Raw genomic sequence first — 44,778 nt, forward strand, 5'->3', positions numbered from 1 at the left:
GCGCGGGACCGGCTCGCCCCCGCCGCCGCGGCCCGGAGGCGGGCCGCCGATCAGGTCCGCGCGCACGGCGCGGGGCGCGCCGAACACCGAGCCCTGCGCGAGCGGCACGTCGAGGTCGATCAGGTCCGGCACGTCCTCCTCGCGCTCGACCGCCTCGGCGACGAGCTTGATGCCGGCCCGTGCCATGACCGCGGAGAGGTCGCTCACCGCGACGTCGAGCCCGAACGTGTCCGGTCGCGCGCGCCCGTCGATGCCGCCGTCGGCGTGGGCGAGGAGCCGCGCCGCCGGCAGCTTGACGAAGCGCACGCCCCGGTCGGCGAGACCGAAGGCGTCGAGGCGCAGGTCGCTCGCCCGGTCGAGCACGAACAGCGCGCCCTTCGCCCTGAGCGCCTCGAGCGCGCCCGCGACATCCGCGTCGAGCGTGCGCCAGGAGCGCTGGGCGATCTCGAAGGCGAGGCGTCCCGCCACGTCGGGATAGGCCTCCAGGATGCGCCCGAGAGCGCGCAGGAAGCCGGGGGCGACGAGCGAGTCGTGGGCGAGATCGAGCGTCACGAAGGCGTCCGAGCCGCGGTTGACCAGGTGGCGCGCGATCGCCGCCGCGCGGGCGGCGACCTTGCCGTCGAGCTCCGCGGTGAGCCCCGCCGCCGCGATCGCCGGCAGGAACTCGCCCGGCAGCACGAGCGCGTCGTCGTCGAGCCGCAGCCGCGCCAGCGCCTCGTAGAACCGCGTCTTGCGCTGGGGCAGCGTGACGATCGGCTGGAGATGGATCTCCATCCGATCCTCGCGCAGCGCCCGCAGGATCGCCTGCGCCCGGGGATCCGGCGCGGCCGCCGGCGGCGCGTCGTCCTCGAACAGTGGCTCCGGAATGGGCCGAGGAGCGGGCTGCGCCGGAGGTTGTGCGAAGGGCTGCGGCACGAACGGCGGGGATTGGGGTGAAGGCGGCGCGGGCTCCCGCCACGCCGCCGGCTCGGGCTCCGGCTCGACGACCGGGGCGAAGCGCGGCCGCGGTGGCGCCGCCTCGTTCCAGGCGGGTGGCGTCGGATGGTCCTGGGGTACGTAATCCTGGGGTGGCGGCTCGTGCGGCGCGGGCGCGCTCTCCCAGGCCCGGTGCGCGTCCTGCGCCTCCGCGATCTCGCCGAGCGTGCGGTCGTGGGCGGCGACGGTGCCGGCGAGGTCGCGCAGGAGGCCGCTGATCAGCGCCATCTCACCGGAGACCTCGGCGACGGCGCCGCGCAGCTCCTCGTCGGCGCCGCTCTCCCCGCTCTTCTCGCTCGCCCGGCGCCGCTCGGCGTCCGCGAGGCGCGATTCGACCCGCAGCAGCCGCCGCGCGAGGAAGTCGAGATCCGAGGAAGCCTTTTCGGCCGCGGCCTGCGCCCGGCGCGCCAGCACGAGCGCCCCGCCGGCGAGCGCGAGGCCGCCGACGCCGAGCGTCAGTGCGGCGGCCACTGCGAGGTTCGCGCCCAGCGCGATGGCGGCGGCGAGCGCGAGCAGCGCCGCGCCCAGCGCGGCGATGCCGGCCGCGAGCGCCGCACCGGGCGCTCGGCGTCGCTCGTTGGCACGTGCCCGTCGCCGTTCCACTCTCGCCTCGTCCCCCGCCCGTGCGCGCACGGTCTCGTCCCGCTCGATCTTCCTATCTCGCCTCGCGCGCCGCCGGCCGCAAGCGGGGGGCGTGCACCGTCCACGAGAAAACCGGAGACGCGGGGCGTATTCGAACGCTTCCGCGCGGCGGCAGCGGGTCCGGTGCGTGGCGTCGAACGGCCGGCGGGGCCCGGGCGTTGACGCGGCGGACCCGATTCGACGAGACGTGGAGGCGAGCATGAACGAGCGACACGAGCTCCTGATGGCCGTCGACGGCATGACCTGCGACGGCTGTGTGAACGCGGTGCGACGCATCGTCCACCGCCTCGATCCGCAGGCGGAGGTCGCGGTCGACCTCGAGCACGGCCGCGCCCGCATCCTGACGCGCGCGCAGGCGCTCGAGGTCGCGGACGCGCTGGACGAGGGCGGCTATCCGGCGCGGGCGATGACGATGTGATCGCAGGAAAAGGCGCGCTCGGGCCGGCTCGCCGGCAGCGGCGAACGGCCCCACCGCCCGTGCTTCGCACGGACTCCTCCCCTCCGGGGAGGAAGCGGGGTCGCGGATGTGGCGAACGTCGATGCAGGCCGCCGACCGCCACCTCCTCGCAGGGGAGGACGGAGGCCGAAGGCCGGAGGGTGGGGAGGGCGGCGGTGCCGCTCGAAGGCTCGGGCGACGCCGGGCGCACCGCATCGATTGCTCTCGAATGAAGACGCGGTAACCTCTCGCCAACCGCCCGGCCACAGGGCGCGCGAGGGAGAACGCCATGCACGGCCTCATGCAGGACTGGCCCCTGCTCATCCACGAGATCATCGACCACGCGGCGATCCAGCACGGCGGGCGCGAGGTCGTCTCGCGCTCCGTCGAGGGGCCGATCGTGCGCACGACCTACGCCGAGATCCGCACGCGGGCGCTCAGGCTCGCCAAGCGCCTCGCCCGCGACGGCATCCGGGCGGGGGATCGGGTGGGGACGCTCGCGTGGAACACGGCGCGCCATCTGGAGACCTGGTACGGCATCACCGGCATCGGCGCGGTGTACCACACGGTCAACCCGCGCCTCTTCGAGGACCAGATCGTCTACATCGCGGGCCACGCCGAGGACCGGCTGCTCTTCCTCGACCTGACCTTCGTGCCGCTGATGGAGCGCCTGCAGGAGCGCCTGCCGGCGATCACGCGCTTCGTCGTCCTCACCGACGCGGCGCACATGCCGCAGACGAGCCTGCGCAACGCCGTCGCCTACGAGGCGTATCTCGCCGAGGCCGACGACGACTTCGCCTGGGCGGCGCTCGACGAGAACGCGGCCGCGGGCCTGTGCTACACGTCGGGCACCACCGGCGAGCCGAAGGGCGTGCTCTACTCCCACCGCTCGAACGTGCTCCACGCCATGACCGCGAACCAGCGCGATGCGCTCGGCCTCTCGTCGCGGGACGTGGCGATGCCGGTCGTGCCGCTCTTCCACGCCAACGGCTGGTCGTTCGGCTTCTCCGCGCCGATGGCGGGCGCGACGCTGGTCATGCCCGGGCCGAAGCTCGACGGCGCCTCGCTCGCCGAGCTGCTGGTCGCGGAGAAGGTGACGGTGAGCGCGGCGGTACCCACCGTCTGGTTCTCGCTCCTCCAGCATCTCGACGCCACCGGCACGACGTCGCCGCATCTCGATCGCGTCGTGATCGGCGGCTCGGCCTGCCCGCGGGCGGTGACGCAGGCGTTCCGGGATCGGTTCGGCGTCGAGGTGATGCACGCCTGGGGCATGACCGAGATGAGCCCGCTCGGCTCGGTCTGCTCGCTCAAGCCGGACTACGGCGACCTCGACCCGGAGGCCTGGCTCGACGTGAAGGAGCGCGCCGGCCATGCCTTCTTCGGCATCGAGATGAAGATCGAGGACGACGGGGGCCGCGCCCTGCCCTGGGACGGGCAGGCCTTCGGGCGGCTGAAGGTCCGCGGGCCGGCGGTGGCCAAAGCCTACTTCCACCGCGACGAGCCGATCCTCGACACGGACGGCTTCTTCGACACGGGCGACGTCGCCACCATCGATCCCTACGGCAACATGCAGGTCGTCGACCGCTCGAAGGACGTGATCAAGTCCGGCGGTGAGTGGATCTCCTCGATCGAGCTCGAGAACCTCGCGGTCGGCCATCCCCATGTCGCGGAAGCCGCCGCCATCGGCGTGCCCGACGAGAAATGGGGCGAGCGCCCGCTCCTCGTGGTGGTGCCCAAGGCCGGCGTCGAGCCGGATGCGGCCGGCATCCTCGCCCATCTCGCGACGCGGCTCGCCAAGTGGCAATTGCCCGACCGCGTCGTCTTCGTGGACGAGATCCCGCACACGGCGACGGGCAAGATCCAGAAGACGGCGCTGCGCCGGAGCTTCGCCGGGGACGGCCGAGGGGGATGATTTACGTGCCCCGCCTGCCATATAGAGGCGGCACCCGCCAACGGAACGACACGACCTCATGCCCGACGCCAACGCCCCCGCCGCCCGCGGCGGGGAGGACGCCAGCCTGATCGGCACCTTCTCGCGCCTGTGGCCGCACCTGTGGCCGCACGGGCGCGTGGACCTGCAGCACCGGATCTTCATCGCATTCGGCCTGCTGCTCCTGGCCAAGGTCGTGACCATGCTCACGCCCTTCACCTTCAAGTGGGCGACGGACGCGCTCGTCGCGGTGACCGGTGCTTCCGAGGCGACGGACATCCCCGCCGGCGAGGCCTGGGCCTGGCTGTTCGCCTCGCCCGTGCTGCTGACCGTGCTCTACGGCCTCTCGCGCATCCTGATGGCGGGGCTGACCCAGCTGCGCGACGGCATCTTCGCCAAGGTGGCGATGCACGCCGTGCGCAAGCTCGCCTCGCAGCTCTTCTCGCACCTGCATTCGCTGTCGCTGCGCTTTCACCTGGAGCGCAAGACCGGCGGCCTGACGCGGGTGCTCGAGCGCGGCCGCTCGGGAATCGAGGACCTCACGCGGCTGATGATCCTCACGCTGATCCCCACCATAGTCGAGCTGGTGCTCGTGCTCGGCATCCTCGCCTGGCAGTTCGACCTCTCCTATTCCGCCGTCGTGCTCGTGATGGTGATCGCCTACCTCGCCTTCACCTACTACGCCACGCAGTGGCGCATCGCGATCCGCCGGCGGATGAACGAGAGCGACACCGACGCCAACACCAAGGCGATCGACGCGCTGCTCAACTTCGAGACGGTGAAGTACTTCGGCGCCGAGAAGCGCGAGATGGAGCGCTACGACCGCTCGATGGAGCGCTACGAGCGCGCCTCGGTGCAGACCTACACCTCGCTCGCGATCCTGAACGCCGGCCAGGCGGCGATCTTCACGATCGGCATGGCGACCGTGATGATCTTCGCGGCGCGCGACATCATGGCCGGTAACGCCACGATCGGCGATTTCGTGCTGGTCAACTCGCTGCTGGTGCAGCTCTTCATCCCGCTCAACTTCATGGGCATGGTCTATCGCGAGATCAAGCAGGCGCTGATCGACATCTCGGACATGTTCGGCATCCTCGACCGCAATCCCGAGATCGAGGACCGCCCCGGCGCGACGCCGCTCGCGGTGCGCGAGGGCACGGTCGCCTTCGAGAACGTACGCTTCTCCTACAACCCGGATCGGCCGATCCTGAAGGGCATCTCCTTCGAGGTTCCGGCGGGCAGGACGATCGCCATCGTCGGGCCGTCCGGGGCGGGCAAGTCGACGATCTCGCGGCTCCTGTTCCGCTTCTACGAGCCCCAGGGCGGGCGCGTCGTGATCGACGGGCAGGACATCGCGGACGTCACCCAGGAGAGCCTGCGGGCGGCGATCGGCATGGTCCCGCAGGACACCGTGCTGTTCAACGACACGATCGGCTACAACATCCGCTACGGGCGCTGGGACGCGACCGAGGAGGAGGTGCGCGAGGCGGCGCGGCTCGCGCAGATCGACCGCTTCATCGCGAGCCTTCCGGAGGGCTACGACACGCCGGTGGGCGAGCGGGGCCTGAAGCTCTCGGGCGGCGAGAAGCAGCGCGTCGCCATCGCGCGCACGATCCTCAAGAGCCCGCCGATCCTGCTCCTCGACGAGGCGACCTCGGCGCTCGACTCGTTCACCGAGAAGGAGATCCAGGACGCGCTCGACCGGGTGAGCCGCGGGCGCACCACGCTCGTGATCGCCCACCGGCTCTCCACCGTGGTGGGCGCCGACGAGATCATCGTGCTCGACCAGGGCGAGATCGTCGAGCGCGGCCGGCATGCGGCGCTGCTCGAGGCGGGCGGCGTCTACGCCGCCATGTGGAACCGCCAGCGCCAGGCGGACGAGGCGCGCGAGCTCCTGAAGAAGGCGGAGGAGGAGCGCGCCGCGTCGCTCAGGATCTCGATCGCGGAGTAGCGGGCGCGGGCGCAGGCGGGGTGTCGTCGGCGGGAGCGTTGCGCCGGCGGCCGTCGGCGCGGCAGCGGTCGGAGCAGTAGCGCACGGCCTCCCAGTCGCGCTCCCACTTCTTCCGCCAGGCGAAGGGCCGGCCGCACGCGGCGCAGGTCTTCGTCGGCAGGTCGGCCTTGCGGCGCATGCGGGGCATGGCGGATCTCGCGTCTCTCACCAAGAATATGACGCGGTGAGCGCGTTCCTCGTCCCCGCATCCACGCGTGCCGCGACGCTGCGCGTGCGGTTCCCGGAAGTCGCTCGGTCGATACGAAAAAACCCCGCGCGGGGCGGGGTTTCTCTCGAGGCCTGAGCAGGCTTGTCATCACCCTCGCCCAGGCCTGCCACCCGAAGGTGGTCTTTCAAGCCCGCTTTCGCGGAGACACGCCATAGATATGTCGTCACCACGCCTGCGTCAAGACGTGCATGCCCGTAGCGTGGAGAACGCACCGTCGTGCCTCGCGGAGTACATCGTCCGGAACCGAAGGTGATTCGTAGCGACGGTGCCCCACCTTGAGGCGATCGAGGCGGTGGCATCCGACCGTCGCCACCATGTCGCCCTTGATCCAGGCTTCAGCGTACTTGCTGTCGGGAAGTATTCCTTGGGGTAGCCGGTAATGGTACGGTCGAACTTCCTCAGGAGCTCGTGAGCTTATCGGCACGACGGTGCAGAGCTTCACGCTGTCACGTCTCTTCGGCGAGACGACCAGAACAGGACGCGTCTTGATCATTTCGGGAGGTCGGAACCCAAGACCGAAATGGCAGACCAAGACCTGCCCGGGTCTCGGCTGGAACTGAAGTCCCCGCGGCTGCTGGTCGCGCGAGACGGACGTGACGAACTCACGAAGCGCACGGGCGTGCGCGGCGTCGGATCTCAAGATCTCGGCAAGCGCCTCGATGACTGTTGCGTCCTCGGTCGAACCAACCTTTACCGTAGCCTGCTGCATAGCCGTGACGACTCCTGCGAGCAGGTATGGTCCATAGGCTGGCCGCGCATGTCCAGAAGATTGTATATCGGGTGAGACACGTCTCATGCAGGACGCGGATCACGTGAATGGAGATCCCGGCCAGCTCGACCCTACCGTCCGAAGTTGCGCGCCGCGTCGAGCGAGACGGGGCTCCAGCGGGTGATCACCAGGAAGCCGTCCCCTGCGGCGACCGTGAGCGTGCGGCGGTACTGGTGGACGAGGCGGCCCGGCTCGTGGTCGTGCGTGGCCGCGATGGCGTGGGCCTGCGCCACGTGGATCGTGCCCTGGCCGATGCGCGCCAGCGTCTCGATCGGCCCGAACGCGCGCACGCGCCGCATCAGGGTCTCGACCGGGAGGCGGAAGTCGAGCGTGCGGTCGGCGTCGCTCGCGCGCGGGAAGTAGCTGCCTCCCGACTGCGGCACGGCGCGGGCGAAGGCGCCGGAGAGATCGGCCGCGAGCGCGCGGGCGATGCGGTTCGTGGCGATCTGGCAGCGTACGAGCAGCGTCTCGTGGGTCTCCTGCGGCGAGAGCGGGAAGGTCTCGCGGGCGAGCACCGGCCCGGTGTCGAAATCGGCGTCGAGCACGTGCGCGCTCATCCCCCAGGTCTCGCGTGCCTCCTGGATGGCCCGGTAGAGCGGATAGGGCCCGCGTCCCTCCGGCAGAGGCGAGGGGTGGAAGTTCAGCGCGTGGCGCACGGTGCCCTCCCAGGTGGGGATGCGCCAGGGATAACCCGCGACGACGAGCGCGTCGCAGCCGATCTCGGCGAGCGTCGCGAGGTCGCGCGGCACGATGCGCGAGAGCGAGATCGGCAGGCGCCGGCGGTGGGCCTCGGCCACGACGCGCACGTTGGTGTCGTGGACGTCGTCGCAGGGGCGCGTGAACAGCGCCACCGGCTCCCACCCTCCGGCGACGAAGCCGTCGAAGGCGTCCGCCAGGAAGTCGATCCCCGCGAAGGCGAAGCGCATCGTCGTTCTCTCCCCCCGTTCGTCGCCGAGCACCGGCTATCGCGCGCGTCGGCGCGCGATGTCGCATCGGCCCTTTCCTCGGCGGCGCACCGCCATAGCTAGCGCATCGCGGCAGCGTTTGCAGCCGCGGCGTAACCGAAGAGCGAGAGCGGGATTGCGATGAGCGCGAGGGTTCTGATCTGGGGCGGCAGCGGCGGCGTGGGGGCGGCGACCGCGCGGGCGCTCGCGCAGGCCGGCTGGCGCGTCCATCTCGCCGCGCGCGACGAGGCGCGGCTCGCCGAGGCGGCGCGCGCGATCGACGCCGCGGGATACACGGTGGCGGACGCGCTCGACCAGGACGGTGTCGCCCGCGCGACCGAGGAGGCGAGCGCGGGCGAGGGGCTCGGCGGGCTCGTCTACGCGGTCGGCTCGATCACCCTGAAGCCGCTGGCCAAGCTGACCGAGGAGGACTTCCTCGCCGACTACCGCTTGAACGCGCTCGGCGCCGCCCGCGCCGTGCAGGCGGCGCTCAAGCCCTTCCGGCAGGCGAACGGGGCGAGCGTGGTGCTGTTCTCGACGGTGGCGGCGAACCAGGGATTCTCGGCGCACGCCTCGGTCGCCATGGCGAAGGGTGCGGTGCAGGGGCTGACGCTCGCGCTCGCCGCCGAGCTCGCGCCCAAGGTGCGGGTCAACTGCATCGCGCCCTCGCTGCTCGACACCGATCTCGCCCGCCCGCTCACGTCCAACGCCACGATGGCGCAGGCGATCGCGGGCATGCACCCGATCCCGCGGCTCGGCACGGGCGAGGACGTGGGCTCGCTCGCCGCCTTCCTGATCTCTCCGCAGGCGAGCTGGATCACCGGCCAGACCATCGGCGTCGACGGCGGGCGCTCGACCCTGCGCGTGAAGGGCTGAGGCATCGGTGGAAATCTCCTCGTGAAGACCCTCCGTCTCCTTCTCGGCGACCAGCTCACCCGGGCGATCTCCTCGCTGACCGACCTCGATGCCGACGCGGACGTGGTGCTGATGGTCGAGGTCGCCGAGGAGGCGACCTACGTCCGCCATCACAAGCAGAAGATCGCCTTTCTCTTCTCCGCCATGCGCCACTTCGCGCGCGAGCTCGTGCAGGAGGGGATCGCGGTCGACTACGTGCGCCTCGACGACCCCGAGAACGCCGGCTCCTTCTCCGGCGAGCTCGCCCGCGCGGTCGCGCGCCACGCGCCCGATCGCGTGGTGGTGACCGAGCCCGGCGAGTGGCGCGTGCTGGAGGCGATGCGCGACTGGCGCGAGGAGCTGGCGGTCCCGGTCGAGATCCGCGAGGACAACCGCTTCCTCGCCACGAAGGCGGAGTTCGCCGCCTGGGCCGGCGAGAAGAAGCAGCTGCGCATGGAGTTCTTCTACCGCGAGATGCGCCGCAAGACGGGGCTGCTGATGGAGGGACGCGACCCCGCCGGCGGGCAGTGGAACTTCGACGCGGAAAATCGAAAGGCGCTTCCCAAGGGCTTGCGCGTCCCGCCGCGACGGCGTTTCGAGCCGGATGCGATCACCCGCGAGGTGCTCGACCTCGTCGCCCGGCGCTTCGGCGACCATTTCGGCGACCTCGAGCCCTTCGGCTGGGCGGTGACGCGGGCGGACGCGCTCGACGCGCTGCGCAGCTTCCTCGGGGAGGCGCTGCCGACCTTCGGCGACTACCAGGACGCGATGAAAACCGGCGAGCCCTTCCTCTTCCACGCGGTGCTCTCGCCCTACCTCAACGCCGGCCTGCTCACCGCGGAGGAGGTCTGCCGCGCGGCCGAGCGGGAGTGGCGCGAGGGGCGCGCGCCGCTCAACGCGGTGGAGGGCTTCGTGCGCCAGATCATCGGCTGGCGGGAATACGTGCGCGGCCTCTACTGGCTGAAGATGCCGGGCTACGCGCAGACGAACGCGCTCGCGGCCGGGCGCCCGCTGCCGGACCTGTACTGGACCGGCGAGACGCAGATGAACTGCCTCGCGCAGTGCGTCGGCGACACGCGCCGCCACGCCTACGCGCACCACATCCAGCGGCTGATGGTGCTCGGCAATTTCGCGCTGCTGGCCGGGCTCGCCCCCGCGGAGGTCGAGGAATGGTACCTCGTCGTCTACGCCGACGCCTACGAATGGGTGGAGCTGCCCAACGTGCACGGGATGATCCTCTACGCCGACGGCGGGATCATGGCTTCTAAGCCCTATGCGGCGTCGGGCGCCTACATCGACCGGATGAGCGACTATTGCCGCGCCTGCATCTATGATCCGAAGGTGAAGGACGGCGCGGGGGCCTGCCCGTTCAACTATCTCTACTGGAACTTCCTCATCGAGAACGAGGCCCGGCTCGCCGGCAACCCGCGCGTGGCCATGCCCTACCGCACGCTGGCGAAGATGAGCGCGGAGCGCCGCGCCGCGATCAGGGCGGACGCGGCCCGTTTCCTCGGCACGCTGACGTCGACCTACGGGACCTGAGCGTGCCGCGCTCGGCTACTCGGCCGCCTGGCGCGGCTCGTAGCCCAGGCGCCGGTTGAGCTCGTGCAGCAGCTTCTCGGCCGCGTCCGCGATGACGGTTCCCGGCGGGAACACGGCGGAGGCGCCCATCTGCAGGAGCGTCGGCACGTCGTCGGGCGGGATGACGCCGCCGACCACGATCATCACGTCTCCGCGGTCGTAGCCTTCCAGCGCCGCCTTCAGCTCGGGGACGAGGGTGAGGTGGCCCGCCGCCAGCGACGAGACGCCGACGATGTGGACGTCGTTCTCGATCGCCTGGCGCGCGGCCTCCTCGGGCGTGGCGAAGAGCGGGCCGATGTCGACGTCGAAGCCGAGATCGGCGAAGGCGGAGGCGATCACCTTCTGGCCACGGTCGTGACCGTCCTGGCCCATCTTCGCGACGAGGATGCGCGGGCGCCGCCCGTCCTCCTCCTCGAAGGCCTCGACCAGCTTGCGCACGCGCTCGACGGCAGGGGACATGGCTCCGACCTCCCGCTTGTAGACGCCCGAGATCGAGCGGATCTCCGCGCGATGGCGCCCCCAGACCTGCTCCAGCGCCGCCGAGATCTCGCCGACCGTGGCCTTGGCCCGGCCGGCCTCGACGGCGAGCGCCAGGAGGTTGCCCTCGCCGGTCTGCGCCGCCTTCGACAGCGCGGCGCAGGCGGCGTCCACGGCCGACTGGTCGCGCTCGGCGCGCAGGCGCGCGAGCTTCTCGAGCTGGAGCTGGCGGACGTTGGCGTTGTCGACCTTGAGCACCTCGACCGGGCGCTCGTCGATCGGCTTGAACATGTTGACGCCGATGACGGCCTGGTTGCCGCTGTCGATACGCGCCTGGGTGCGGGCGGCGGCTTCCTCGATCTTGAGCTTGGGCACGCCGGCCTCGATGGCCTTGGCCATGCCGCCGAGCGCCTCGACCTCCTCGATGTGCGCCATCGCCGCCTTCGCGAGCTCGGCGGTGAGCCGCTCGACGAAATGCGAGCCGCCCCACGGGTCGATGATCCGCGTCGTTCCGCTCTCCTGCTGGAGGAAGAGCTGGGTGTTGCGGGCGATCCGGGCGGAGAAGTCGGTCGGGAGCGCCAGCGCCTCGTCGAGCGCGTTGGTGTGGAGCGACTGGGTGTGGCCCTGCGTTGCCGCCATGGCCTCGATGCACGTGCGGGTGACGTTGTTGAAGACGTCCTGCGCCGTGAGCGACCAGCCGGAGGTCTGCGAATGCGTGCGCAGCGCCAGCGACTTCCGGCTCTTGGGCTCGAACTGCTTCACGAGCCGCGCCCAGAGCAGGCGCGCGGCGCGCAGCTTCGCTACCTCCATGAAGAAGTTCATCCCGATCGCCCAGAAGAAGGACAGGCGCGGCGCGAACTGGTCGATCGTGAGCCCGGCAGCCATTCCCGCGCGGATGTACTCGACCCCGTCGGCCAGCGTGTAGGCGAGCTCGAGGTCCTGCGTCGCCCCGGCCTCCTGCATGTGGTAGCCGGAGATCGAGATGGAGTTGAACTTCGGCATGTTGGCCGAGGTGTAGGAGAAGATGTCCGAGATGATCCGCATGCTCGCCAGAGGCGGGTAGATGTAGGTGTTGCGGACCATGAACTCCTTGAGGATGTCGTTCTGGATCGTGCCGGCGAGCTTGTCGGCCGATACGCCCTGCTCCTCGGCGGCGACGATGTAGAGCGCCATCACCGGCAGCACCGCGCCGTTCATCGTCATCGACACGCTCATCTGGTCGAGCGGGATGCCGGAGAACAGGGTGCGCATGTCGTAGATGGAATCGATCGCGACGCCCGCCATGCCGACGTCCCCCGCAACGCGCGGATGGTCGGAATCGTAGCCGCGGTGGGTGGCGAGGTCGAAGGCCACCGACAGGCCCTTCTGGCCCGCCGCGAGGTTGCGGCGGTAGAAGGCGTTCGAATCCTCCGCCGTCGAGAAGCCCGCATATTGGCGGATGGTCCACGGCTGGGTGACGTACATCGTCGGGTAGGGGCCGCGCAGATAGGGCGCGATGCCCGGCATCCCGCCGACGAAGCCGAGGCCGGCGCGGTCCGGCGGGCCGTAGGCGCCCTTGACGGGGATGCCCTCGGGCGTCTCCCACGGCGCGCCCGCTTGGGCGCCGGCCGCGGCCTCGCCGCGCGCGGCGCGGGCGAAGGGGACGCCGGTGAAGTCGGGCAGGGTGCTCCCGGAAACGGCGCTCATGAGCAGGCCTCCTGATCGCGAGGATGGCGGCGGACGGCGGAGAGATCAACCACGGGCGGCCTCCTCGGCGCGGGCGAGCGCGTCCTCGAGCAGGCCGAGCAGGTCGACGCCCATGTAGACGAAGGCGTCTACCCCCGCCTCGCGCCACGCGGCCTCGTGCGCGCCGGGGCGGCCGGCGAGGTAGAGCCGGGTGCAGCCCGCCGCCTTCATCGCCTGCGCCGCGGCGGCGGCCTCGGTCTCGTAGAGTGCGTCCGACGAGCACAGGCAGGCGATGGCGGCACCGGACGCGGCGAAGGCCTCCGCCATGGCGGCGTGATCGGGGAAGCCGTCGTTCGAGAGCGCGGCGATGCCGCCCGCCTCGAAGGCGCCGCGGGCGAAGCCGGCACGGGCGTTGAAGGCCGAGAGAGGGCCGATATTGGCCAGGAACACCGCCGGGCGCCTGCCGTGGGAGGCGAAGAGAGCGTCCGAGCGGTCGCGCAGGCGCTCGTAGGGCTCGGCGTCGCGACGGCGGGGCAGGGGGCCCAGCGTGACGGGCGCCACGCCCGCCGGCGCGGCCATGAGGCGCGCCAGGCGCGCGCCCTCGGCGGCGGCGGCGACGAGGTCGCCGAAGGCGGCGACGGGCGTCGCGGTGGCGTCGGCGTCCGACGGTGGCGGGGCGTGGGGCGCGTCGTCGGCTACCATCGACACGGCAACCGGCTTCTCGTCGAGGAAGGGGAATTCGGAGACGCCGGTGATCGCGTCCTTGCGCCTGGCGATCGCCGCGTCGCGTGCGGCGCGGGTGGCGCGAATGCGGTCCTGGAGCGCGCCCGCGCGCAGGCTCTCGACGATGCCGCCCTCGGCCTCGATCTCCTGGAAGAGCGCCCACGCTCTCTCGCAGAGCGCGTCGGTCAGGCCCTCCAGCGCGCCCGAGCCGGCGGCGGGGTCGGCCACGCGCCAGAGATTGGATTCGTGCAGGAGTACGAGTTGCGTATTGCGCGCGACGCGCCGGGCGAAGGCGTCCGGCAGGCCGAGCGCGGCGGTGAACGGCGTCACGACGAGGGAATCCGCACCGCCGACGCCCGCCGAGAACGTCGCGACCGTGGCGCGCAGCATGTTCACCCACGGGTCGCGCCGGGTGGTCATGCGCCAGGCGGTCTCGGCGTGGAGCCGGATGGGCTTGGGCACGAGGCCGGACGCCTCCTCCACCCGCGCCCAGAGCGCACGCAGCGCCCGGAACTTGGCGATGCCGAGGAGCTCGTCGGCGTCCGCCACGAGCAGGAAGGAGAGCGCGTCGCGCGCGGCATCCGGCGTATGCCCGCCCGCCTCCAGCGCACGGAGGTAGGCGACGCCGGACGCGAGCACGAAGGCGAGTTCCTGCGCCTCGCTCGCGCCGGCTTCGTGGACCGGGCGCGCATCGGCGAGGAAGGTGCGGCCCGTGAATCCGCGCGCGGTGAGATCGGCGAGCGTCTGTGCGGAGCGCTCGGCGACGATCTCCCAGGGCGCCGACATCCGCCCCGCCGCGGCGGCGGCGCCGATTGGGTCCAGCGCGAGGTCGATCGCGAGGTCGGCGAGCAGGTGGCCGCGGCGCTCGGCGAGGGCGATCAGCATCCCCGCCGCCTGCCGTCCCGCCCCGCCGGCGTCGAGCCGGACGTGGACGAGGTCGAGCATCACGCCGGCCAGCGCGGCGTCGAGATCGTCCACCGTCTGCGCTGCGAGCCCGAAGCCGCGCGCGGCGGGCGCCTGCGGGAAGACCAGCGTCAGCGCGTCCGCGCCGCCCTCGAGGTCCTCCAGCGCCTGTGCGTTCGCGGTCTCGCGGCGCGGGTCGTCGACGCGCTGGGCGACGCGCCAGGGGCCGTGGGCTGCGCGGCCGGGGCGGGCGGGGACATCCGCCTTGTCGTAGAGCGGCTGGATGGCGAGGCCGTCGTAGCTCCTGGAGACGAGCCGCTTCTCGAAGTCGGCACCCTTCAGCACGCCCTCGACCAGCGCGAGCCAGTCCGCGCGCGAGGGCGTCGGGAAATCGGCCGAGAGGGCGTCGTCGTCGATCATGGCGTTCGCTCCGCGGGACGTCGCACCCGGTCTACCGCCAAAGAAGGGGCCGACGGAAGCGCCACTTTGGTCCGGTCGCGCACGGAGCCGGGCGCCGCGGGCGCCGCGTCTTGCGATCGTCACGCGCCCGTGCGAAGCGGCGAGGGCAGCCCATGACCGGAGCCTCGCCCGTGACCATCCTCGTCTTCGACGTCGGCAACGTCCTCATCCGCTGGGACCCGCGCTTTCTCTACGAGAAGATGTTCGACGACGCCGAACGGATGGAGTGGTTCCTCGCCAACGTCTGCACCGGCGACTGGAACCTCGAAATGGACCGCGGCGCGGTCTACGCCGAGCACGTCGCGGCGCTGTGCGCCAGGCATCCCGAGTGGGAGGCGGAGATCCGCGCCTTCGACACGCGCTGGCAGGAGATGGTGCCCGGCGACATCGCGCCCAACACGGCGCTGCTGGAGCGGCTCCTCGCCAGGGGCGAGCCGATCTACGCCATCACCAACTTCTCGCGTGAGAAGTGGGCGGAGGCGGTGGAGCGCTTCCCCGTCCTCACCCGCTTCGAGGGCGTCGTCGTCTCCGCCCACGAGCGGCTGATCAAGCCCGACCCGGCGATCTACCGCACGCTGCTCGATCGATACGGCCTCGAGGCGGGTCGGTGCCTGTTCATCGACGATTCCGAGAAGAACGTCGCGGGCGCGCGGGCGGTCGGCATGCGCGCGCTGCACTGCCCCCTCGGCTTCGACCTCGCCGCGGGACTGCGGGCCGAGGGCGTGGAGATCTGACGCGAGACGCCGCCGCGGGGCTACCGCGGCCTGCGATCGGATGCCATACAGGGCGGCGAGGCTCCCGAGCGAGAGGAGGCGCGCATGATCCTGGTCTGCGGCGAGGCGCTGATCGATCTCTTCGTCGGCGACGACGACGGCACGGCGCTCGCGGCGCGCGCCGTGCCCGGCGGCTCGCCCTTCAACGTGGCGATCGCGCTGGCCCGGCTCGGGCGCGCGGCGGGTTTCTGCGGCGGGCTCTCGACCGACCGCTTCGGCGAGGTGCTGGCCTCCCGGCTCGCCCGCGACGGGGTCGACCTCTCGCTCGCCCCGCGGCTGCCCGCGCCGACGACGATCGGGGTCGTCGCGCCGCGCCCGAACGGGGACGTCTCATACGCATTCCACGGCCATGGCGCGGCGGACCGGAGTATCACGGGGGCGGACCTGCCCGCGGCGCTGCCCGAGCGCGTGCGCGCTCTCGCTTTCGGCTCCTTCTCGCTCGCCGTCGATCCCGCCGGCGCCGCCTACCTCGCGCTCGCGCGCCGTGAGGCCGGGCGGCGCGCGATCTCGCTCGACCCGAACTTGCGGGCGACGGTGACGCCCGACCTCGCCGCCTGGCGGGCGCGGCTCGCGGACTTCCTCGCGGTCGCCGACATCGTCAAGGCGAGCGCCGAGGACCTCGCGGACGGGTTCGGGATCGACCCCGCGGACGTGGCGGCGCTCGCCGCCTGGGCGGAGAGACGGCTCGCCGGCGGCGCGCGGCTCGTCGTGGCGACGCTGGGGGCGGACGGCGCACGGGCCTTCCTGCGCACCGCGCAGGGCACGGTGATGCGCGCGGTGGCCGGACGTCGGGTGAGCGTGGCCGACACGGTGGGGGCGGGCGACACGCTGCACGCGGGCCTGCTCGCGCGCCTCGATGCGCGCGGGCTGCTCGACCGGGCGGGCCTCGAGACGCTCTCGCCCGACGATGTCGCCGATGCGCTCGATTTCGCGGTGCGCGCCGCCTCGATCACCTGCGAGCGCCCGGGCGCGAACCCGCCCACGCTCGCGCAGGTCGAGGCGCGCGGCGCCTGACAGGCCGCAGAGGGGAGATCACGCCGTGCACGACCACGATCACGACGACCACCACCACGACGGCGGCCACGGCCACAGCCACCTCGCGCCCATCGAGGCGCGGGTGAAGGCGCTCGAATCGATCCTCGTCGAGAAGGGCTACGTCGAGCCCGCCGCGATCGACGCGCTGATCGACACCTACGAGACCAAGGTCGGCCCCCGCAATGGCGCGCGGGTCGTCGCCCGCGCCTGGACCGATCCCGCGTTCCGCGATGCGCTGGCGGCGGACGCGACGGCGGCGATTGCCGCGATGGGCTTCGTCGGGCGCCAGGGCGAGCACATGGTGGCCCTGTTCAATACGCCGGACGAGCATCACCTCGTCGTCTGCACCCTGTGCTCCTGCTATCCCTGGCCGGTGCTCGGCCTGCCGCCGACCTGGTACAAGTCGGCGCCCTACCGCTCGCGCGCGGTGATGGATCCGCGCGGCGTACTCGCCGAGTTCGGGGTGACGCTCCCCGAGACGACCGCGATCCGGGTGTGGGATTCCACCGCCGAGGTGCGCTACCTCGTCGTGCCGATGCGCCCGGAGGGAACCGACGGCCTCGACGCGGAGCGCCTCGCCGACCTCGTCACCCGCGATTCGATGATCGGCACAGGGCTCGCGCGGGCGCCCGGTGCGGCGAGCGGGGAGGGCGCGCGATGAACGGGGCGCAGGATCTCGGCGGCATGCACGGCTTCGGGCCGGTGGTGCGGGAGCCGGACGAGCCGCTGTTCCACGCGCCCTGGGAGCGCCGCGCCTTCGGCATCACGCTCGCCATGGGCGCGACCGGCTCGTGGACGCTCGACGCCTCCCGCCACGCCCGCGAGAGCCTGCCGCCGGCGGAGTACCTCGCGGCGTCGTACTACGAGATCTGGACGAAGGGGCTCGAGCGGCTCGTCGTCGCCGCGGGTCTCGTGGGAGCGGACGAGCTCGCCGCCGGACGGTCGCTGCGGCCCGGCGCGCGGCTCGCGCGGGTGCTCTCGGCGGAGGCCGTGCCGGCGGCGCTGGCGCGCGGCGGGCCGACGGACCGCGAGGCGCCTGCCCCGCCGCGGTTCGCACCGGGGGATCGCGTGCGCACGCGGGTGATCAACCCCGCCGGCCACACCCGCCTGCCGCGCTATGCCCGCGGCAAGATCGGCGAGATCGTGCTCCATCACGGCGCCCACGTCTTCCCGGATACGAATGCGCACGGGCGGGGCGAGGCGCCGCAGCACCTCTACACGGTACGATTCGCGGGGACGGAGCTGTGGGGCGAGGGGGCGGACCCGACGCTGTCCGTGTCGATCGACGCCTGGGAGAGCTACCTCGATGAGGAATGAGGACGCGTCGGCGTTCCCGCCGCCGGAGGCGCCGACTTTCGAGAGTCCCTGGCAGGCGAGCGCCTTCGCGCTCGCGGTGGCGCTGAACGCACGCGGGGTCTTCGCCTGGAGCGAGTGGGCGCAGGCGCTCTCGTCGGCGCTGGCGCGCACCCCGGGCGCGGAGCACGGCGGCGAGGGCTACTGGACCGCCTGGGTCGCGGCGCTGGAGCGGCTCTGTGCCGAGAAGGGCCTCGCCGGCACGGACGTGGTGGCGGATCGCGCGGCCGCCTGGGAGCGGGCGGCGGAGGCGACGCCGCACGGGGTCGCGATCACGCTCGCGAACGACCCGCTGAGAGGGGCCGGCGGCGGGCTCGGCTGAACCCGCCGCCCCCGTCTCACGCGGCGCGGATGCCCGCCGTGAAGGTCTCGACCTGGCGCGTGACGTCCGAGGCCGAGCCGGTGAGGCGGCGGGCGGCCTGGAGGACCTGGTCGGCGGCGGTGCCGGTCTGGGCGGCGGACTGACGGAACTCGCCGACGAAGTCGTTCACCGCCTCCGTCCCGTTCGCCGCGTCGGAGACGTTGGATGCGATCTCCTGCGTGGCGGATTGCTGCTCCTCGGCCGCCGAGGCGATCGTGCCGGAGATCTCGTGCATGCGCTGGATCGTGGCACCGATCGATTCGATCGCCTGGACGGCGCTGCCCGACGCCGTCTGGATACGGCCGACCTGGGCGGCGATCTCGTCCGTCGCCTTGGCGGTCTGGTCGGCGAGCGTCTTGACCTCGGCGGCGACGACCGCGAAGCCCTTGCCGGCCTCGCCGGCGCGGGCCGCTTCGATGGTGGCGTTGAGCGCGAGCAGGTTCGTCTGCGAGGCGATCTCGCTGATCAGCGCGACGACCTCGCCGATGCGCTGGGCGTTGGCGGAGAGGTCGCGCATCGTCACGTCGGTGCTGCGGGCGTCCTCCACCGCCTGCGAGGCGATCTGCGTCGCCTGCGCCACCTGGACGCTGATCTCGCGTGCGGAGGCGGCGAGCTCCTCGGCGGCGACGGCAACGGTGCGCATCGCCGAGCTCGTCTGCTGCGCGGTCACGGCGCCCGATTCGGAGCGCGTGCGGCCCTGGTCGGCGCTCGTGCGCATGGCTTCCGCCGTCGCCTCCATCTCGGTCGCCGAGGCGCCGAGCGCCTGGACGAGCGTCTCGATGCGGCTCTCGAAGCCCTCGATCAGCTCGGCGACCCGCGCCGTGCGCTGCTCGCGGGCGGCGGTCTCGGCGGCGCGCTCGCGGGTCAGCTCCTCGCGCTCGACCGCGTTGCGCTTGAAGATCGCGACCGCGCGGGCCATGCCGCCGATCTCGTCGACGCGGCTCGCGAACGGCACCTCGGTGGAGAGGTCGCCGTCTGCCAGCGCGCGCATGGCGCCCGAGATGGCGCGGATCGGCTGGGTGAGCTGGCGGCGCGACAGGTAGGCGGCGAAGCCCACGCCGACGAGGATGCCGAGCCCGCCGATCGCGACGATCGTGAGGAGGCTGCGGCCGAACAGCGCATCGAGCATGCCGACGAAGCGCTCGAGGTTCGTCGACTGCACCGCTGCGGTCGAGTCCATGATCTCGTTGAGCGCGTCCTGAGCCGCGCGGTTCTCGGCGTTGTCGCCGAAGGTGCGCGCCGCCTCTGTGCCCTGCGTGCGCGCGAGCCGCACGATCTCGCGGCGCACGTCGGCGAAGGCGTCCACGTCCTCGCGGAAGCCCAGGAACAGGTTCATCCGGTCCGCCGACACCAGGGGCTGCCAGGCGTCGAGCATGGCGTCCATGCGATCGAGGTCCGCGAGCAGGCGTTGGCCGTAGAGCTCGACGTCGGCGGGCGTCTCGGCCATGTAGAGGCCGCGGGTGTCGGCGACCGCGCCGTTGATGAGCGCGTTCGCGCGCTCGCTGAGGATCGCACGCTCCGCCGCGTTCTGGGCGAGCGCCACCTGATCGCGATAGGTCGTCATGATCATCGCGCTCGCCGCGGTGACCGCGACGACGACCACCGCGAAGAGACCGACGAGGCTGTAGATCTTCGTCGCGATGCTCCATCGATCGATGAGCTTGCCCATTTCCATACCCTCGCTCGTGGTTCGCCCCGGGGCGCGGGGAGGCGCCGCCGGGGCGGGTGCAATTCACGAGCGATAGGATCGATGTGCTTGTGTTAAGGTGTCGTTATTTACGAAGCGGCAGACACAACCGTAAAGTATTTCGAGGTGTTCTCGAGCGACGCGGATGCGCGTGGCGGAGCCCCGTCAGAGCGTCTCCGCAACGGCCCGGCCGCAGTCCTGCGTGCCCGCGTTGCCGCCGAGATCGCGGGTGCGCAGCGTCCGCTCGCCGAGCGTGCGCTCGATGGCGGCGACGATCTCGGCGGCCGCCTCCCGCTCGCCGAGGTGATCGAGCATCATCGCGCCCGACCAGATCTGCCCGATCGGGTTGGCGATGCCCTGGCCGGCGATGTCCGGCGCGGAGCCGTGGACGGGCTCGAACAGGGAGGGGTGGTCGCCCTCCGGGTTGATGTTGCCGGACGGCGCGATGCCGATCGTGCCCGTGCAGGCGGGGCCGAGGTCGGAGAGGATGTCGCCGAACAGGTTGGAGGCGACGACGACGTCGAACCAGTCCGGATGCAGCACGAAATGCGCGGTGAGGATGTCGATGTGGAACTTGTCCACCGTGATCCCGGGATACGCCTTCGCCATCTCGGCGACGCGCTCGTCCCAGTAGGGCATGGTGATCGAGATGCCGTTCGACTTGGTCGCCGAGGTGAGCTTCCTGCGCGGGCGGCGCTGGGCGAGCTCGAAGGCGTATCTCAGCACCCGGTCGACGCCGACCCGCGTCATCACGGTCTCCTGGATGACGACCTCCCGGTCCGTGCCGGCGAACATGCGCCCTCCGACCGAGGAGTACTCGCCCTCGGTGTTCTCGCGCACGACGAGGAAGTCGATGTCGCCGGGCTCCCGCCCCGCGAGCGGCGAGGGGACGCCGGGCATGAGCTTGACCGGGCGAAGGTTGACGTACTGGTCGAACTCGCGCCGGAACAGCAGCAGCGAGCCCCACAGGGAGACGTGGTCGGGAACCGTGTCCGGCCAGCCCACCGCGCCGAAGAAGATCGCGTCGTGGCCGCCGATCCGCTCCTTCCAGTCCTCCGGCATCATGCGCCCGTGCCTGGCGTAGTAGTCGCAGGAGGCGAAGTCGAACCAGTCCTGCTCGAGGACGAAGCCGTGGCGCTTGGCGGCCTCCTCCAGCACCCGCACGCCCTCGGGCACCACCTCCTTGCCGATCCCGTCACCGGGGATCACCGCGATCCTGTACGTGCGCGCCATGGCGTCCTCCCGTTCGTTGCCGCGGCATCATAAGGCCGCAGCCGACGGGCGGAAGCGCCGCGGGCGTGAGCGCGGGCCAATCGGGCCTGGGAGCGGAGGGAGAGACGGGGGGAGATGGTACAGCTGGGCGGGCTCGAACCGCCGACCTTCGGAGCCACAATCCGACGCTCTAACCAACTGAGCTACAGCTGCATGGCGGGCCGCCGCGGGGACGCCGCGGGCCGGACCCGGCATATGGCCCAAAACGCCGGGGCGCGCAAGCCCCCGCCCAAGTCCGTCGCCGGGAGGCCGCCGCGCCGACGTTCACCCGCGCTCGGCCCGCGCATGCGCGATCGGCGCGAGCGTGCGGGCGAGCTCGTCGGCATGGAAGGGCTTGGCGAGGCGCGGCCAGTCTCCCGCGGCCTCGCCGAAGCCGGTGAGCAGGACGACGGGCAGGTCCGGCCGGCGCTCTCGCAGGGTCTGCGCCAGGGCCACGCCCGTCATGCCGGGCATCGCGAGGTCGCTGAGCACGACGTCGAACCCGTCGTCCGTCTCGATCCGCGCCAGCGCCTCGGCGGCGGAGGCCACGGCCACGACCCGGTGCCCGGCCTCGGCCAGGAGGTCGCGGGTGCCGGCCAGCACGAGGGGATCGTCGTCGACGAGCAGGATCGAGAGCGGCTGCAGCGGCCCCTCGATCGCCTCCGGCGCGGAAGCCGGCACGATGTCCGCCGCGTCCGCGGCCGGCAGCAGGATCACCGCCTCGGTGCCGACGCCGGGCTCGCTCGCGAGCCGCAGCGTGCCGCCGGACTGGGCCGCGAGGCCGTGGACCATGGACAGGCCGAGCCCCGTGCCTTTGCCGATCTCCTTCGTGGTGAAGAAGGGCTCGGTGGCGCGCGCGAGCGTCTGCGCATCCATGCCGCAGCCGCCGTCGCGCACCGTGATCCGGACGTAGCGCCCCGGCGTGAGGCCGGCGGGGTCGTCCTCGGCGACCGTGGTCTCGCTCGCTGAGACGACGAGCCGCCCGCCCTCGGGCATCGCGTCGCGGGCGTTCACGGCGAGGTTGAGGAGTGCGAGCTCGAGCTGGTTGGCGTCGACCCGAACCGGCGGGAGGGCGTCCGGAAAGCGCGTCTCGACGTCGATCATCGGGCCGAGCGACCGGCGCAGCAGGTCCATCATGCCCGAGACGAGACCGGCGATGTCGAGGGTCGTCGGCGCGAGCGCCTGGCGCCGCGCGAAGGCGAGGAGGCGATGCGTCAGCGCCGCGCCGCGCTCCGTTGCGGTCAACGCGTTCTCCAGGTAGCGCCGCGCCTTGGCGTCGTCCTCGGGCACGCGCTTGGCGAGGAGCTCGAGGCTCGACAGCGTCGCCGCGAGCAGGTTGTTGAAGTCGTGGGCGACGCCGCCGGTGAGCTGTCCGACCGCCTCCATCTTCTGGACCTGGCGCAGCGTTTCCTCCGCCTTCTCGCGCTCGGCGATCTCGCGCCGGAGCGCGGCCAGCGCCGCGTCGCGCTCGGCAATGCGCGCCTCGAGGCTCGCGTTGGCCGCTGCGAGCTGCTTGGGCGAGGGCAGCGCGAGCGCGGCGGGCAGGAGCGGCCAGAGGATCGCGGCGGTGGCGAGCGAGACGAGGGCCGTGAACCCCTTGAGCACGGCCTGGACGCCGTAGTCCGGGTTCCACAGCGTCCAGATCGAGAAGAAGTGCGTCGCCCCGCACGCGAGGATGAACAGCGCGAAGCACCAGAACACCCAGCCGAAGGTAACGTCGCGCCGCTTGACGACGAAGGCGCCCAGCGCGAGCGGGATCGAGAAGTAGGCCGCGCCGATCAGCGCGTCGGAGACGACGTGCGCATAGATCAGCTCGGGGCGCCAAGTCAGGCACATGCCGTGGGGCGCGAGGCTCTCGGGGGCGAAGAGCTGGCGCAGGATCTCGAGCATCGGTCTCTCCGGACGCGCGGGCGCGAGGGCGCGGCGCGGCCGGAGCTTAGTTCAGATCACTTGGGCGATCTCGTGAATTGTGCGCGATCGCGTCAGAGGGGGAACATGTTCTGCGGGCTGACCCCGCCGTTGCGGATCATCTCGCGCACGCGCTCCCTGGCCTCGCCGAGGGTGGTGGCGTCGGGGAGCGGGTACTGGGCGCCGTTGGGTCCGTGCGCCGAGTAGTCGCCCGTGCGCGAATCCCAGCGGATCTCGAGCTGGCCGATGCCCTCGACGCCGGCGTAGCCCTGGCCGATCCGCGTCGCCTGATCGGTCGGGATGTTCGCCACCGGCGGGCCGGCGAGCGGAAACATGTTCTGCGGGCTGACCCCGCCGTTGCGGATCATCTCGCGCACGCGCGCCCTCGCCTCGTCCGCGGTGTCGACGCCGGGCAGCGGATATTGCGCGTCGTTCGGCCCGTGCGCCGAGTAGTCGCCGGTGCGCGAATCCCAGCGGATCTCGAGCTGGCCGACACCCGGCACGCCGGCCCAGCCCTGGCCGATGCGGGTCGGCTGGTCGTCGGGGATGGTCGCGATCGGCGTGCCGTCGTAGCCGGCGAGCGGGAAGACGTTCTCCGGCGAGAAGCCGCCGCCGCGGATGAGGGCGCGGGCCTGCTCGCGCGCGTCCTCGAGCGAGCCCGCGTTCGGCAGCGGATGCTGTGCGCCGTTGCGGCCGTGCACCGAGTAGCGCTCGGCGGCGGGGTCGTAGCGCAGCTCCGCCTGGCCGATGCCCGGCACGCCGACCCAGCCGTAGGAGATCCGCTCCCCGCCGGCGCGCGCGCCGTCGAGGGCGGCGAGCTCGTCGATCCGCAGGGTCTGGAGCCCGCGCGGGCGCAGGCCGTCGACCGTATTGTCGAAAGGGTACAGCTCGGCGGCGAGGCGGTTCGCCTCGTCGGTGCGCCCGAGCATCGCATTGACGAGGACGAGCGCGGCCTTGCGTCCCTCGGGCGGCAGGTCGCCGAACACGGCCTGCGGGTTCTCGAGCGCCTGCAGCATCAGGTCGTACTGCTGCGCGGGATCGCTGACGCCGCGCTCGAAGGCGCGCTCGATCACCCGCCTCCAATCCGAGCCCTCCTGCGTCAGGTTGGTGTGGCGGGGGTCGAAGTCGCGCAGCACCGAGTTGTTCAGGCTCTGGGGCATGAACCCGCCGCTGAGCGCACGGCTCTCGATCTCGTCGCCGAACAGGGCGGCGAGCTGGTCCATCGGGATCTCGTTGCCGTTGATGATCAGGGCGCTCGGGGCGCCGTTCTCGATCACCATCTGGATCGGCACCTCGGAATAGCCGACACCGCCCCAGACGTTGGCGCCGGTCACCTGCGAGGCGCCCTCGATCACGAGGGCGGCGCCGGGGAACTTCGTCGCGAGCAGCCGCGCCGCGCCGTCGTTGAGCGCGTAGGCGGCGCCGAAGTTGACGTTCACGATGTGCCGCCCGCGGTCCTGGATCGCGTTGCCGATCGTCAGCGCGTCCTGCCGCGAGTTGGCGAAGAGCAGAATGTCGCCCGAGGGTGAGGGAATGACGGCGGTCCAGCCCACGCCGGCCTGATCGGTGAAGCTGCCGTCGGCCGCCTGGCCGGCGGTGCCGACGTAGGACAGGCCCTGGCGGATCGGCCCCCAGGGCGTGGGAATCGGGGGCAGCGGCTGGACCGGACGCGCGCCGAAATAGCTCCAGTTGCCGTTCTCGAGGCCGTAGAGGGCGAAGTTGCCCGCCGGCGCCAGCCAGCCCGGCACGCCGCCGGGCATGCGCGGCGTCGTCGCCCCGAACACCAGCGCATCCGGCGTCAGCGCCTCGCGCGCGGCGTCGATCACGTCGATCGGCGCAGTCTGTGCGACGACGAGCGGGCCGCCGGTGCGGGTCGTGCCGGTCGTCGCGCTGGTACCGGTGCCGGCCCCGTTGGTGCCGGGCTGCGGCAGCAGGAAGAGGATGTCGGCCGGGCCGGGCCGACCGGTCCCGGTCGCGCCGGTGTCGAGGCGGGTGTCGAACGTGGTCATGATCAACCTCCTTCGGCAGGCCGCGAGCGAGCGCACCCGCGCGCTTGGGAGGCGCGCAGCGGCCGTCGCTGAGCCGTCTTCGTATCGGGAGATGTTGTAGACGAAGATAAATATAATAGCAACGCACAGTAAATGAATAAATATTATATACTTGTAATCTAATAATTCACCTTGAACCGATTCAAGAGCTGACCGGCCTCGGAGCTGGGTCTTGGCCTGTCGGTCGGGCGGCTACGGCTGTGCGCGGAGGCGGATGTCGGCGCGTTCCTCGTTTGGCAGGCCGTCCGCATTTCGATAGGGTGCGCGCGACGGATCCGCCGCCCTCCGGGGACGCGGTCACCGGCCCTTGGAGCGCGCCTTGGACGTCTACTTCTCCGCCGATGTCGAGACCGACGGGCCGATCCCCGGCCCCTACTCGATGCTGTCCTTCGCCCTCGTCTATGCGGGTCGATACGATGGGCGCCGCTTCGAGCGGCCCGCCCGCCATGACACGTCCTTCTATGCCGAGCTCGCACCGATCTCCGATCGTTTCGAGCCGGCGGCACTCGCGGTGAACGGGCTAGACCGGGCGCGCCTGCTGCGCGAGGGGCGCGACGCGCGCGCGGCGATGTCGGAGGCCGCGCGCTTCGTCCGTGCGGTCGCCGGCCAGGGCAGTCCCGTCCTCGTTGCCTACCCGCTGAGCTTCGACTGGTCCTGGCTTTCCTGGTACTTCGTCCAGTTCGCGGTCGGCGGTTCCCCATTCGGGCATTCGCGGTGCTACGACATCAAGACCGCGTACGCCGCAAAGGCGGGCCTGCCAATCTCCGAGGCCGGTCGCTCCCGAATGCCCGGCTTCCTGTTGCCGGAGCGCGCACACACTCACCACGCCCTTGACGACGCGATCGGGCAGGCGGAAATATTCGCCAACGTGTTTGAGTGGGATGGGTGCACGCATGAGGTTGTCGGAACGCCGTGAGCATGCTGGTTCGAAGCTGTCCGAGTTGAGACGGAGTCTCGACCGCGCGCGGACGCTGATCCAGGGGAAGGCATGCGTCTACGCGACAGGTTCCTATGGGCGATTGGAAGCTGGGCCGAGCAGTGATCTCGATCTCTTCATCCTGTCCGGTCAAGACGCGAACAGTACGCCTCTCCTGAGCAGGCTCGATGAGACGTTGGTCAAGGCGTCGCTGATCGAAGCAACGCGGCAACACGGAATTTCCGAGTTCGACGGCGATGGTCGCTATCTCGTAGGCTACACCGTCGCCAACCTCACTCAGACCCTCGGAACTCCGGAAGACGATGTAGAGAATACGTTCACCGCCCGGTTGCTGATGCTTCTGGAGAGCATGCCGCTTTTGGGCGAGGAGATGTTCGACGGCTTTCTAGCAGAGGTGTTTGGCGCCTATTGGCGCGACTACGAGGACCATGCCGATAGTTTCGAGCCCGCCTTCTTCATAAATGATATTCTTCGTCTCTGGCGCACTTTCTGCGTCAATTTCGAAGCCCGCACCCGGGACTATCCGGAGCAGGCGAAGCCGAAGAGGCGCCTGAAGAATTTCAAGCTGAAGTACAGCCGTATGCTCACCTGCTACTCCGCGCTCATGTTCATGCAAGCGATCTTCAACGAAAAGGGGACCGTCTCATTGGCCGATGCCGTCGCGATGGCCAAGCTGTCGCCCACGACCCGCCTCGAAGCACTCGCGAGCCACTCGGGCGCCGAGATGGCCCGCGATGACCTGCAGAACTTGCTCGCGATGTACGACTCGTTTCTTCAGTTGACCGCCGGAAAGGAGGATGAGGCTCTCGCGCTCTTCAGAGACAAGCAATCCGCGAAGCCCTTAATGGATGAAGCGGAACGTTTCGGAGATGCGATCGCACGGACGCTCAGAACGGTCGGGGAGGGAACCCGCCTCTACCGATTGATGATCGTCTGATCGATCTCTCTAAAAATCCAGGTCCACCCGGCTCCCTCCGGCGCCACCCCCGTCCCGATACAGGCTCGCGTCCCCCGCGAACGCCGGCTCCCCCGCGTCCCGGAAGCGGTTCACGATCGGGTAGCGTCGGTCGCGGCCGAAGCTGCGGCGGGTGACCTTCACGCCCGGCGCGGCCTGGCGGCGCTTGTACTCGGCGATGGTGAGCAGTCGCTCGACCTTGCGGACGACGTCCGGGTCGTGGCCCCGGGCGACGATGTCGGAGATGCGGGTCTCGCCCTCGACGAGGAGGGCGAGGATGTCGTCGAGCACGTCGTAGGGCGGAAGCGAATCCTGGTCGGTCTGGTTCTCCCGCAGCTCGGCGGTGGGCGGCTTCGTGATGATCCGCTCGGGGATGACGACGCCGTCGGGGCCCCGCGCGCCCGGCGGCTTCCAGGAATTGCGCAGGCGCGAGAGGGCGAAGACCTCGGTCTTGTAGAGGTCCTTTACCGGGTTGAAGCCGCCGTTCATGTCGCCGTACAGGGTGGAATAGCCCACCGACATCTCGGACTTGTTGCCGGTGGTCACCACCATGGCGCCGAACTTGTTCGAGATCGCCATCAGCAGCGTGCCGCGGGTGCGGCTCTGGACGTTCTCCTCGGTGACGCCCGGCTCGGTGCCGGCGAAGAGCGGCGCGAGCACGCGCTCGGCGCCCTCCACGGCCTCGGCGATCGGCAGGATGTCGTAGCGCACGCCGAGCGCTCTCGCGCAGGCGGCCGCGTCCTCGAGCGAGGTCGTGGCGGTGTAGCGGTAGGGCAGCATGACGCAGTGCACGCGCTCGGGGCCGAGCGCGTCGACCGCCATCGCCGCGCACAGGGCCGAATCGATGCCGCCCGAGAGGCCGAGCACGACGCCGGGGAAACCGGTCTTCTCGACGTAGTCGCGTAGCCCCAGCACGCAGGCCGCGTAGTCCGCCTGCGCTCCCTCGGGAGCGACGTGCCGCGGCGCGTCCGTGCAGCGCCAGCCGTCCGGCCCACGCTCCCAGGTCGTGGTGACGACGCATTCGGAGAAGCTCGGCAGCATGCCCGCGAGCGCGCAGTCGGCCTGGAGCAGGAAGGATGCGCCGTCGAAGACGAGCTCGTCCTGGCCGCCGACCTGGTTCACGTAGATCATCGGCAGGCCGCTCTCGGTCACCCGCGCGGCGGCGATGGAGAAGCGCTCGTCGGTCTTGCCGCGCCAGTAGGGCGAGCCGTTGGGCACGACGAGGATCTCCGCCCCCGTCTCGGCGAGGCACTCGACCACCTCCTCGCCCCAGATGTCCTCGCAGATCGGCGCGCCGACGCGCACGCCGCGGATCATGATCGGGCCGGGGAGGGGGCCGGGCTCGAAGACGCGCTTCTCGTCGAAGGGGCCGTAGTTCGGCAGGTCCACCTTGTGGCGCACCGCCCCGACGCGGCCCTCGTCGAGATAGGCGTAGGAATTGTGGAGCACGCCGCTCTCCACGAAGGGCAGGCCGATGAGCACCGCCGGCCCGCCGTCTGCGGTGTCGCGCGCGAGGCTCTCGAGCGCCGCGCGGCAGGCGTCCTGGAAGGCCGGCTTGAGGACGAGGTCCTCCGCCGGGTAGCCGGCGAGGAACAGCTCGGTGAAGACGACGAGGTCCGCCCCCTGCTCTGCCGCCTCGCCCCGCGCCTTGCGGGCGAGGGCGAGGTTGGCGTCGACGGCGCCGAGGGTGGGATCGAGCTGGGCGAGGGCGATGCGGAAGGTCGTGCGGGTCATGGCGGGCAATCTACGTCAGCCGCCGGGTCGCGGCAAAGGGTGCGCGTGGAGGGGATCGGGGCGAACGGCCGGGCGGGGCCGCGGTTCCGGAAGGGCACGGCGTCGATGGTCCGCGATCGGCGGCTCCCCTCTCCCTCGTGGAGAGGGGAGAGCGTCGGCGCTCGTCATCGACGGCTGCGGTCCGTCTCAGCCGCCTTCGCGCCCCAGCGCGGCGCGGATCATGGCGAAGGCGTCGCCGCTCGCCCATTCCGCCGGGCCCTTGAGCACCGCGAGCTCGCAGCCGCTGCCGTCGACGAGGATCGTGGTCGGCAGGCCGACGACGTGGCCCGAGCGCTGGAGGGTCTGCATCAGCGTGCCCTCGTTCTCGGCGTAGTAGGCGAGGTCGTCGATGCCGTGCTCCTCGAGCCAGGCGCGCGGGCGGTCGAGGTGGCGGGTGTCGACGTTGACGGCGACGACCTCGAAATCCTCGCCCCCGTACGTCTCCTGGAGGGCGTCCAGCGCCGGCATCTCCTCGCGGCACGGCGCGCACCAGGTGGCCCAGAGGTTGAGGAGCACGGTCCGGCCCTCGAAGTCCGCGAGCGTCAGCGGCTCGCCCTCCGGGCCGGCGAAGGCGATCTGCGGGGCGAGCCGCGGCATGGCGTGCACGGACACCGCCGCGACCTCGCCCGTGGCCGTCGGCGCGAGCCGCGCGAGGGTCTCCTGGGCCGGAATGCAGGCCTCGGCGACGGCTTCGCTGTTGCGGGAGACGAGCGCGAAAGCTACGAGTGCGCCGACGACGAGGGCGCCGGCCACCAGGATCGGGCCGCGGCGCAGCCCGCGCGGGCGATGGGGTTTCGTCTCGTCGGTCATCGGCATACTCGAGCTACAGAGGTCACGCGTGAGCAATCGGATGTGGGGCGGCCGGTTCGAGACCGGCCCGGCCGAGATCATGGAGGAGATCAACGCCTCCATCGACTTCGACAAGCGGCTCGCGGCCCAGGACATCCGCGGCTCGCTCGCGCATGCGGCGATGCTCGGCGAGACGGGCATCCTCTCGGCAGAGGATGTGGGCGCGATCTCCGACGGTCTCAAGTCGATTCTGGCCGAGATCGAGGCGGGAACGTTCACGTTCTCGCGGGCGCTGGAGGACATCCACATGAACGTGGAGTCGCGGCTGCGCGAGGTCGTCGGCCCGGCCGCCGGGCGGCTCCACACCGCGCGGTCGCGCAACGACCAGGTCGCGACCGACATGCGGCTGTGGGTGCGCGACACGGTCGACGCGCTCGATCTCCAGCTCGCGGGCCTCCAGCAGGCGCTCGCGGAGAAGGCGGAGACGTTCGCCGGGGCGGTGATGCCGGGCTTCACCCATCTGCAGTCGGCCCAGCCGGTGACCTTCGGGCACCATTGCCTCGCCTATGTGGAGATGCTCGCGCGCGACCGCGGGCGCTTCGCCGACGCGCGCCGGCGCATGAACGAATGCCCGCTCGGCGCCGCCGCCCTCGCCGGCACGTCCTTCCCGATCGACCGCGCCCGGACGGCGGCGGCGCTCGGCTTCGACCGGCCGACCGCGAATTCCCTCGATTCGGTCTCGGACCGCGACTTCGCGCTCGAGACGCTGTCGGCGGCCGCGATCTGCGCCGTGCATCTCTCCCGGCTCGCCGAGGAGATCACGCTGTGGATGACGCCGCAATTCGCCTTCATCAAGCTCTCGGACGCCTTCACCACCGGCTCCTCGATCATGCCGCAGAAGCGCAACCCCGACGCGGCCGAGCTGGTACGGGGCAAGACCGGCCGGGTGCTCGGCGCGCTGCAGGGGCTCCTCGTCGTGATGAAGGGCCTGCCGCTGACCTATTCGAAGGACATGCAGGAGGACAAGGAGGGCGTGTTCGACGCGCTCCAGACGATCTCGTTGTGCATCGCGGCCATGAGCGGCATGGTCCGCGACCTGGAGCCGGACGTGAAGGCCATGAAGAAGTGGGCGGGCGCGGGCTTCTCCACCGCCACCGACCTCGCCGACTGGCTGGTGCGCGTCCTCGACCTCCCGTTCCGCGACGCGCACCACGTCACCGGGCGCCTCGTCGGGCTCGCGGCGAAGCGCGGGGTCGGGCTCGAGAAGCTCACGCTCGCCGAGATGCAGGATGTCGAGCCGCGGATCGGGCAGGAGATCTTCGACGTGCTCGGAGTCGAGAAGTCGGTGAAGAGCCGCACCAGCTACGGCGGCACCGCGCCGGCGAACGTCAGGCGGCAGGCCAGGCGCTGGCTCGCGCAGCTCGCCAAGGAGGCGCGCGTCCGGGGCTGAGGGCGCGTCCGAGGGCGAGCCGGATGCGCGGCCGACGAAACCGCGAGGCCCGCTCGCGCTTTCCCTTTGCGCGGGTTCCCTTTGCGTGGGAGCGACCGCGGACGGGAGGCGAGCGCCATGATGTTCAAGGATCGGGTCGACGCCGGGCGGCGCCTCGCTGACGCGCTCTCGGGCCATTCGGAGGAGGGCGCGATCGTGCTCGCCCTGCCGCGTGGCGGCGTGCCGGTGGCGGCCGAGGTGGCACGGGCGCTCGGCGCGCCGCTCGACCTGGTGATGGTGCGCAAGATCGGCGCGCCCGGCCATCCCGAGTACGGCATCGGCGCCGTCGTCGACGGCAAGGACCCCCAGATCGTCATCGACGCCGCCACAGCGCGCATGGCGGGTGCCGACGGGGCTTATCTCGAGGACACGAAGCGCCGCGAGCTCGCCGAGATCGAGCGCCGACGCCGCGTCTATCTCGGCGACCGCCCGCCGCTCGACGTCGCCGGGCACACGGTCATCGTCGTCGACGACGGCGTCGCCACCGGCTCGACGGCGAAGGCCGCGCTCCGGGCACTGAAGAAGGCCGGCGCCGCCCGGCGCATCCTGGCGGTGCCGGTGGCGCCCATCGAGGCGGTCGAGGCCCTGCGCGAGGAGGCGGACGAGGTCGTGGCGCTCACCACGCCCTACCCTTTCCACGCGGTCGGGCTCTACTACGAGGACTTCGACCAGACGACGGACGAGGAGGTGGTCGCGGCGCTGGCGGGCGCGCGGGGTTGAGGGCGAGCCCCGCCGCCCGCCTCACATCCCCAGCTTCTTGCGCCGCTGCGCCAGCGTGCGCAGCCGCAGCGCGTTGAGCTTGATGAATCCCGCCGCGTCGCGGTGGTCGTAGGCGACGGCGCCCTCCTCGAAGGTGACGAGGTCCTGGTCGTAGAGGGAGAACGGGCTCTCGCGGCCGATGACGTGCACGCCGCCCTTGTACAGCTTCAGCCGCACCGTGCCGGTGACGTGCTCCTGGCTCTTGTCGATCGCCGCCTGCAGCATCTCGCGCTCGGGAGAGAACCAGAAGCCGTTGTAGATCAGCTCGGCGTAGCGCGGGGCGAGCTCGTCCTTGAGATGCGCCGCGCCGCGGTCGAGCGTGATCGATTCCATGGCGCGGTGGGCGACCGAGAGGATCGTGCCGCCGGGCGTCTCGTACATGCCGCGGCTCTTCATGCCGACGAAGCGGTTCTCGACGAGGTCGAGGCGGCCGATGCCGTTGTCGCGCCCGAGATCGTTGAGACGTGCGAGCAGGCTCGCGGGCGAGAGCGCCTCGCCGTCGATCGAGACGGCGTCGCCCTTGTCGAAGCCCACCGCGATCACGGTGGGGGTGTCGGGCGCCTCCTCCGGGGAGAGCGTGCGCGAGAAGACGTAGTCGGGCACGACCTCGGCGGGGTCCTCGAGCACCTTGCCCTCCGAGGAGGTGTGGAGCAGGTTCGCGTCGACAGAGAAGGGCGCCTCGCCGCGCTTGTCCTTGGAGATCGGAATCTGGTGCTGCTCCGCGAAGGCGATCAGCTGCTCGCGCGAGCGCAGGTCCCACTCGCGCCAGGGGGCGATCACGGTGACGTCGGGCTTCAAGGCATAGTAGCCGAGCTCGAAGCGGACCTGGTCGTTCCCCTTGCCGGTGGCGCCGTGGCAGACGGCGTCGGCGCCGGTCATCTCGGCGATCTCGATCTGGCGCTTGGCGATCAGCGGGCGCGCGATCGAGGTGCCGAGCAGGTAGACGCCCTCGTAGAGCGCGTTCGCCCGGAACATCGGGAAGACGTAGTCGCGCACGAACTCCTCGCGCAGGTCCTCGATGTAGATGTTCTCCGGCTTGATGCCGAGCAGCTCCGCCTTCCTGCGCGCCGGCTCGAGCTCCTCACCCTGGCCGAGGTCGGCGGTGAAGGTCACCACCTCGCAGCCGTAGGTCGTCTGCAGCCACTTGAGGATGATCGAGGTGTCGAGGCCGCCGGAATAGGCGAGGACGACCTTGTTGACGCGCTTGTCGGTCATGGGTTCGGCTTTCTGACGGCGGCTGGAGAACGTGGGGACGAGAGCGACGGACGCGAGCGCGGGACGACGGCCGGACTTTTTTTCGCCGCCATCGTGCCGTGGGTGGACCGGGCGCGTTTATAATGCGGTGGACGGCGCGCGCAACAGCTCCCGTCCCCGCCGTGGATCGCGCATTCTCGACCTCACACACCCCGCGCGCGAGATGAGGCCCGTATGACCCGCCGCCCCGTCCTGGAGTTCTGGTTCGACTTCGCCTCGACCTACGCCTACCTCTCGGCGATGCGCATCGAGCCGCTGGCCGAGGCGGCCGGGGTGGCCGTGCGCTATCGGCCGTTCCTGCTGGGGCCGATCTTCCAGGCGCAGGGCTGGAACACCTCTCCCTTCAACCTCTACCCCGCCAAGGGCCGCTACATGTGGCGCGACGTGGCGCGCGAGGCGGAGCGCCGGGGCCTGCCCTTCCGCAAGCCCGAGCCGTTCCCGCAGAACGGTCTCGCCGCGACCCGCGTGGCGCTCTTCGGCGCGGACAAGCCGTGGTGCGGCGCCTTCGTGCGGGCGGTGTTCCATGCGCAGTTCGGCGAGGCGCGCTCGATCGAGGAACCGTCCGCGGTGGCGGCGCTCGCCGGTGGCGTCGGCCTCGACTCGGACGCGACGATGAGGGCGGCGAGCGCGGACCCCAACAAGCAGCGCCTGCGCGCCGTCACGGAGGAGGCGCGCACGAAGGGCGTCTTCGGCGCACCGACCTTCTTCGCCGAGGACGGCGAGATGTTCTGGGGCGACGACCGGCTCGAGCGTGCGCTCGCCTGGGCGGCGGGCGAGGAGGCCTGACGCGGCGCGCCCGACTCGGTGCGCCCGAGGCGCGAAGCCGCGGGCGGACGTCAAGCTCGGCTGCGGCTCGGCGTCGCGGACGCACCTCTGTCGCCTGTGGAAATCCGCTTCGCGCCGCCTGGAACGGTTCCAGCTATGGACAGACGAGCGTCGCCGTGCCAAAGGCTTCGCCGCGCGGGCGACGCCCGGTCGCATTGCGCGCGCGCGGCCGCTGTTGCACTTCCCCCGGCACGATCCGCGCGGCTCCATCCGTTCGTCGCGTCTCTCGCGAGGCGTGACAGCGCGTAGACCGTCTTCTTGAACCCTGCTCGGGAGAGTGACGTGGCCGAGACCACCGCAGCGCAAGAGCCCACCCGGCGCGACTTCCTGTTTCTGGCGACGGGCGCCATGGGCGCCGTCGGCGTCGCCGCCGCAGCCTGGCCCTTCATCGCGCAGCTGGCGCCCGACGCGCAGACCGTCGCGGCCGGCGCGCCGATCGAGGTCGACCTGGCGCCGATCTCCGAAGGCCAGATCGTCAAGCTGTTCTGGCGCGGCAAGCTGGTCTTCGTGCGCAACCGCACGCCGGCCGAGATCGAGGCGGCGCGCGCCACCCCCCTCGCCGATCTCAAGGACCCCGAGGCCGATCAGGCCCGCGTGATGGAGGGCCGCGAGAACTGGCTCATCATCTACGGCAACTGCACCCATCTCGGCTGCGTCCCGCTCGACTTCCAGGGCCAGTACGGCGGCTGGTTCTGCCCGTGCCACGGCTCGGTGTTCGACACGTCGGGGCGCATCCGCCAGGGCCCGGCGCCCATCAACCTGCCGGTCCCGCCCTACCGATTCGCCAGCGACACGTCCGTCGTGATCGGCGAGGAGGCCTGAGGCGAGAGCGCGCCTCGCGGCGGCGGCGCCGGCTCGGTGCCGCGGCCGACGGAAATCCGAACGAGAGCCGACCAGGCGAGACCAAGCAGGCCAGACCCATGAGCTCACATCCCACCACCTACGTTCCCAAGAGCGCCGCCGCGAAGTGGCTGGAGAGCCGGCTGCCGATCATCGGCCTGGTTCACTCCTCGTTCGTCGCCTTCCCGGTGCCGCGCAACCTGACCTACTTCTGGACCTTCGGCGCGATCCTGATGGTGATGCTGATCATTCAGCTCGTCACCGGCATCGTGCTGGCGATGCACTACACGCCGCATGCCGACTACGCCTTCACGTCGGTCGAGCACATCATGCGGAACGTCGAGTACGGCTGGCTGCTTCGCTACATGCATGCGAACGGCGCGTCGTTCTTCTTCATCGCGGTCTACATCCACATCTTCCGCGGCCTGTTCTACGGCTCGTACAAGGCGCCCCGCGAGGTGCTGTGGATCCTGGGCGTCATCATCCTGCTCCTGATGATGGCCACCGCCTTCATGGGCTACGTGCTGCCGTGGGGCCAGATGTCGTTCTGGGGCGCTACCGTGATCACCAACCTGTTCTCGGTGATCCCGCTCGTGGGCGACACCATCGTGTCGTTCCTCTGGGGCGGATACTCGGTCGGCAACCCGACGCTCAACCGCTTCTTCTCGCTGCACTACCTCCTGCCCTTCATGATCCTCGGCGTGGCCATGCTCCACGTCTGGGCCCTGCACGTGCCGGGCAACAACAACCCGACCGGCGTGCCGATCAAGTCGGGCAAGGACGCGGTGCCGTTCCACCCCTACATGACGGTCAAGGACACGTTCTCGATCGTGTGCTTCCTCGCGGTCTACGCGTGGTTCGTGTTCTACCTGCCGAACTACCTCGGCCACGCGGACAACTACGTCCCGGCGAACCCCGCGGCGACGCCGGCGCACATCGTGCCGGAGTGGTACTTCCTGCCCTTCTACGCGATCCTGCGCGCCGTTCCCGACGCGCTCCTGGGCGTGGTGCTGATGTTCGCCGCCATCGCCGTGCTGGCCTTCCTGCCCTGGCTCGACACGTCGAAGGTCCGCTCGGGCTCGTACCGGCCGGTGTTCAAGGTGCTGTTCTGGGCCTTCGTCGTCACCTGCCTGGTGCTCGGCTGGCTCGGGTCGCGTCCGGCAGAGGGCATCTACGTCGTGCTGACGCAGATCTTCACCTTCCTCTACTTCGCCTACTTCCTGATCGCGATGCCGCTCCTCGGGCTGCTCGAGAAGCCGCTGCCGCTGCCGAACTCCATCACGGAGGCGGTGCTGGGCAAGAAGCAGGCGAGCGGGTCGGGCATGCCCGTCGGCGCCGCCGCCGAGCCTCAGTCGAAGGGCTGAGGCGCGGTGGGAAAGCGAGATCAGGACAAGGGTTCGAGAACCATGAAGAAGAGCCTCATCATCGCCGGCGCGGTCGCGGCCTCCCTCTCGCTGCACGGTGGGCTGGCGCAGGCCGCGGGCGGCGGCGTCACGCCGCCGCGGCAGGACTGGAGCTTCGCCGGCCCCTTCGGCACCTACGATCGCGCGCAGCTCCAGCGCGGGTTCCTGGTGTTCAAGACGGTCTGCGCCTCGTGCCACGGCCTCGAGAAGGTCTCCTTCCGCAACCTCGCGGAGGAGGGCGGGCCGGAGTACACCGAGGCGCAGGTCGAGGCCTTCGCGGCCGAGTACCTCGTCGACGGCGGCTACGACGAGTTCGGCGATCCGGTGCAGCGCCCGGCGACGCCGGCCGACTTCTGGCCGTCGCCTTTCGCGAACTACCAGCAGGCGGCCGCCGCGAACGGGGGCAAGGCCCCGCCGGACCTCTCGGTCATGGCCAAGGCCCGTACCTACGAGCGCGGTTTTCCCTTGTGGATCACCGACGTGTTCACGCAGTACAACGAGAACGGCCCGGACTACCTGGCGGCCTTCCTGAAGGGCTACGTCGACCCGCCGGAGGATTTCGATCCGGCGCTCGGCAACTGGAACCTCTACTATCCCGGCCACATCGTGGCGATGCCCAACGTCCTGTTCGAGGGCGTGGTCGAGTACCCGCGCGACGACCAGGGCCGCCCGATCGTCCCCGAGACGGTGGAGCAGTACGCCAAGGACGTCACGGCGTTCCTGATGTGGACGGCCGAGCCGCATCTCGAGGCGCGCAAGGCGATGGGCTTCCAGGTCCTCGTCTTCCTCCTCGTCTTCGCGGGGCTGCTCTACTTCACGAAGAAGCGCATCTGGGCGCGCGTCGGCGGCGAGACCGAGGGCCACGCCGCGGGCTGATGCCGGCCGCGTGCCGCACGCGTGATCGCAGGACGGGGGCGCTCCTCGCAGGGCGCCCCCTTTCCGTTTGCGCAACGCGGCCGCATTTCGGGGGTTGCCCGCGCCACGCTTCCCGCTAGCATCGCGTCGCAACAACCGGAGAGGCCGACGACATGGCACGCGCGGTACTGGGCGTGATCGGGGGCTCGGGCGTCTACGACCTGCCCGGCATGGAGGACGTTCGCGAGGAGCGGGTGGCATCGCCCTGGGGCGAGCCCTCCGACGTCCTGCGCATCGGCCGAATCGCCACGACGCCGATCGTGTTCCTGCCGCGCCACGGCCGCGGGCATCGGATGTCCCCGTCCGACATCGACTACCGCGCCAACATCGACGCGATGAAGCGCGCCGGCGTCACCGACATCGTCTCGCTCTCCGCCTGCGGCTCGTTCAAGGACGAGCTGCCGCCGGGCTGCTTCGTTCTCGTGGACCAGTTCGTCGACCGCACCCACAAGCGAGAGAGCTCGTTTTTCGGCAAGGGCTGCGTCGCCCACGTCTCGATGGCGCACCCGGTGGGCCCGGCCCTGCAGCAGCGCCTCCACGACGCCGGCGTCGCCGAGGGCGTCGACGTGCGCAAGGGCGGCACGTATGTCTGCATGGAGGGGCCGCAATTCTCGAGCCTCGCCGAGAGCCTCGGCTACAAGCAGATGGGCTACGACGTCATCGGCATGACCAACATGCCCGAGGCGAAGCTCGCCCGCGAGGCGGAGATCACCTACGCCACGATCGCGATGGTGACGGACTACGACTGCTGGCACCCCGGCCACGCCGCGGTCGACGTCGCCTCCGTCATCGCGGTGGTGCGTGCGAACGCCGCGAACGCGGCGCGACTCGTGGCGCGGGTGGCGCGCGACTTTCCCGAGGAGCACGAGCCGTGCCCCGTCGGTTCGGATACCGCGCTGGAGGTGGCGATCATGACCGCGCCGGAGATGCGCGATCCGGCGCTCATGGCCAAGCTCGACGCCGTCGCCGGCCGCGTGCTGAACCGCTGACCACCCCCGCACTCCACCCGATGGATACGCGCCTCGAGGACCTGCGCATCATGGACACGCGCCCGATGGACACGCCCGCCGCCTCCGAGATCAAGTCGGCGATCCGCACGATCCCCGATTACCCCAAGCCCGGCATCATGTTCCGGGACATCACGACGCTGCTCGGCGACACGCGGGCCTTCCGCCGCACGATCGACGAGCTGGTCAACCCCTACGCCGGCACCAAGGTCGACAAGATCGCCGGCATCGAGGCGCGCGGCTTCATCGTGGGCGGGGCGATGGCGCACCAGCTCTCGGCGGGTTTCGTGCCGATCCGCAAGAAGGGCAAGCTGCCCCACCAGGTGGTCAGCATCGCCTACGCGCTCGAGTACGGCTCGGACGAGATCGAGATCCACGCCGACGCCCTCGTCGCCGGCGAGCGGGTGGTGCTCGTCGACGACCTGATCGCCACCGGCGGCACCGCCACCGCCGCCGTCGCGCTCCTGCGCCGCATCGGCGCGGAGGTCGTCGCCTGCTGCTTCATCGTCGACCTGCCGGATCTCGGCGGGGCCGAGCGGCTGCGGGGGATGGGGGTGGAGGTGCGCTCGCTGGTGGCGTTCGAGGGGCACTGAGCGGCTTCAGACACGTGCCACGCGGGGAATGCCGCGCTTGCGGTCGGAACGAAAATAGAACATAACTCGCTCGACGACGACGATCGAAAGGGCGGTGGACACGACCCTTCGGGGCTTGCCGACCGGCCCGCCGGGCCGCACAAAGACGGCGAACGATGGCGACGAGCGAAGGACAGCGGAGGCGATCATGGCCGGCGTGAACAAGGTGATCCTGGTGGGGAACCTGGGCAGGGACCCCGAGGTGCGGCGCACCAGCAACGGCGACCCGATCGTCAACCTGCGGCTGGCGACGTCGGAGACCTGGCGCGACAAGGCGACGGGCGAGCGCAAGGAGCGCACCGAGTGGCACTCGGTGGTGATCTTCAACGAGCAGCTCGGCAAGATCGCCGAGCAGTACCTCAAGAAGGGCTCGACGGTCTACATCGAGGGCCAGCTCCAGACCCGCAAGTGGACCGACCGCGAGGGCGTGGAGAAGTACACGACCGAGGTCGTGCTCCAGCGCTACCGCGGCGAGCTGACCCTGCTCGGCGGCCGCGGCGGCGGTGGTGGCGGCGGGGGCGGTGGTGGTGACGACTACGGCGGGGACGATTACGGCGGTGGCGGCGGCGGTGGCGGCGGCGACTTCGGCCGCTCCTCCCCGATGGAGCGCCGCCCGGCGAGCCCCGGCGGCGGCGGCGTCGGTGGCGGTGGTGGATCGGGCGGTGGCGGATCGCGCTACGACGACATGGACGACGACATCCCGTTCTGATGAGACGATCCGCTCGCCGCTTGATCCACGTCAATCGGGGCGACGCAGGATGCGCTAGTCTTCACTGCGGGGGTGGCTACACCGCGGTGACGTGATGTCGATCGGGATCCTCCATCCTCGGCGCAGCGCGGGACGGACGCGCAGCCGTCTCTCGCTCGCGGTGATCGCCCCGCTGCTGGCCTGGTCGGTCGGCCCCGCGGCCGCCCAGCAGGCGGGCGTTCTGCGGCCGGCGATCGTCGAGCCCGTGCACGAGGGGGCCGGCGCCGTCTACGTCGAGAGCGTCCAACGGGGGACGGACGTGGCGCTCGTGGCCTACGACGCCGACGGCGATCCGACCCGCCTCGACGTCGCGCCGAACGCGGCCGGGCCAGTCCGCCTCGCGGTTCCCTGGGACGATCCGGTGGATGCTCTGCGGGCGGGCCGCGCGATCGCGGCATGCGCGTCGCGCCCGGGTGTGCCGATGGTCTGCTCGGAGCGCGTGACCGTTCGCCCCCTGCCCACGCGGATGATGGCGCCGCCGGCGTACGAGGCGAATACCGTCTTCTACACGGGAGCGGGCTGCGTCGGTGCGCTCGTGTCGGGGCTCGTGCCGGGGGCGCAGCTCGTGCTCCTCGATCCCGCCGCCGCCGATCCGCTGCTGGCGACCGCAGAGATCGACCCGTTCCGGCCGGCGGCGCTCGCCATCCCCGATTCCTTCTGGCCGCGGAGCGCCCATGCCCTGCGGCTCGAAGCACGCCTCGCCGGTCGGCCCTTCACGACACGGGTGCCGCTGCCGCCGCTCACCCGCGTTGAGACGATAGCCGGATGCGAGCGTCGGCTCGAGCCGCCCGCATTCCCCGGCCCCCATTCCGCATGCCGCCCCGTCGTCGCCCTCGAGGGACTCGTTCCGGGGGCGCGCTATCGGATCGCGAGCGAGGACGCCGCCCCGTTGTTCGGCCCGCAATGCGCCACCGCGCCCGCTGCGGTGTCGCGGCTCGGGGTGCTGCCACTGCCCGGCGACATGCTGCGGGCGAACCAGGAGATGCCGAGCGCCGGCCTGGTCTCCTGCGGGGACGCCCGGACCGACGTCGCCCCGGTCCGGCTCCCGCCCATCGCGATCGCGCCCGTCGCGGCGGGTGACGCGACGCTCTCGCTGCGCGACGCAGTCGCGGGTGCGATCCTCTCCGTCGAGGTCCTCGACGCGGCGGGGAGCGTGGTGCGCAGCTACGAGGACATCCCGGTCGCCGGGCGCTCCCTCACGCCGCTGCGTCTGGTCTTCGCACCGAACGAGGCGTTCGCCGCCGGCGAGACGATCCGCGTCACCGCGCGCATCGCGCCGGGACCGGGCGGCCCCGCGGCCTGTGCGCAGGAGAGCGTGGCGGAGGTCCCGGTCGGGCCATCGCCCACGTCCTTGCCGCCGCCGCAAATTGTGGAACCGGTCCATGCCTGCATGGAGTCGGTGCTGGTCGCCGGGCGGGCGGACGGTGCCACGGCGACGGTGCTCGGCACCGGCGCGATCCTGACCGCGTCGGGCGAGCGCGATCTCGCGATCGGGCGGGCCGCGGCCGATCGGGTCCCGCTGCACCACGCGCTGGAGGCCGGCTGGTCGCTCGTCGCGCGGCAGTCGGCCGGTGGGATCGAGAGCGCGGCGAGCTCCGCCGTGACGGTCGCGCCCACGCCCGATGTCCGGAGGCTCGTCCTCGACATTCGTGGCGCGGAGGTACGCGACCTGCGCCACGGTGCGGCATGGGTGCTCGACGCCTGCCGAGCGGCCGTGCATGTCCTGGATGGGCCTGTCGGAACCCGGGTGGACGTGGTGCGCACCGAGCGCGAGACGCCCGGCGGCGCGATGGCGTCGGCGCACCGCCTGCTCGCTCAGGGTGTCCTGCATGGGTCGTCCGACGACGTGATCGTGCTCCCCGCGGGCTCGATCCTTCCCGCCGACCGCATCGAGGCGCGCCCCACCTTGTGCGGGCGGCCGAGCGAAGAGCCCTCACCGTCGAACGTTCTACGCGTCGTCCACACGTTGGCCATCGACGATCCCCGCCTCTCGGCCGTCGAGGATCCCGGTGCCGGCGGCCGGCTGCTCGCGCTCGAGATCGCTCTCGGCTGCCCGGCTACACGGTCGCTCGACGTCGCGCTCGCCAGCGACGCGCCGGACGTCGTCGAGATCGTCGACCCGGCCTCGGGTGCGCTGACCATACCGGCGGGCGCGGCGGTCGCGCGCGTCGTCGTGCGCGCGAAGGCCCCGGGTCGCGCCGTGCTGTCGGCGGTGGGACCGCACGTGGTCGCACGTCCGCTCGCGACGGGGCTCGGTGCGGGGGCGCTCGCCGAGGTGAGGGTGTTCGCCTGGAGCGCACCCCGGACCGTCTCGGTGAGGCTGCGGCCGAGCCCGCCGCCGAGCGGCGGCGCCGTCACCCGCGAGCCCTACGGCGGGCAGCCGTTCGAGGGTGCGCCCGCAGCCGCCTCGATCGAGACCGGTCGCGGCACCCGTGTGCTGAGCATCACGAATACGAGCGGCGGCCAATGTTCGCTGCGCCTGCTCGAAATGCTCGGCCCGCCGGACAACCGCTGCCTCGCACCGGTCCCGATCGCCGCCTACGTCCGGCCCGAGGGCGCGCCCGTGGGCGGCATCCCGAGCTCGGTCGATCTGACGGCGCGCCCGGGGCCCCCCTTGTCGGTGGACAGGACCTGGTACGCCTGCAGCGCGGGCGATCCATGCGACGAGGACGATGTCGGCCTGCGCCTGGAATACCAGGCGCTCCTCGATCGACCGTAGCGGATCAAGCCCGCTCCAGCGCCATCGCCACGCCCTGGCCGACGCCCACGCACATCGTCGCGAGCGCGCGGCGGCCGTCGCGGGCGTGGAGGGCGCGCGCCGCGGTGCCGACGAGGCGGGCGCCGGACATGCCGAGCGGGTGGCCGAGCGCGATGGCGCCGCCGTGCGGGTTCACGTGCGCGGCGTCGTCGGCGACGCCGAGGTCGCGCAGCGCCGCCAGCACCTGCGCGGCGAAGGCCTCGTTGAGCTCGAGCACGTCGAAATCGGCGACGGAGAGGCCGAGCCGCTCGCACAGCTTGCGCGTGGCGGGCACGGGGCCGACCCCCATGACGCGCGGCGCGACGCCGGCGGACGCCATTCCCAGGACCTTCGCGATCGGCACGAGGCCGAGCGCCTCGGCGCGCTCGCGGGTGGCGAGGACGAGCGCGGCGGCGCCGTCGTTGACGCCGGACGCGTTGCCCGCGGTCACCGTGCCGTTCTCGCGGAACGGCGCCTTCAGCTTGGCGAGCGCCTCGAGGGTCGTGTCGGCACGCGGGTGCTCGTCGCGGTCCACCACCTCGACGGCGCCCTTGCGGCCGGGGATCTCGACGGGGACGATCTCACCCGCGTGGAAGCCCGCCTCGGCTGCCGCCGCATAGCGCGCCTGGGAGCGCAGTGCGAAGGCGTCCTGGTCGGCGCGCGAGACGCCCCAGTCGGCGGCGACGTTCTCGCCGGTCTCGGGCATCGAGTCGATGCCGTATCGCGCCTTCATCGCCGGGTTGACGAAGCGCCAGCCGATCGTGGTGTCGTAAATCTCGGCCGAGCGCTGGAAGGCGCTCTCCGCCTTGCCCATGACCAGGGGCGCGCGGGTCATCGATTCGACGCCGCCGGCGATGGCGCAGTCGATCTCGCCGGCGCGGATCGCGCGCGCGGCGGCGCCGACCGCGTCCATGCCGGACGCACAGAGCCGGTTGAGCGTCACGCCCGGCACGGCCTCGGGCAGGCCGGCGAGGAGGAGCGCCATGCGCGCGACGTTGCGGTTGTCCTCGCCCGCCTGGTTGGCGCAGCCGAGCCAGACCTCGTCGACCGCCTCCGCCAGAGCCGGCGTGCGCGCGACGAGCGCGCGGATCGGCGCCGCGGCGAGATCGTCCGCGCGCACCCGCGCGAGGGCGCCGCCGTAGCGGCCGATCGGCGTGCGCACGTAGTCGCAGATGTAGACGTCGCGCATCGCGCTCCCCTTCCCGTATCCGGCTCTCTGCCGACGTGTGTCGCGCCCGCTCGGCCGGCGGTCAAGCGAGCGAGGCGGGCAGCCGGGATGTGAGCGCTCGCCCGGCGGACGGGGGCTCAATCCGCCGGCGGCTTGCCGCGCAGGCTCTTCGTGCGAGCGTGCTTCGTCTTCGTGTCGAGCCGGCGGCGCTTGGAGGCGAGGGTCGGCCGGGTGGGGCGGCGCGGCGGCGGCCGGTAGGCGGCGCGGCGGATCAGGTCCACGAGCCGGGCGATCGCGTCGGCGCGGTTGCGCTCCTGGTCGCGGTAGACCTGGGCGGTGATGACGATCACGCCCTCCTTGGTCATGCGCGAGCCGGCGATCGCGGGCAGGCGCGCCTTCACCGGATCGGGCAGGGAGGGGGAGCCGGCGGCGTCGAAGCGCAGCTGGACGGCGCTCGAGACCTTGTTGACGTTCTGCCCGCCGGGGCCGGAGGCGCGGATCGGGACCATCTCGATCTCGCCCTCTTCGAGAGCGATCGTGGGCGTGACCTCGATCATTTGAAACTCGCGGCGGATGCCCCGATATAGGGACGAGACGAGAGGGAGATGTGAGCGCATGATCCGTTTCATCAAGTACGACGGCCGTCAACCGCGCCTGGTCACGGTCCCGCGCTGGGCGATCGGGCTCGGGCTCGTCGCGGCCTTCCTCGTCGGGCTCCTCGTTCTCACGCTCGCCTTCGGGATCGCGCTCTTGGCGGTGCCGGTCCTGCTCGTCGCCGGCGGGATCGCCGCCTGGATCGGCCGCGGCAGGGCGCTAGGCGGCAAGGGCAACGCCGCGCGGGACGTCGCGCCCCGCACGGGGCCGGCCGATGATCCCTTCCGTCCGCGGCCGCCGGGCGCGCGCGAGATCATCGACGTCGAGTACCGCGTCGTCGATCGCGACGACCAGCCCCGCTGAGCCGGGGATGGACGACGGCTTCGTGCGCCGCGACGCCGACGGCTTCGACGTCGATGCGACGCTGATAGGCTCCGGCCTCGGGCTCGCGCCCGAGCGGGTCGTCGCGCTCCTGCGCGAGGGCGCGATCACGAGCCTCGTCGAGCGCGGCGAGAACGAGGATTCCGGCCGCTGGCGGCTGACCTTCTTCCACGCGAGCGCCCGCTTCCGGATCGTCGTCGACGACGAGGGGCGGGTGATCTCGCGCTCGCGGGTCTCCTTCGGCGACGCGCCGTTGCCGCCGGCGATGCGCCGGCCGGGATAGCGCCGCGCCCATCCGCGTTTACCGGCTCTCAACCACTCTCGTTCATCTTCCGGAAAGCATGCCGCGCCGCGTCGCGGCCGTTCCGGAGCCCGCGCACCCGTGCCGATCCGCGCCACCAGACGCCGTTTCGCCCCGGCCCTCGCCGCCGGCCTCGTCGCCGCGGGGCTCGTCACCCTGGGCGCGATCGCGGCGGCGCAGGGCGTTCGGGCGCAGGACGCGCCGGCCGTGGTGGCGCGCCAGCCCGGCGACCCCGAGC

At 71.5% G+C, this 44,778-nt stretch carries 39 protein-coding genes and 1 tRNA gene; 24 read left to right on the top strand and 16 right to left on the bottom strand.

The window, feature by feature from the left end; translation table 11 throughout:
• Positions 1-1,578 (bottom strand): EAL domain-containing protein (locus ACTZWW_RS15120; protein WP_444781799.1); only part of this gene is annotated, 1,578 nt, incomplete at its 3' end.
• A gap of 238 nt (positions 1,579-1,816) precedes the next feature.
• Here ACTZWW_RS15120 and ACTZWW_RS15125 point away from each other — a divergent pair.
• The 3 genes from ACTZWW_RS15125 to ACTZWW_RS15135 all read left to right on the top strand — a co-directional run bounded on the left by ACTZWW_RS15125 (position 1,817) and on the right by ACTZWW_RS15135 (position 5,934).
• A complete protein-coding gene (locus ACTZWW_RS15125; protein ID WP_444781800.1) occupies positions 1,817-2,035 on the top strand; it encodes a heavy-metal-associated domain-containing protein in 219 nt (72 codons plus the stop codon).
• A 307-nt stretch (positions 2,036-2,342) separates the two neighbouring features.
• The gene (locus tag ACTZWW_RS15130; protein ID WP_444781801.1) at positions 2,343-3,965 is read left to right on the top strand and encodes a long-chain-fatty-acid--CoA ligase; all 1,623 of its coding nucleotides are present in this window, start codon (positions 2,343-2,345) and stop codon (positions 3,963-3,965) included.
• Positions 3,966-4,023: 58 nt separating this feature from the next.
• Positions 4,024-5,934, top strand: coding sequence for an ABCB family ABC transporter ATP-binding protein/permease (locus ACTZWW_RS15135; RefSeq protein WP_444781802.1), 1,911 nt, complete (start codon positions 4,024-4,026; stop codon positions 5,932-5,934).
• Here the strand turns inward: ACTZWW_RS15135 and ACTZWW_RS15140 are convergent.
• From ACTZWW_RS15140 to ACTZWW_RS15150, 3 genes are all read right to left on the bottom strand, one after another.
• A complete protein-coding gene (locus ACTZWW_RS15140) occupies positions 5,912-6,121 on the bottom strand; it encodes a DUF2256 domain-containing protein (RefSeq protein WP_444781803.1) in 210 nt (69 codons plus the stop codon). The two genes, ACTZWW_RS15135 and ACTZWW_RS15140, sit on opposite strands and share 23 nt — an antisense overlap.
• Before the next feature lie 244 nt (positions 6,122-6,365).
• The gene (locus ACTZWW_RS15145) at positions 6,366-6,998 is read right to left on the bottom strand and encodes a type II toxin-antitoxin system PemK/MazF family toxin (RefSeq protein ID WP_444781804.1); all 633 of its coding nucleotides are present in this window, start codon (positions 6,996-6,998) and stop codon (positions 6,366-6,368) included.
• Positions 6,999-7,042: 44 nt separating this feature from the next.
• Positions 7,043-7,897, bottom strand: a complete 855-nt coding sequence (locus tag ACTZWW_RS15150) for a methionyl-tRNA formyltransferase (protein WP_444781805.1) — start codon at positions 7,895-7,897, stop codon at positions 7,043-7,045.
• A gap of 159 nt (positions 7,898-8,056) precedes the next feature.
• Between ACTZWW_RS15150 and ACTZWW_RS15155 the strand changes: the two genes are divergently transcribed.
• Both ACTZWW_RS15155 and ACTZWW_RS15160 read left to right on the top strand, forming a co-directional pair.
• On the top strand, positions 8,057-8,791 hold the full coding sequence (locus tag ACTZWW_RS15155) for an SDR family NAD(P)-dependent oxidoreductase (protein WP_444781806.1): 735 nt from the start codon (positions 8,057-8,059) through the stop codon (positions 8,789-8,791).
• A 21-nt stretch (positions 8,792-8,812) separates the two neighbouring features.
• Positions 8,813-10,351 carry a cryptochrome/photolyase family protein gene (locus ACTZWW_RS15160; protein WP_444781807.1) on the top strand — a complete coding sequence of 513 codons (1,539 nt, stop codon included), beginning with the start codon at positions 8,813-8,815 and terminating at the stop codon, positions 10,349-10,351.
• Between the two features lie 15 nt (positions 10,352-10,366).
• On the opposite strand, the gene scpA is transcribed toward ACTZWW_RS15160, so the two are convergent.
• Together scpA and ACTZWW_RS15170 are read right to left on the bottom strand one after the other, a co-directional pair.
• On the bottom strand, positions 10,367-12,553 hold the full coding sequence (gene scpA, locus ACTZWW_RS15165) for a methylmalonyl-CoA mutase (RefSeq protein ID WP_444781808.1): 2,187 nt from the start codon (positions 12,551-12,553) through the stop codon (positions 10,367-10,369).
• Positions 12,554-12,598: 45 nt separating this feature from the next.
• Positions 12,599-14,575, bottom strand: coding sequence for a methylmalonyl-CoA mutase family protein (locus ACTZWW_RS15170; RefSeq protein WP_444781836.1), 1,977 nt, complete (start codon positions 14,573-14,575; stop codon positions 12,599-12,601).
• Positions 14,576-14,730: 155 nt separating this feature from the next.
• On the opposite strand from ACTZWW_RS15170, the gene ACTZWW_RS15175 reads away from it, so the two are divergent.
• The 5 genes from ACTZWW_RS15175 to ACTZWW_RS15195 all read left to right on the top strand — a co-directional run bounded on the left by ACTZWW_RS15175 (position 14,731) and on the right by ACTZWW_RS15195 (position 18,100).
• Complete coding sequence (locus tag ACTZWW_RS15175; protein WP_444781809.1) at positions 14,731-15,351, top strand: HAD family hydrolase; 621 nt, start codon at positions 14,731-14,733, stop codon at positions 15,349-15,351.
• An 84-nt stretch (positions 15,352-15,435) separates the two neighbouring features.
• The gene (locus ACTZWW_RS15180) at positions 15,436-16,404 is read left to right on the top strand and encodes a carbohydrate kinase family protein (protein ID WP_444781810.1); all 969 of its coding nucleotides are present in this window, start codon (positions 15,436-15,438) and stop codon (positions 16,402-16,404) included.
• 25 nt (positions 16,405-16,429) lie between these two features.
• A complete protein-coding gene (nthA, locus tag ACTZWW_RS15185; protein WP_444781811.1) occupies positions 16,430-17,086 on the top strand; it encodes a nitrile hydratase subunit alpha in 657 nt (218 codons plus the stop codon).
• Positions 17,083-17,742 carry a nitrile hydratase subunit beta gene (gene nthB, locus ACTZWW_RS15190; RefSeq protein WP_444781812.1) on the top strand — a complete coding sequence of 220 codons (660 nt, stop codon included), beginning with the start codon at positions 17,083-17,085 and terminating at the stop codon, positions 17,740-17,742. The genes nthA and nthB overlap by 4 nt, the downstream gene beginning before the upstream one ends.
• Complete coding sequence (locus ACTZWW_RS15195; RefSeq protein ID WP_444781813.1) at positions 17,732-18,100, top strand: nitrile hydratase accessory protein; 369 nt, start codon at positions 17,732-17,734, stop codon at positions 18,098-18,100. Before nthB ends, ACTZWW_RS15195 begins: the two co-directional genes overlap by 11 nt.
• A gap of 16 nt (positions 18,101-18,116) precedes the next feature.
• On the opposite strand, the gene ACTZWW_RS15200 is transcribed toward ACTZWW_RS15195, so the two are convergent.
• The 5 genes from ACTZWW_RS15200 to ACTZWW_RS15220 form a co-directional block, all read right to left on the bottom strand.
• Positions 18,117-19,808, bottom strand: coding sequence for a methyl-accepting chemotaxis protein (locus ACTZWW_RS15200; RefSeq protein WP_444781814.1), 1,692 nt, complete (start codon positions 19,806-19,808; stop codon positions 18,117-18,119).
• Positions 19,809-19,991: 183 nt separating this feature from the next.
• On the bottom strand, positions 19,992-21,059 hold the full coding sequence (locus ACTZWW_RS15205; RefSeq protein ID WP_444781815.1) for a tartrate dehydrogenase: 1,068 nt from the start codon (positions 21,057-21,059) through the stop codon (positions 19,992-19,994).
• 115 nt (positions 21,060-21,174) lie between these two features.
• Positions 21,175-21,251: transfer RNA gene (locus ACTZWW_RS15210), tRNA-His, on the bottom strand.
• Positions 21,252-21,362: 111 nt separating this feature from the next.
• The gene (locus tag ACTZWW_RS15215) at positions 21,363-22,967 is read right to left on the bottom strand and encodes a response regulator (RefSeq protein ID WP_444781816.1); all 1,605 of its coding nucleotides are present in this window, start codon (positions 22,965-22,967) and stop codon (positions 21,363-21,365) included.
• 92 nt (positions 22,968-23,059) lie between these two features.
• Positions 23,060-24,994, bottom strand: coding sequence for a hypothetical protein (locus tag ACTZWW_RS15220; RefSeq protein ID WP_444781817.1), 1,935 nt, complete (start codon positions 24,992-24,994; stop codon positions 23,060-23,062).
• Between the two features lie 358 nt (positions 24,995-25,352).
• Between ACTZWW_RS15220 and ACTZWW_RS15225 the strand changes: the two genes are divergently transcribed.
• Positions 25,353-25,949, top strand: coding sequence for an exonuclease (locus tag ACTZWW_RS15225; RefSeq protein ID WP_444781818.1), 597 nt, complete (start codon positions 25,353-25,355; stop codon positions 25,947-25,949).
• Positions 25,927-26,907, top strand: coding sequence for a nucleotidyltransferase domain-containing protein (locus ACTZWW_RS15230; RefSeq protein ID WP_444781819.1), 981 nt, complete (start codon positions 25,927-25,929; stop codon positions 26,905-26,907). The genes ACTZWW_RS15225 and ACTZWW_RS15230 overlap by 23 nt, the downstream gene beginning before the upstream one ends.
• 9 nt (positions 26,908-26,916) lie before the next feature.
• Here the strand turns inward: ACTZWW_RS15230 and ACTZWW_RS15235 are convergent, their stop codons facing one another.
• Together ACTZWW_RS15235 and tlpA are read right to left on the bottom strand one after the other, a co-directional pair.
• Complete coding sequence (locus ACTZWW_RS15235; protein WP_444781820.1) at positions 26,917-28,659, bottom strand: NAD+ synthase; 1,743 nt, start codon at positions 28,657-28,659, stop codon at positions 26,917-26,919.
• 186 nt (positions 28,660-28,845) lie between these two features.
• Positions 28,846-29,508, bottom strand: coding sequence for a thiol:disulfide interchange protein TlpA (gene tlpA, locus ACTZWW_RS15240; RefSeq protein WP_444781821.1), 663 nt, complete (start codon positions 29,506-29,508; stop codon positions 28,846-28,848).
• A 28-nt stretch (positions 29,509-29,536) separates the two neighbouring features.
• Here tlpA and argH point away from each other — a divergent pair, with 28 nt between their 5' ends.
• Entirely contained in the window at positions 29,537-30,937 is a 1,401-nt protein-coding gene (argH, locus tag ACTZWW_RS15245; protein ID WP_444781822.1) for an argininosuccinate lyase, read from the top strand.
• A 117-nt stretch (positions 30,938-31,054) separates the two neighbouring features.
• Complete coding sequence (locus ACTZWW_RS15250) at positions 31,055-31,696, top strand: phosphoribosyltransferase (protein WP_444781823.1); 642 nt, start codon at positions 31,055-31,057, stop codon at positions 31,694-31,696.
• A gap of 21 nt (positions 31,697-31,717) precedes the next feature.
• On the opposite strand, the gene ACTZWW_RS15255 is transcribed toward ACTZWW_RS15250, so the two are convergent.
• Entirely contained in the window at positions 31,718-32,950 is a 1,233-nt protein-coding gene (locus ACTZWW_RS15255) for an argininosuccinate synthase (RefSeq protein ID WP_444781824.1), read from the bottom strand.
• A gap of 213 nt (positions 32,951-33,163) precedes the next feature.
• Between ACTZWW_RS15255 and ACTZWW_RS15260 the strand changes: the two genes are divergently transcribed.
• The 8 genes from ACTZWW_RS15260 (at position 33,164) to ACTZWW_RS15295 (ending at position 42,078) form a co-directional block, all read left to right on the top strand.
• Positions 33,164-33,775 carry a 2-hydroxychromene-2-carboxylate isomerase gene (locus ACTZWW_RS15260; RefSeq protein ID WP_444781825.1) on the top strand — a complete coding sequence of 204 codons (612 nt, stop codon included), beginning with the start codon at positions 33,164-33,166 and terminating at the stop codon, positions 33,773-33,775.
• A gap of 321 nt (positions 33,776-34,096) precedes the next feature.
• Positions 34,097-34,636 (top strand): ubiquinol-cytochrome c reductase iron-sulfur subunit, encoded by a 540-nt coding sequence (gene petA, locus ACTZWW_RS15265; protein WP_444781826.1) that lies wholly within the window; start codon positions 34,097-34,099, stop codon positions 34,634-34,636.
• 98 nt (positions 34,637-34,734) lie between these two features.
• Entirely contained in the window at positions 34,735-36,018 is a 1,284-nt protein-coding gene (locus tag ACTZWW_RS15270; RefSeq protein WP_444781827.1) for a cytochrome b, read from the top strand.
• A gap of 42 nt (positions 36,019-36,060) precedes the next feature.
• Positions 36,061-36,933, top strand: coding sequence for a cytochrome c1 (locus ACTZWW_RS15275; protein ID WP_444781828.1), 873 nt, complete (start codon positions 36,061-36,063; stop codon positions 36,931-36,933).
• Positions 36,934-37,085: 152 nt separating this feature from the next.
• Positions 37,086-37,961: an S-methyl-5'-thioadenosine phosphorylase gene (locus tag ACTZWW_RS15280; RefSeq protein ID WP_444781829.1), complete on the top strand. Its 876-nt coding sequence runs from the start codon at positions 37,086-37,088 to the stop codon at positions 37,959-37,961.
• Positions 37,962-38,026: 65 nt separating this feature from the next.
• Positions 38,027-38,572 carry an adenine phosphoribosyltransferase gene (locus ACTZWW_RS15285; RefSeq protein WP_444781837.1) on the top strand — a complete coding sequence of 182 codons (546 nt, stop codon included), beginning with the start codon at positions 38,027-38,029 and terminating at the stop codon, positions 38,570-38,572.
• Between the two features lie 187 nt (positions 38,573-38,759).
• The gene (gene ssb / locus ACTZWW_RS15290; protein WP_444781830.1) at positions 38,760-39,320 is read left to right on the top strand and encodes a single-stranded DNA-binding protein; all 561 of its coding nucleotides are present in this window, start codon (positions 38,760-38,762) and stop codon (positions 39,318-39,320) included.
• Positions 39,321-39,414: 94 nt separating this feature from the next.
• On the top strand, positions 39,415-42,078 hold the full coding sequence (locus ACTZWW_RS15295) for a hypothetical protein (RefSeq protein ID WP_444781831.1): 2,664 nt from the start codon (positions 39,415-39,417) through the stop codon (positions 42,076-42,078).
• 4 nt (positions 42,079-42,082) lie between these two features.
• Here the strand turns inward: ACTZWW_RS15295 and pcaF are convergent, their stop codons facing one another.
• The gene (pcaF, locus tag ACTZWW_RS15300) at positions 42,083-43,285 is read right to left on the bottom strand and encodes a 3-oxoadipyl-CoA thiolase (protein WP_444781832.1); all 1,203 of its coding nucleotides are present in this window, start codon (positions 43,283-43,285) and stop codon (positions 42,083-42,085) included.
• A 116-nt stretch (positions 43,286-43,401) separates the two neighbouring features.
• Positions 43,402-43,821 (bottom strand): alternative ribosome rescue aminoacyl-tRNA hydrolase ArfB, encoded by a 420-nt coding sequence (gene arfB, locus ACTZWW_RS15305; protein WP_444781833.1) that lies wholly within the window; start codon positions 43,819-43,821, stop codon positions 43,402-43,404.
• Positions 43,822-43,879: 58 nt separating this feature from the next.
• Between arfB and ACTZWW_RS15310 the strand changes: the two genes are divergently transcribed.
• Positions 43,880-44,221 carry a hypothetical protein gene (locus ACTZWW_RS15310; protein WP_444781834.1) on the top strand — a complete coding sequence of 114 codons (342 nt, stop codon included), beginning with the start codon at positions 43,880-43,882 and terminating at the stop codon, positions 44,219-44,221.
• 7 nt (positions 44,222-44,228) lie between these two features.
• A complete protein-coding gene (locus ACTZWW_RS15315; RefSeq protein ID WP_444781835.1) occupies positions 44,229-44,522 on the top strand; it encodes a DUF6522 family protein in 294 nt (97 codons plus the stop codon).
• Positions 44,523-44,778: the final 256 nt, after the last annotated feature.

Origin of the sequence: Salinarimonas sp. NSM (assembly GCF_052380005.1) — a bacterium.
GTDB lineage: Bacteria > Pseudomonadota > Alphaproteobacteria > Rhizobiales > Beijerinckiaceae > Salinarimonas.

Bases quoted from the DNA above. Each gene is read 5' to 3' on its own strand.
- ACTZWW_RS15280 (WP_444781829.1), top strand. From the start codon at position 37,086: ATGGCACGCGCGGTACTGGGCGTGATCGGGGGCTCGGGCGTCTACGAC.
- ACTZWW_RS15260 (WP_444781825.1), top strand. From the start codon at position 33,164: ATGACCCGCCGCCCCGTCCTGGAGTTCTGGTTCGACTTCGCCTCGACC.
- ACTZWW_RS15250 (WP_444781823.1), top strand. From the start codon at position 31,055: ATGATGTTCAAGGATCGGGTCGACGCCGGGCGGCGCCTCGCTGACGCG.
- ACTZWW_RS15230 (WP_444781819.1), top strand. From the start codon at position 25,927: ATGAGGTTGTCGGAACGCCGTGAGCATGCTGGTTCGAAGCTGTCCGAG.
- ACTZWW_RS15155 (WP_444781806.1), top strand. From the start codon at position 8,057: ATGAGCGCGAGGGTTCTGATCTGGGGCGGCAGCGGCGGCGTGGGGGCG.
- scpA (WP_444781808.1), bottom strand. From the start codon at position 12,553: ATGAGCGCCGTTTCCGGGAGCACCCTGCCCGACTTCACCGGCGTCCCC.
- ACTZWW_RS15130 (WP_444781801.1), top strand. From the start codon at position 2,343: ATGCACGGCCTCATGCAGGACTGGCCCCTGCTCATCCACGAGATCATC.
- ACTZWW_RS15270 (WP_444781827.1), top strand. From the start codon at position 34,735: ATGAGCTCACATCCCACCACCTACGTTCCCAAGAGCGCCGCCGCGAAG.
- arfB (WP_444781833.1), bottom strand. From the start codon at position 43,821: ATGATCGAGGTCACGCCCACGATCGCTCTCGAAGAGGGCGAGATCGAG.
- ACTZWW_RS15235 (WP_444781820.1), bottom strand. From the start codon at position 28,659: ATGACCCGCACGACCTTCCGCATCGCCCTCGCCCAGCTCGATCCCACC.
- ACTZWW_RS15275 (WP_444781828.1), top strand. From the start codon at position 36,061: ATGAAGAAGAGCCTCATCATCGCCGGCGCGGTCGCGGCCTCCCTCTCG.
- ACTZWW_RS15215 (WP_444781816.1), bottom strand. From the start codon at position 22,967: ATGCTCGAGATCCTGCGCCAGCTCTTCGCCCCCGAGAGCCTCGCGCCC.
- ACTZWW_RS15150 (WP_444781805.1), bottom strand. From the start codon at position 7,897: ATGCGCTTCGCCTTCGCGGGGATCGACTTCCTGGCGGACGCCTTCGAC.
- ACTZWW_RS15125 (WP_444781800.1), top strand. From the start codon at position 1,817: ATGAACGAGCGACACGAGCTCCTGATGGCCGTCGACGGCATGACCTGC.
- ACTZWW_RS15315 (WP_444781835.1), top strand. From the start codon at position 44,229: ATGGACGACGGCTTCGTGCGCCGCGACGCCGACGGCTTCGACGTCGAT.
- nthB (WP_444781812.1), top strand. From the start codon at position 17,083: ATGAACGGGGCGCAGGATCTCGGCGGCATGCACGGCTTCGGGCCGGTG.
- ACTZWW_RS15195 (WP_444781813.1), top strand. From the start codon at position 17,732: ATGAGGAATGAGGACGCGTCGGCGTTCCCGCCGCCGGAGGCGCCGACT.
- ACTZWW_RS15310 (WP_444781834.1), top strand. From the start codon at position 43,880: ATGATCCGTTTCATCAAGTACGACGGCCGTCAACCGCGCCTGGTCACG.
- ACTZWW_RS15145 (WP_444781804.1), bottom strand. From the start codon at position 6,998: ATGAGACGTGTCTCACCCGATATACAATCTTCTGGACATGCGCGGCCA.
- ACTZWW_RS15135 (WP_444781802.1), top strand. From the start codon at position 4,024: ATGCCCGACGCCAACGCCCCCGCCGCCCGCGGCGGGGAGGACGCCAGC.
- tlpA (WP_444781821.1), bottom strand. From the start codon at position 29,508: ATGACCGACGAGACGAAACCCCATCGCCCGCGCGGGCTGCGCCGCGGC.
- pcaF (WP_444781832.1), bottom strand. From the start codon at position 43,285: ATGCGCGACGTCTACATCTGCGACTACGTGCGCACGCCGATCGGCCGC.
- ACTZWW_RS15140 (WP_444781803.1), bottom strand. From the start codon at position 6,121: ATGCCCCGCATGCGCCGCAAGGCCGACCTGCCGACGAAGACCTGCGCC.
- ACTZWW_RS15220 (WP_444781817.1), bottom strand. From the start codon at position 24,994: ATGACCACGTTCGACACCCGCCTCGACACCGGCGCGACCGGGACCGGT.
- ACTZWW_RS15295 (WP_444781831.1), top strand. From the start codon at position 39,415: ATGTCGATCGGGATCCTCCATCCTCGGCGCAGCGCGGGACGGACGCGC.
- ACTZWW_RS15180 (WP_444781810.1), top strand. From the start codon at position 15,436: ATGATCCTGGTCTGCGGCGAGGCGCTGATCGATCTCTTCGTCGGCGAC.
- ssb (WP_444781830.1), top strand. From the start codon at position 38,760: ATGGCCGGCGTGAACAAGGTGATCCTGGTGGGGAACCTGGGCAGGGAC.
- ACTZWW_RS15255 (WP_444781824.1), bottom strand. From the start codon at position 32,950: ATGACCGACAAGCGCGTCAACAAGGTCGTCCTCGCCTATTCCGGCGGC.
- ACTZWW_RS15285 (WP_444781837.1), top strand. From the start codon at position 38,027: ATGGACACGCCCGCCGCCTCCGAGATCAAGTCGGCGATCCGCACGATC.
- ACTZWW_RS15175 (WP_444781809.1), top strand. From the start codon at position 14,731: ATGACCGGAGCCTCGCCCGTGACCATCCTCGTCTTCGACGTCGGCAAC.
- ACTZWW_RS15205 (WP_444781815.1), bottom strand. From the start codon at position 21,059: ATGGCGCGCACGTACAGGATCGCGGTGATCCCCGGTGACGGGATCGGC.
- ACTZWW_RS15200 (WP_444781814.1), bottom strand. From the start codon at position 19,808: ATGGGCAAGCTCATCGATCGATGGAGCATCGCGACGAAGATCTACAGC.